Source organism: Bradyrhizobium sp. HKCCYLRH3059, assembly GCF_051168035.1.
In the GTDB taxonomy this organism is placed as follows: Bacteria; Pseudomonadota; Alphaproteobacteria; order Rhizobiales; family Xanthobacteraceae; genus Bradyrhizobium.
In genome coordinates this window covers 1-57,671 of sequence record NZ_JBNPUF010000013.1, presented here as the reverse complement: position 1 = coordinate 57,671, position 57,671 = coordinate 1, and the positions used below count along the sequence as shown (strand labels likewise).

At 66.1% G+C, this 57,671-nt stretch carries 45 protein-coding genes and 1 pseudogene (1 of these 46 running past the window's edge); 12 read left to right on the top strand and 34 right to left on the bottom strand.

The window, feature by feature from the left end:
* The 3 genes in view from ACQR13_RS30230 to ACQR13_RS30220 are tightly spaced (at most 24 nt apart) and all read left to right on the top strand, a layout consistent with a single transcriptional unit that may run on beyond the window.
* Nucleotides 1-860, top strand: the 3' portion of a protein-coding gene (locus ACQR13_RS30230) for an MFS transporter (RefSeq protein ID WP_434863524.1). It extends 565 nt beyond the left edge of the window; only the last 860 of its 1,425 coding nucleotides appear in the window; its start codon lies beyond the left edge, outside the window; the stop codon is at nt 858-860.
* Nucleotides 861-866: 6 nt separating this feature from the next.
* Nucleotides 867-1,286, top strand: coding sequence for a hypothetical protein (locus ACQR13_RS30225; RefSeq protein ID WP_434863506.1), 420 nt, complete (start codon nt 867-869; stop codon nt 1,284-1,286).
* Nucleotides 1,287-1,310: 24 nt separating this feature from the next.
* Nucleotides 1,311-2,057, top strand: a complete 747-nt coding sequence (locus tag ACQR13_RS30220; protein ID WP_434863523.1) for a sulfite exporter TauE/SafE family protein — start codon at nt 1,311-1,313, stop codon at nt 2,055-2,057.
* Between the two features lie 87 nt (nt 2,058-2,144).
* Here ACQR13_RS30220 and clpA read toward each other — a convergent pair whose 3' ends face one another.
* Entirely contained in the window at nt 2,145-4,532 is a 2,388-nt protein-coding gene (gene clpA / locus ACQR13_RS30215) for an ATP-dependent Clp protease ATP-binding subunit ClpA (RefSeq protein ID WP_315718374.1), read from the bottom strand.
* Between the two features lie 410 nt (nt 4,533-4,942).
* On the bottom strand, nt 4,943-5,275 hold the full coding sequence (gene clpS, locus ACQR13_RS30210) for an ATP-dependent Clp protease adapter ClpS (RefSeq protein WP_008960690.1): 333 nt from the start codon (nt 5,273-5,275) through the stop codon (nt 4,943-4,945).
* Nucleotides 5,276-5,765: 490 nt separating this feature from the next.
* On the opposite strand from clpS, the gene ACQR13_RS30205 reads away from it, so the two are divergent.
* Entirely contained in the window at nt 5,766-7,541 is a 1,776-nt protein-coding gene (locus ACQR13_RS30205) for a TadE/TadG family type IV pilus assembly protein (RefSeq protein ID WP_315718373.1), read from the top strand.
* Between the two features lie 91 nt (nt 7,542-7,632).
* On the opposite strand, the gene ACQR13_RS30200 is transcribed toward ACQR13_RS30205, so the two are convergent.
* On the bottom strand, nt 7,633-7,974 hold the full coding sequence (locus ACQR13_RS30200) for a phasin family protein (protein WP_315718372.1): 342 nt from the start codon (nt 7,972-7,974) through the stop codon (nt 7,633-7,635).
* Between the two features lie 429 nt (nt 7,975-8,403).
* Between ACQR13_RS30200 and ACQR13_RS30195 the strand changes: the two genes are divergently transcribed.
* Nucleotides 8,404-10,152: a D-alanyl-D-alanine carboxypeptidase gene (locus ACQR13_RS30195; protein ID WP_316165105.1), complete on the top strand. Its 1,749-nt coding sequence runs from the start codon at nt 8,404-8,406 to the stop codon at nt 10,150-10,152.
* A gap of 235 nt (nt 10,153-10,387) precedes the next feature.
* On the opposite strand, the gene ACQR13_RS30190 is transcribed toward ACQR13_RS30195, so the two are convergent.
* The 4 genes from ACQR13_RS30190 to ACQR13_RS30175 form a co-directional block, all read right to left on the bottom strand.
* Nucleotides 10,388-11,104: a DnaJ domain-containing protein gene (locus ACQR13_RS30190; protein ID WP_315718401.1), complete on the bottom strand. Its 717-nt coding sequence runs from the start codon at nt 11,102-11,104 to the stop codon at nt 10,388-10,390.
* 110 nt (nt 11,105-11,214) lie between these two features.
* Nucleotides 11,215-11,973, bottom strand: coding sequence for a VWA domain-containing protein (locus tag ACQR13_RS30185; protein WP_434863505.1), 759 nt, complete (start codon nt 11,971-11,973; stop codon nt 11,215-11,217).
* A gap of 126 nt (nt 11,974-12,099) precedes the next feature.
* A complete protein-coding gene (locus ACQR13_RS30180) occupies nt 12,100-12,987 on the bottom strand; it encodes an alpha/beta fold hydrolase (protein ID WP_315718369.1) in 888 nt (295 codons plus the stop codon).
* Between the two features lie 412 nt (nt 12,988-13,399).
* Entirely contained in the window at nt 13,400-14,323 is a 924-nt protein-coding gene (locus ACQR13_RS30175; RefSeq protein WP_315718368.1) for a division plane positioning ATPase MipZ, read from the bottom strand.
* 262 nt (nt 14,324-14,585) lie between these two features.
* Between ACQR13_RS30175 and panC the strand changes: the two genes are divergently transcribed.
* A complete protein-coding gene (gene panC, locus ACQR13_RS30170) occupies nt 14,586-15,437 on the top strand; it encodes a pantoate--beta-alanine ligase (RefSeq protein ID WP_315753003.1) in 852 nt (283 codons plus the stop codon).
* 168 nt (nt 15,438-15,605) lie between these two features.
* Here the strand turns inward: panC and ACQR13_RS30165 are convergent, their stop codons facing one another.
* The 8 genes from ACQR13_RS30165 to mgtE form a co-directional block, all read right to left on the bottom strand.
* A complete protein-coding gene (locus tag ACQR13_RS30165) occupies nt 15,606-16,046 on the bottom strand; it encodes a DUF1489 family protein (RefSeq protein WP_315718366.1) in 441 nt (146 codons plus the stop codon).
* Nucleotides 16,047-16,069: 23 nt separating this feature from the next.
* Nucleotides 16,070-17,062 (bottom strand): hypothetical protein, encoded by a 993-nt coding sequence (locus ACQR13_RS30160; RefSeq protein ID WP_434863504.1) that lies wholly within the window; start codon nt 17,060-17,062, stop codon nt 16,070-16,072.
* Between the two features lie 298 nt (nt 17,063-17,360).
* Nucleotides 17,361-17,552: a hypothetical protein gene (locus ACQR13_RS30155; protein WP_315718364.1), complete on the bottom strand. Its 192-nt coding sequence runs from the start codon at nt 17,550-17,552 to the stop codon at nt 17,361-17,363.
* 239 nt (nt 17,553-17,791) lie between these two features.
* Complete coding sequence (locus ACQR13_RS30150) at nt 17,792-18,451, bottom strand: glutathione S-transferase family protein (RefSeq protein WP_316171452.1); 660 nt, start codon at nt 18,449-18,451, stop codon at nt 17,792-17,794.
* Nucleotides 18,452-18,614: 163 nt separating this feature from the next.
* Nucleotides 18,615-19,487, bottom strand: coding sequence for a hypothetical protein (locus tag ACQR13_RS30145; protein WP_315753004.1), 873 nt, complete (start codon nt 19,485-19,487; stop codon nt 18,615-18,617).
* A 146-nt stretch (nt 19,488-19,633) separates the two neighbouring features.
* Complete coding sequence (locus tag ACQR13_RS30140; RefSeq protein ID WP_434863503.1) at nt 19,634-20,452, bottom strand: aldo/keto reductase; 819 nt, start codon at nt 20,450-20,452, stop codon at nt 19,634-19,636.
* 76 nt (nt 20,453-20,528) lie between these two features.
* Complete coding sequence (locus ACQR13_RS30135) at nt 20,529-20,804, bottom strand: helix-turn-helix domain-containing protein (protein ID WP_315718360.1); 276 nt, start codon at nt 20,802-20,804, stop codon at nt 20,529-20,531.
* Between the two features lie 81 nt (nt 20,805-20,885).
* Nucleotides 20,886-22,304: a magnesium transporter gene (mgtE, locus tag ACQR13_RS30130; RefSeq protein ID WP_315718359.1), complete on the bottom strand. Its 1,419-nt coding sequence runs from the start codon at nt 22,302-22,304 to the stop codon at nt 20,886-20,888.
* A gap of 110 nt (nt 22,305-22,414) precedes the next feature.
* Here mgtE and ACQR13_RS30125 point away from each other — a divergent pair, with 110 nt between their 5' ends.
* Both ACQR13_RS30125 and ACQR13_RS30120 read left to right on the top strand, forming a co-directional pair.
* Nucleotides 22,415-23,251 (top strand): polysaccharide deacetylase family protein, encoded by an 837-nt coding sequence (locus tag ACQR13_RS30125; protein ID WP_315753006.1) that lies wholly within the window; start codon nt 22,415-22,417, stop codon nt 23,249-23,251.
* A 240-nt stretch (nt 23,252-23,491) separates the two neighbouring features.
* Nucleotides 23,492-24,685, top strand: coding sequence for a polysaccharide deacetylase family protein (locus ACQR13_RS30120; protein ID WP_315753007.1), 1,194 nt, complete (start codon nt 23,492-23,494; stop codon nt 24,683-24,685).
* 56 nt (nt 24,686-24,741) lie between these two features.
* Here the strand turns inward: ACQR13_RS30120 and ACQR13_RS30115 are convergent, their stop codons facing one another.
* The 4 genes from ACQR13_RS30115 to ACQR13_RS30100 all read right to left on the bottom strand — a co-directional run bounded on the left by ACQR13_RS30115 (nt 24,742) and on the right by ACQR13_RS30100 (nt 28,490).
* Nucleotides 24,742-25,116, bottom strand: coding sequence for a hypothetical protein (locus ACQR13_RS30115; RefSeq protein WP_315718356.1), 375 nt, complete (start codon nt 25,114-25,116; stop codon nt 24,742-24,744).
* Between the two features lie 233 nt (nt 25,117-25,349).
* Nucleotides 25,350-26,588: an NAD(P)/FAD-dependent oxidoreductase gene (locus ACQR13_RS30110; protein WP_315827301.1), complete on the bottom strand. Its 1,239-nt coding sequence runs from the start codon at nt 26,586-26,588 to the stop codon at nt 25,350-25,352.
* Between the two features lie 15 nt (nt 26,589-26,603).
* Complete coding sequence (locus ACQR13_RS30105; protein WP_316185685.1) at nt 26,604-26,954, bottom strand: RidA family protein; 351 nt, start codon at nt 26,952-26,954, stop codon at nt 26,604-26,606.
* 39 nt (nt 26,955-26,993) lie between these two features.
* A complete protein-coding gene (locus tag ACQR13_RS30100) occupies nt 26,994-28,490 on the bottom strand; it encodes an amidase (RefSeq protein WP_434844127.1) in 1,497 nt (498 codons plus the stop codon).
* 206 nt (nt 28,491-28,696) lie between these two features.
* Between ACQR13_RS30100 and ACQR13_RS30095 the strand changes: the two genes are divergently transcribed.
* Nucleotides 28,697-29,362 carry a helix-turn-helix domain-containing protein gene (locus ACQR13_RS30095; RefSeq protein WP_434844128.1) on the top strand — a complete coding sequence of 222 codons (666 nt, stop codon included), beginning with the start codon at nt 28,697-28,699 and terminating at the stop codon, nt 29,360-29,362.
* Nucleotides 29,363-30,464: 1,102 nt separating this feature from the next.
* On the opposite strand, the gene ACQR13_RS30090 is transcribed toward ACQR13_RS30095, so the two are convergent.
* The 11 genes from ACQR13_RS30090 to ACQR13_RS30040 all read right to left on the bottom strand — a co-directional run bounded on the left by ACQR13_RS30090 (nt 30,465) and on the right by ACQR13_RS30040 (nt 44,757).
* Nucleotides 30,465-33,053: an ATP-binding protein gene (locus ACQR13_RS30090; protein WP_315753011.1), complete on the bottom strand. Its 2,589-nt coding sequence runs from the start codon at nt 33,051-33,053 to the stop codon at nt 30,465-30,467.
* 213 nt (nt 33,054-33,266) lie between these two features.
* Nucleotides 33,267-34,775 (bottom strand): glycerol-3-phosphate dehydrogenase, encoded by a 1,509-nt coding sequence (locus ACQR13_RS30085; RefSeq protein WP_316193092.1) that lies wholly within the window; start codon nt 34,773-34,775, stop codon nt 33,267-33,269.
* Complete coding sequence (locus ACQR13_RS30080) at nt 34,772-35,518, bottom strand: class II aldolase/adducin family protein (protein WP_315827284.1); 747 nt, start codon at nt 35,516-35,518, stop codon at nt 34,772-34,774. The genes ACQR13_RS30085 and ACQR13_RS30080 overlap by 4 nt, the downstream gene beginning before the upstream one ends.
* Nucleotides 35,519-35,536: 18 nt before the next feature.
* Nucleotides 35,537-36,577, bottom strand: a complete 1,041-nt coding sequence (locus ACQR13_RS30075; RefSeq protein WP_315718348.1) for a 2-hydroxyacid dehydrogenase — start codon at nt 36,575-36,577, stop codon at nt 35,537-35,539.
* Nucleotides 36,570-38,150: an FGGY-family carbohydrate kinase gene (locus ACQR13_RS30070; protein ID WP_316202712.1), complete on the bottom strand. Its 1,581-nt coding sequence runs from the start codon at nt 38,148-38,150 to the stop codon at nt 36,570-36,572. Before ACQR13_RS30070 ends, ACQR13_RS30075 begins: the two co-directional genes overlap by 8 nt.
* A 2-nt stretch (nt 38,151-38,152) precedes the next feature.
* Nucleotides 38,153-39,262 (bottom strand): ABC transporter ATP-binding protein, encoded by a 1,110-nt coding sequence (locus ACQR13_RS30065; protein ID WP_315718400.1) that lies wholly within the window; start codon nt 39,260-39,262, stop codon nt 38,153-38,155.
* A 15-nt stretch (nt 39,263-39,277) separates the two neighbouring features.
* A complete protein-coding gene (locus ACQR13_RS30060) occupies nt 39,278-40,381 on the bottom strand; it encodes an ABC transporter ATP-binding protein (RefSeq protein WP_316202713.1) in 1,104 nt (367 codons plus the stop codon).
* Between the two features lie 6 nt (nt 40,382-40,387).
* Complete coding sequence (locus tag ACQR13_RS30055; RefSeq protein WP_315718345.1) at nt 40,388-41,245, bottom strand: carbohydrate ABC transporter permease; 858 nt, start codon at nt 41,243-41,245, stop codon at nt 40,388-40,390.
* Between the two features lie 12 nt (nt 41,246-41,257).
* Complete coding sequence (locus ACQR13_RS30050; protein ID WP_315753025.1) at nt 41,258-42,184, bottom strand: carbohydrate ABC transporter permease; 927 nt, start codon at nt 42,182-42,184, stop codon at nt 41,258-41,260.
* Nucleotides 42,185-42,289: 105 nt separating this feature from the next.
* A complete protein-coding gene (locus ACQR13_RS30045) occupies nt 42,290-43,729 on the bottom strand; it encodes an extracellular solute-binding protein (RefSeq protein WP_315718344.1) in 1,440 nt (479 codons plus the stop codon).
* A gap of 38 nt (nt 43,730-43,767) precedes the next feature.
* Nucleotides 43,768-44,757 (bottom strand): sugar-binding transcriptional regulator, encoded by a 990-nt coding sequence (locus ACQR13_RS30040; RefSeq protein WP_315718398.1) that lies wholly within the window; start codon nt 44,755-44,757, stop codon nt 43,768-43,770.
* A gap of 180 nt (nt 44,758-44,937) precedes the next feature.
* Here ACQR13_RS30040 and ACQR13_RS30035 point away from each other — a divergent pair, with 180 nt between their 5' ends.
* Genes ACQR13_RS30035 through ACQR13_RS30025 form a run of 3 tightly spaced genes read left to right on the top strand, consistent with a single transcriptional unit; the run spans nt 44,938 to nt 48,127 of the window.
* Nucleotides 44,938-46,212, top strand: a complete 1,275-nt coding sequence (locus ACQR13_RS30035) for an FGGY-family carbohydrate kinase (RefSeq protein ID WP_315718343.1) — start codon at nt 44,938-44,940, stop codon at nt 46,210-46,212.
* The gene (locus ACQR13_RS30030) at nt 46,209-47,078 is read left to right on the top strand and encodes a TIGR01459 family HAD-type hydrolase (RefSeq protein ID WP_315718342.1); all 870 of its coding nucleotides are present in this window, start codon (nt 46,209-46,211) and stop codon (nt 47,076-47,078) included. Before ACQR13_RS30035 ends, ACQR13_RS30030 begins: the two co-directional genes overlap by 4 nt.
* Before the next feature lie 14 nt (nt 47,079-47,092).
* The gene (locus tag ACQR13_RS30025) at nt 47,093-48,127 is read left to right on the top strand and encodes a class II aldolase/adducin family protein (RefSeq protein ID WP_316188511.1); all 1,035 of its coding nucleotides are present in this window, start codon (nt 47,093-47,095) and stop codon (nt 48,125-48,127) included.
* Nucleotides 48,128-48,139: 12 nt separating this feature from the next.
* Here the strand turns inward: ACQR13_RS30025 and ACQR13_RS30020 are convergent, their stop codons facing one another.
* From ACQR13_RS30020 to ACQR13_RS30005, 4 genes and pseudogenes are all read right to left on the bottom strand, one after another.
* Nucleotides 48,140-49,996 carry a tetratricopeptide repeat protein gene (locus ACQR13_RS30020; RefSeq protein WP_434845194.1) on the bottom strand — a complete coding sequence of 619 codons (1,857 nt, stop codon included), beginning with the start codon at nt 49,994-49,996 and terminating at the stop codon, nt 48,140-48,142.
* 558 nt (nt 49,997-50,554) lie between these two features.
* Entirely contained in the window at nt 50,555-51,832 is a 1,278-nt protein-coding gene (gene hemA, locus ACQR13_RS30015; RefSeq protein ID WP_316202718.1) for a 5-aminolevulinate synthase, read from the bottom strand.
* Nucleotides 51,833-51,852: 20 nt separating this feature from the next.
* Nucleotides 51,853-55,119, bottom strand: a complete 3,267-nt coding sequence (locus tag ACQR13_RS30010; RefSeq protein WP_434863522.1) for a hypothetical protein — start codon at nt 55,117-55,119, stop codon at nt 51,853-51,855.
* A pseudogene (locus tag ACQR13_RS30005) lies at nt 55,119-57,671 on the bottom strand (hypothetical protein); the annotation flags it as partial. The pseudogene ACQR13_RS30005 and the gene ACQR13_RS30010, both read right to left, overlap by 1 nt.

Sequence of the window (57,671 nt, the reverse complement as noted above, 5' to 3'; positions counted from 1 at the left end):
TCTTCGGCTTCCGCTTCCTGCCGCATACGCCGCGCGCGCCGCACATGTTCGATTGGCAGAGCGCGGCGCTGAGCGCGGTCGCCTTCGGCTTCCTGATCGCCGCCGTGGACAGCCTCGGCCATGGCGAGGCGCTGGTGACCTGCGCGATCGAGTTCGTCGTCGCCGTCACGGCCGGCGTGTGGCTGGTCTGGCGCCAGACCCACATGGCCTCGCCGCTGCTGCCGGTCGACCTGCTGCGCATTCCGGTGTTCGCCCTGTCGATCGCGACCTCGATCTCGTCGTTCTGCGGCCAGATGCTCGCCTTCGTCGCGATCCCCTTCTATCTCGAAAGCCATTTCGGCTATTCGCCGGTGCAGATGGGCCTGCTGATCACGCCGTGGCCGATCGCGGTCGGCCTGACGGCGCCGATTGCGGGGCGGCTGGTCGAGCGCGTGCCGGCCGGGCTGCTCGGTGGCATCGGTCTCGTGATCTTCGCATGCGGGCTCGGTGCGCTCGGCCTGCTGCCGCGCGAGCCGTCGGCATGGGATGTCGTCTGGCGCATGGCGCTGGCCGGCTGCGGCTTCGGCCTGTTCCAGACGCCGAACAACCGCACCATGATCGCCGCTGCGCCACGCGAGCGCGCCGGCGGCGCCAGCGGCATGCTCGGCACGGCGCGCCTGCTCGGCCAGACCACGGGCGCGGCCCTGGTCGCGATGTTTCTCGCGATCGACGCGACCGACGGCACGCGGCTGTCGCTCTTGACCGGGGTCGGTTTCGCGCTGGTCGGCGCGTTCCTGAGCATGCTGAGGCTGTCGCCGGCCGGCGCACGCGGCGCCGAGCGCGTCCGCGTCCAGGACGGCCAACGGCTGAAGGGGGAGTAACGGTCGATGAGCGAAGTGTTCATTCGAGGCGATGATTCAGAGAACCTGGAGACGTTCGCTCTCTACCTCTTCAGCCGCCTGAATGTGAGGTTCGTGGAAATTCGCGAGAGTTCGTTCTACGTGAACAATACCTACATCGTTGGTGAAGCACTGGGCATGATGGTCAAATTGTCGCTAGCCGACGATACGGAATTCAACGACTATCGATACTGGCTCACCTTCAGCGCTCCTAGCGGCCTGTCAGAAGGCGGCCACGGCAGTCTCGACGGTGTTGCTGAGTTGGTCGCAGGTGTGTTGGCATTGGAGGGCTTGGAGACGGCCCGTTCGCTCGGAGGCGGGCTGCGAATCGGTGAGCCGAAGAGGCTCTACAGGAGAGAGGTCCGAAGCGACGGCCCGGGCTACGTTTTGCGAACATCGGAAGCATAGCCCGTGCCGACGGTCGATTGGACGATGCTGGCCCTGCTCGCCCTCGCCGCCTTCGGCTCGGGCATCGTCAATGCGCTGGCCGGCGGCGGCGCGTTCCTGACCTTCCCGACGCTGCTCGCCGCCGGCATTCCCGCGATCGACGCCAACGCTTCCAGCACGGTCGCGCTCTGCCCCGGCCAGTTCGTCAGCGCTTGGGCCTCCCGTGAGATCTTGAACGACGCAAAGGCGCCCTGGCGTCACGACCTCGTGCGGCTGTCGATCATCAGCCTGCTCGGTGGCACGCTCGGTGCCGTGCTGCTCTTGGTTACACCGTCGGCCGCCTTCAGCCGGCTGGTGCCTTGGCTGTTGCTGTTCGCCACGAGCGTGTTTGCATTCGGCATGCGTTTTACGCCCAAGGATGGCGCTCGCTGGTTCGGGCCGCGGACCATCCAGGCGGTGCAGTTCGTGATCGCGATCTATGGCGGCTACTTCGGCGGCGGCATCGGCATCCTGATGCTGGCGGCCCTGGTGTTCTACGGCATGCGCGACATTCGCGCCATGAACGGCATGAAGGTGCTGCTCGCTGCGCTCATGAATATGACGGCCTCCGCCGTCTTTGCGTTCTCAGGCCGCGTGCATTGGCTGGAGACACTGACGATGATGGGCGCTGCCATGGCCGGCGGCTTCGTCGGCGCGCGGCTCGGCCAGATCATCCCGCCAGCCCACGTGCGCCGCTTCATCATTGCCGTCGGCTGCGGCCTGACGGTGTATTTCTTCGTCAAGCCGGCCTGAGCCGGACGTCGCATCAAAGAACCCCGCGTCAAACGAAAAAGGCCGGCGCGATGGCCGGCCTTTCGTAGTCATCTCGTCGCGTCAGGCTTACGCCTTGACCAGCGGTCCCTTCGGCGCCGGCCCCTTCGAGCCGCCGCCGGACTTCGGCTTGCGCTTGCGCGCGGCCGGAACTTCGGACTTCGGCGTGACCGGGCCCTCGACGAACTCGAAGCCGATCTTCTCCTCGACGCCGGATTCGTCCTTGACGAGGACGACACGGACGTGACCGCCGCCCTTCAGCTTGCCGAACAGCACCTCGTCGGCCAGCGGCTTCTTGATGTGCTCCTGGATCACACGGCCCATCGGCCGCGCGCCCATCTGCTCGTCATAGCCGTGCTGGATCAGCCAGGCCTTGGCCGGTTCCGACAGCTCGATCGTGACGTCGCGGTCGGCGAGCTGCGCCTCGAGCTGCAGCACGAACTTCTCGACGACCATTCCGATCACCTCGACGTTGAGGTGCGCGAACGAGACGATGGAGTCGAGCCGATTGCGGAATTCCGGCGCGAACTGCCTGTTGATCGCCTCGTGGTCGTCACCTTCCCGCTTCGAGCGATGGAAGCCGAACGCCTGCTTGGCCATGTCGGCCGCGCCTGCATTCGTGGTCATGATCAGGATCACGTTGCGGAAGTTGACCTGCTTGCCGTTGTGGTCGGTGAGCCGGCCGTGATCCATGATCTGCAAAAGCACATTGTACAGGTCCGGATGCGCCTTCTCGATCTCGTCCAGCAGCACCACGCAGTGCGGATGCTGGTCGACGCCATCGGTCAGGAGGCCGCCCTGGTCGAAGCCGACATAGCCAGGAGGCGCGCCGATCAGGCGCGACACCGTGTGCCGCTCCATGTACTCCGACATGTCGAAGCGCAGCAGCTCGACGCCCAGGGTCGAGGCGAGTTGCTTGGCGACCTCGGTCTTGCCGACGCCGGTCGGACCCGAGAACAGGTAGCAGCCGATCGGCTTCTCCGGCTCGCGCAGGCCGGCACGGGCCAGCTTGATCGAAGCCGACAGCGAATCGATCGCCTTGTCCTGGCCGAACACCACGCGCTTGAGGGTCTGCTCGAGATGCTTGAGCACCTCGGCATCGTCCTTCGACACGCTCTTCGGCGGAATCCGCGCCATCGTGGCGATCGTGGTCTCGATCTCCTTGATGCCGATCGTCTTCTTGCGCTTGTTCTCGGCCAGCAGCATCTGCGCCGCGCCGGATTCGTCGATCACGTCGATCGCCTTGTCCGGCAGCTTGCGGTCATGGATGTAGCGCGACGACAACTGCACCGCGGCCTCGATGGCCTCGTTGGTGTATTTCAGCCGGTGATAGTCCTCGAAGTACGGCTTCAGTCCCTTCAGGATCGCGATCGCATCCTCGACCGACGGCTCGTTGACGTCGATCTTCTGGAACCGGCGCACCAGCGCGCGGTCCTTCTCGAAGTGCTGGCGATACTCCTTGTAGGTCGTCGAGCCCATGCAGCGGATCGAGCCCGAGGCCAGCGCCGGCTTGAGCAGGTTGGACGCATCCATCGCGCCGCCCGACGTCGCACCGGCACCGATCACGGTGTGGATCTCGTCGATGAACAGGATCGCGTTCGGATGCGCCTCGAGTTCCTTGAGCACCTGCTTCAGGCGCTCCTCGAAGTCGCCGCGATAGCGCGTGCCCGCGAGCAAGGTGCCCATGTCGAGCGAGAACACGGTCGCGGCCGACAGCACCTCCGGAACCTCGCTGTCGACGATGCGCTTGGCGAGGCCCTCGGCGATCGCCGTCTTGCCGACGCCGGCTTCGCCGACGAACAGCGGGTTGTTCTTCTGGCGCCGGCACAGCACCTGGATGGCGCGGTTGATCTCGGAGTTTCGGCCGATCACCGGATCGATCTTGCCGTCACGCGCCTTCTTGTTGAGATTGACGCAATAGGTTTCCAGCGCCTCGCCCTTTTTCTTGGAGTCCTCGTTGCCCTTGGCTTCGGTCTCCTCGTCGACGCCGCGAACGGGGCGCGCTTCGGAGACACCAGGGCGCTTGGCGATGCCGTGGCTGATGTAGTTCACGGCATCGTAACGCGTCATGTCCTGCTCCTGCAGGAAGTACGCGGCGTGGCTCTCACGCTCGGCGAAGATTGCGATCAGCACGTTGGCGCCGGTGACCTCTTCGCGGCCCGACGACTGAACGTGGATCACGGCGCGCTGGATCACGCGCTGGAAACCTGCGGTCGGCTTGGCGTCGTCGCTGCCGTCCGTGACCAGATTTTCGAATTCGGTTTCGAGGTAGTTCACGAGACTGCCGCGCAGCTTGTCGAGGTCGACGCTGCATGCGCGCATCACGGCCGCTGCATCGGAGTCATCGATCAAGGACAGAAGGAGGTGTTCCAGTGTCGCGTATTGATGATGACGCTCGTTGGCGATCGCCAGCGCACGATGCAGGGATTGTTCAAGGCTTTGAGAAAAAGTCGGCATGCGCGTCCTCTGTGGCCCCTTGCCATCATGATCGCCGCCGCCCGGTCAGGCAACAACAACCTTCGTCAAATATAGTTATAACCGAGTGCGACAAAAGACCGGCCGAGCCGCTCGATTACGGGTTCACCGGATCGTCAATGCAAAACCCGTTCCGATTGCGGCAAATCCGGCTGCGACAACCGAACGGCGCGCGCCGCCGAGCGGGGAGAGATAAGGACCAGAGCGGCCGTAATTCTTCGGACGAGAAGTGAAACCTGCCCGGATTGCGCTGACCTCGTCTGCGGCAATTTGCGGCTTTCGATGACCCTTCGTCCGATGCCGATTCGCGGTGATCAATCGGGCAGCGCCCCAGCCCCCGCCCCTGGCTCGCAGATGCGCGCGTCGGCGGCTCCCTTCGCGGAGGGAGCCGGCTATTTCTTCTCCATCACACACTGCAACGGGTGCTGGTGCTTGCGGGCGAAGTCCATCACCTGCGTCACCTTGGTCTCGGCGATCTCGTAGGTGAAGACGCCGCACTCCCCGATGCCGTGATGATGCACGTGGAGCATGATCTTGGTCGCGGCCTCGACGTCCTTGTTGAAGAACTTCTCCAGGACGTGAACGACGAACTCCATCGGCGTGTAATCGTCGTTCAGGATCAGGACGCGGTAGAGGTTGGGGCGCTTGGTCTTCGGCTTGACCTTGGTGATCACGGACGTGACCGGGCCACCGGTGCCACCGGACTTGTTGTCGTTATTGCTCATCCTGGGCGCGGATCGGTTCAATCTGGAAGTTGGCTGCGACATCTTGCACGCGTTAGATATGGCTGCGAGGCTCCCAATAAAGAGTTTCCCTCGGCGGGTTGCTCTCAATAAGGGGTGCCCCCCGACCTGTCCCCTGCCGGGCCGCTTTCCGCCACCCGGTCCTGCTTTCCAGATCGCCTGTCCCAGCCGACCGGTCCGGTCGGACCGACACCGGGAATATGGGTCAGCGCCCGGTTTGCCGCAAGCGCAGGCCCGGGACGGACCGACGCTCCGGCAGGACCGATTCCCTGCCCCGGCGATGAGGCGCAAGGTTAATCAAACCGGTCGCATTTTACAAAGCCCATTCAGCGGGCATTGACAGGGAACCAGCCCGGTTGCGGGCGCGGCGCCACGCTGCGGGCATTGGCCCGGTGTTTCGCGGTTTCGATTTACCCGTCCTTGACGAAGCCGAACCGAAAACACCTGCAGAAAACCATAATTGGTGAGCGACATGACCGATGTCTCCTTCATTCGACTCTGCCGCCGCGCCGTCCGACGGTTCGCCTGCGACCGCGGTGGCAATATCTCCATGCTGTTCGCCATCGCGCTCGTCCCCATCCTGGCCTTCGTCGGGGCAGGCGTCGACTACAGCCGGCTGAATGCCGCGCGGTCGTCGATGCAGGCGGCGCTCGACTCCACCTCGCTGATGCTGTCGCGCGACCTGGCGCAGGGCACGATCAGCGCAGCCGACATCGGAACCAAGGCAAGCGCCTATTTCAAGGCGCTCTACACCAGCACGGACGCACAGAACGTCACCGTCACGGCCAGCTATACCGCCTCGACCAGCTCGTCGGCCTCCAACATCCAATTGTCGGCCAACGGTCAGATCGTCACCCAGTTCATGAAGATTGCCGGCTTTCCGACCATGGACTTCGGCGCCAAAACGACATCGACCTGGGGCGACGTGAAGATGCGGGTGGCGCTCGCGCTCGACAATACCGGCTCGATGGCATCCAGCGGCAAGATGTCCGCGCTGCAGAACGCCGTGGCCGGCAGCGGCGGGCTGATCGACCAGCTCAGCGCGCTGGCCAAGACCCCGGGCGACGTCTACATCTCGGTCGTTCCATTCGCCAAGGTCGTGAACGTCGGCGCCAGCAATTACGCCAAGGACTGGATCGACTGGACCGACTGGCAGAATCCGCCCACGATCCAGCCTGCCAATGGCTCCTATCAGGCCGCAATCCCGAACGGCAGCTACACGCAATCGCAATGGGACATGGTGGGACCGGGATCCTCCTGTCCGTTCAAGTCCGGCAACGGCTTTCCCTACTTCTCCTGCACCAGCGACCCGGCGACCGGGAGTTCGAGCGCCTCGCGGATACCGACGAGTGGGAGCTACACGGGCTACATCTGCCCGGGCTACGATTCCGCCTCGCACAGCTATTACAACGGCTGCTGGAACAGCGTTCAGACCAGCACGCGGGTGAACTGGTGCACCGGCAGCTATTGCAGTTGCCCGACCAGCGGCAGCAATCTTCCGAACAACACGTGTAGTTGCACGGGAAGCGGATCCAGCACGGTGTGCAAGGTCAACACCTTCACCCACACCTGGGTCGCCAACACCAAAAGCACCTGGACCGGATGCGTCGCCGACCGCACCCAGCCGAACGACGCAAATGCCGTGTCACCGGCGACCTCCGACGTGACGACGCTGTTCCCGGCCAACCAGCACATGGAGAACAACATCCAGTACTGCAGCAGCACGGCCTCCACGAAACTCGCGGAAATCGTGCCGCTCAGCTACAACTGGAGCTCGCTGAAGAGCGCCGTCAACGCCATGCAGCCGACCGGCGGCACCAACCAGGCGATCGGACTTGCCTGGGCCGTGCAGTCGCTGATTCCGAACGGCGTGCTGGGCGCGCCGGCGGAGGACGTCAACACCACCTATAACCGTGTCATCATCCTGCTGTCGGACGGCCTGAACACCGAGGACCGCTGGCCCGAATACGGCAACGGCTCGTCGCAAGCCTCGGGCAACCCGATCGACGCGCGCCAGGCCCTGCTCTGCTCGAACCTGAAGAACACCAAGGATTCGAAGGGCAACGCGATGTACACGATCTACACGATCCAGGTGAACACGAGCTCGCCCGCCGATCCGACCTCGGCCGTGCTGCAGAACTGCGCCAGCAGTCCCGACAAGTTCTACATGCTGACGAGCTCGAGCCAGATCGTGACCACGTTCAACTCGATCGGCACCGCATTGTCGAAGCTGCGGGTCGCCAAATAACAGAAGCGCCGGGCACCGACAGCGCTCCACCTTCAGCCAACAAAAAAGCCCGGCGCAAGCCGGGCTTTGTGCTCCCTGCAGGCGCGAACGGTCAGTGCGCGGCCGGCGGGGTGAACTTGGCGGCGATGCCTTCCAGCGGCTTGAACGCCTGCTTGGCGAGATCCGAATACAGCCCGGCGATCTTCTGCGAATCGGCGACGAAGGTCTCGTAGGCCGACTTGGCGAACTCGGTCTGCACCTCGAGCACCTTGTCGAGCGACTTCACGCCCTGGAGCTTCTCGACGAACGACTTGGTGTCCTCGAACGACTTCTTGGTGTAGTCGCCATACGCGGTGGCGATGGCCTGAAGGCCGTTCTGCACGGTGGTCGCGGAGTTCACGACGGTCTCGAACTGCTCTTTGCCGTAGTTCTGAAAGTCTTCAACCTTAAACATGTGGCATTCCTTTCCCTGATTTTGAGCGCCCTCAGGGAAGCCCCGGCTCCCTGACGCATTCATAATATAGTGCAGCGCACAAAAAAATCAAGAATCTTGTGCAATGCACCATCTCGGGCATTGCGGTCTCGACGCACCGTCGGACGCCCCAAGCCGGGGCAGTTCGGCAGAAATACCAGCCATCGCCGCAAGGTTTCTTTAATCCTTTGGCAACTCGACCGTCCTAACCTCTCCGGTGGTCCCGGCCAGCGTCGGCCGAACCGTAAAGCTGTTCTAAAACAGCGTCTTAACAAAACCTCAGTTCGAGGCCTTCGATGCTTGGCAGCGTCACGGCGCGATCGGGAGGTCCGACAGGCACGGTTACGGGGGCGTTCGGCACAATTTCGCCTTACGAGCCGGTGATCACGTCAGAAATTGGACGGGGATTTCATGCTTCGCAAAAAAATGGCTTCCTCGCGCCTGTTGCGAGTTGGCGTCTACGGACTGATCACCCTCGCGACGGCAGCAGTGGTCACGGTCGACAGCGCGGAGGCGCGTCGGCGCCATCGGCAGCATCACGCGCGTCACTCCCCCCATAATGACGAGGGCAGCTACAGCCCGGCGTTCGCGTCGATCGTCGTCGACGGCAATTCCGGCGCGACGCTGACGGCGACCAATCCCGACGCCTTGCGGCACCCCGCCTCGCTCACCAAGATCATGACGCTCTATTTGCTGTTCGAGCGGCTCGATTCCGGCAAGATGAAGCTCGATACCGAGATGCCGGTGTCCGAGCACGCCTCCGAGCAGTCGCCGACCAAGCTCGGCTTGCGCCCCGGCCAGAGCATCCGCGTCGAGGACGCGATCAAGGGCCTCGTGACGCGCTCGGCCAACGACGCCGCCGTGGTCATCGCAGAAGCGATCGGCGGCGACGAGGACGAGTTCGCCAAGATGATGACGCGCAAGGCGCGCTCGCTCGGCATGAGCCGCACCACCTATGTGAACGCCTCCGGCCTCCCCGCCGACGCGCAGATCACGACGGCGCGTGACCAGTCGATCCTCGGCCGCGCGATCCAGGACCGCTTCCCGCGGTACTACCGCTACTTCTCGACGGTGGTGTTCAATTATCGCGGCCAGTCGATCCGCAACCACAATCATCTGCTCGGCAATGTCGAGGGCATCGACGGCATCAAGACCGGCTACACCCGCGCCTCCGGCTTCAATATCGTGACCTCGCTGCGCCGCGGCAACCGCCATCTGATCGGCGTCGTACTCGGCGGCCGCAGCGGCGGCTCGCGTGACGCCATCATGCGCAACCTGCTCGCCGAAAATCTCGACAAGGGCGCGACCCGGCGCACCGTGGCGGCGATCGGCGAGCGCGGCGGCTCCGACAGCGGCGATGCCGATCAGGGCACGATGCAGCTCGCCTCGGCGGCGCCGGAGACGCCGGCCCCGAGCCGCGCCTCCAAGATCATCTCAACCCTCTCGGAAGCCACCGCGGCCCTGCCGCCGGCGGCACCGAGAGAGGCCAAGGTCGAGCCGGCGCCGATGACCTCCGGCGTGATCCAGAGCCAGCCGATGTCGATCGTTCCCGGCTCGACCGAGCCGATGAAGCCGGTCAAGGTCAGGACGGTCCAGGTCAAGGCCGGCGCGGTCAAGCTCGCGACCGCCGCGCCGCAGCCGGCCGCCCCTGCTCCCGCACCCTTCGCTCAGCGTGTCGAGGCCATCGAGCCGGCGCCGCCGATCGCCCGTACCGAGGCCGCCCGTCCCGACATGCCGCCGCAGCCGCCGGGCCATGGCACCGGCAACGGCATTCTCGGCGTGCTGCCCGCCTCCAGCCTGCCGGCAGGCTCGTCGCAGGCCATGGCCTATGCGGCGCCTCCGGCCCAGCCGGCGCCGACGCAGATCGCCTCCGCGAGCGCTGCGCCGGAGCTTCCGAGCAAGCCTTCCGTCACGCGCAGCGGCTGGATCATCCAGGTCGGAGCGCTGGACAACGAGGCCGAGGCCCAGAAGCGGATCGAGGCGGCCCGCAGCTCGGCACAAGGTCTCCTCAGCAAGGCCGATCCCTTCACCGAGACGGTCGCGAAGGGCGACAAGAAGCTGATCCGCGCCCGCTTCGCCGGGCTCGATCGTGATCAGGCCGAGGCCGTCTGCAAGAAGCTGAAGCGCGCCGACATCTCCTGCATGACCGTGCACAACTAACGCCGGCACTGATCCTGTTCCGATGAGGCCCGCGCGACACAGCGCGGGCCTTTTCGTTTGCGGACCACGCGATCGACGGCGGGACGCACGGGTGCAAACCACTCGTCAAGGATTTCCCGCTAGAACTTTTTCACCATGACGAACGATCGTGCCTGGCAAGGGCGAGAGCCGCCGGTGTCGACAAAGTTGCGTTGAAAGCGGGTTCGGTGTTGTGGCGTTGGTGGCGTTGCCGGAGTTAGCCGTGATGCGTACGAAGCAGAGTATCCTTGGCCTCGTTCACCCGGGCGGCGAGGTACGTCGACCCCCCTTGGTCGGGATGCAGTTTCTTCATGAGCGCGCGGTGGGCACGCCCGATCTCGTCTCGCCCCGCGCCCGGCTGCAGGCCAAGGATCTGATAGGCCTCCTCTTCCGTCATTTTGGAGCTCGACGCCGCGCGGCCCTGCCGCCCTGCCGCATCGCCCTGCGCGTGCTGACGCCAAGCGGGAAACCGGCGGTCCAGATAAGTTTCAAGTAGAGCGACGCTGTCGGCATCGAGGCTCGGCGTCATCGCGGCGAGCTGCGCCAGATCGAACTCGTCCAGCGACCGGCCGGCATGGGCGCCGGCGACAAAGCGGCCCTGCATCTGCCCGCTGTCATGATCGAGCACCATCTCGATGAATTGCGAGCGCACCCGCGAGCTCTGACCCGACGAGCGCTGCCCACCCAGCCCGAACATGCTGCCGACATTGCCGAGACCACCGGGTGACCAGCCGAGCAGCCCCGCCCCGAACAACCCGATCGGGATCGCCACCACCAGCTCGCCGCGGAGGCCGGTGAAGGCTGCCACCGCAAGGCAGCCGATACCGCCGGCAACCTTGATCGCGCGCGCCAGCGCCGCCGGATTCGCGTTCCGGAACATCTGCAGCAACAGATAAAGGGTGATGACGGCGACGGCGCCAGCGATCAGTGTCATGGCCCGAATATAGGGCGTGCCGGGACAAAAAGCATGATCGGCTGCGTCCGCGACCGGCAGGCTCGAGCCGCTGCGCCGGGCTTGACGTTGGCGGCCGCCGAAATCGATCTCTACTTCATCTGCCCGATCAGGCGTGCCGCGCCCGCTTCGGAGCCGGCCAGCCGGAGCAGCGCCGCCCGGCCACCCGCCGCGTAGGCCGCGGCGGCACGCAGAAGGTCGCGCAACTGCGCGGATGCGCCGGGATCGAAACGGCACCATGCTCCCCCCGACAGCCGCGCCATCTCGCGAAACGCCTGCTCGGCCGCGGGCTCATTGCCCTCCTGGAACATGAACAGCGGAACCTTCAGCAGCCCGAGCTCGCCGGCCTTTGCGCAGAGCACGTCGACATCCTCCTCCATCGCGTCGCCAACGAACACGACGGCGCGGATTCCGGATGCTGTCGCATGGCGCCGCGCCTCGGCAAGAACCTTGCCGATCTGGGTCTGGCCGCCGCGGCAATCGATCTTGCCCATCAGCCGGGCGAGCTCAGCGCTGTCGGATATCCAGCCAGTGGCGCGGCATTCATCGAAGCCACGATAGTACACCAACCGGATATCGAGGCTGCCGAGTGCGGCGGCCTCGCGAAACATGTCGGCCTGCAGGGCACAGGCCATGTCCCAGGTTGGCTGGCGGCTCAGGGTCGCATCAAGCGCAAAGACGAGACGGCCTCTGGTTCCCTGAGCGGCAGGAGCCATGGCCTTGGCCTGCGCAACGAACGCCGCAACGGCGTCTGCCGTGGAACGCTCATTGTCGGGCAACCGCTGCTGGCGCGATCCCTCTTCGGCCGAGGTCAACGGGGCAGAACCGGGCTTCGAACGATCATCGACCATGCACGCACCTTGCTCGGACGCGCATCATGTGGGCAGGCGGACGGACGGCTTCAACGACGACAACGCATCTGCCCGTCGTGGCAGGCAAGCATCAGGCGAGGCTGCCGCACTCCCCGGCTTGCGCGCTCAATGCGTCAGCGGCTTGGCCGGCGTCGCGGTCTTGCCAACCGGCGCATAAGGCGCGACGGGACCCGGATCGAGCAACGGGGTCTTGGTCTCGACCGGCCCGATGTCGCTGGTGCTGTCGCTATCGGCGAGGAACTTGTCCAGCATGGCCTGGATCGACGACTTGGCGTCGTCAGGTCCGGTGTCGCGCATGTCGTTGTGCTGGAAGTCCGTCTTGACGACGGTGATGCCTTCCTTCTCGCAGATGTCGTCGCTCGGGATCACGCCGGGATCGGTCTTGAATTGCGGGTCCTTCGAGCGGAACGACAGGATCTTGAACTTGCCGTCGGTGACGAACGGGACGCGGAGGTTGTCGAGCGTGACGACCTTCCGGACGTCTTCGGGATACTGCTTGGCGAAATACATCGAGATGTCGCCGCCCATCGAATGACCAACCATCGTCAGATGATCATAGTCGGCATTCGGCTGCACCTGGTGCATCTGCTCGACGGCGAACCGGATGTTGGCGACACCGCGCTGGATCTGCGGCAGCCGGCCGACATAGGGCTCGCCGACCTTCGTCACCATCGGCGCATCGGTCGGCAGGTCGTGCTGGATGCTGACCGCCATGTAGCCGCGCGCAGCAAATACGTTGGCCAGGAACGAGTACTCGGTGAACTTGACGGTGTTGCCGTGATTGAGGATCGCGACCGGCAGCTTGATCATGCCGGCTTCGGCCTGCATCTCCTTGTCGCGCCGGACGGCCACGGCGACCTCGACCAGCCGGTTGTCGCGCGAGGCGTCATAGAACCTGATGGTCTCGTGCCGGATAGCCCACTTGCTCGCGGTGAAGTAGCCGACCGCCGCCAGCACGCTGACAGACACAAGAACGGTTATTCCACGCTTCATGTTCGTCCCTCGGGAGCACAATCAAAGGTAGTTTTGAACCTGTAAGACTCTCGCGACCCGTTCTGTTTAATATATGTAACGGCGCTGTGACAGGAAGACCAAATGTTGTGTATCCGTCGCCCGTTCGTTGTGCGCCGCACCTAGTTGCTGTGCAGCATAGCTGGGTTCCGCCGCCCGTCTCTTGCGACTTGAGCCCTGAACGTCAGGTTCAAATCAGTCATGAATTTGACGGTAATCTAGCGAAATTGGCGGCTGCGGCGTTGACCTGAGACAAATCTTCCTCCGTCCGCCCCCAAACAGGCCGGGCGCGCCGTTACCCGCCACCGCTGTCCGCAGATTGTTTAACCAAGCCGGGCGCACGTTCAACGCGCACAATGTCTCAGGCGAGGTCTCGCCCGAATGCGGACGGTATTCAGGCGCTGATGATGTCGTGCAGGTCGAGTGGCTTGTCGACCTGGGCGAACCATTCGGCGCGGTTCGCGGCGCGGCGGCGGCCGCGCTCGTCCAGCGGCAGCTTGAGCTGGCGCAGCAGGCTGGTGACCTCCTCCCGGGCCGTGACGTGGCCGAGATTGGGGCGGGTGCCCAGGGTCGCCTCGTCGATGTCGTCGAGCGCGGTCAGTCCGCGCGGGAAGAACTCACGGTAGACGACGCGTTCGGCAAAGCCGTCGATGGCGCGAAAGCCGAGCCGCAGCGACAGGTCCTTGAGGCCGTCGGCGACCAGTTGCTTGTTGCGGGAGCCGAGCATCGACAGCCGGTTGCGGACCACGATCCAGTCGGTCATCGCACCGTCCACCTGGCGGCGCTTGCGCCGGACGTCACGCACCATCTCCGCATAGTGGCTCTCGCCGGTCACGGCATAGGTCGCGGGATCGACCGTTCCCAGCACGTCGAAGTCGAGGAAGCTGTCGTTGATCGGCGTGACCAGCGTATCCGCCATCGAATGCGCCAGGCGCATCAGGTAGCTGTCGTTGCCGGGCGTATCGATGACGATGAAATCGAACGAGCGTTCGACGGCGCTCACGGCCTCCATGAACTGCTGGAACTCGGTGTTCTCGTTCTCGTCGATCTGCAACGTCCGGCCGAGCTGGATGCAGTAGTGCGTCGGCAGTTCGAGGCGCAGGCCGGTGCGGCGCGCCCAGGCGCTCCGGTTGTTGATGTAATGGGTGAAGCTCTGCTGGCGGCAATCGAGATCGATCGTGGCGACACGCTGGCCGGCCTTCAGGAGTGCCACGGCAATGTGCAGGGCGGTGGTCGACTTGCCCGACCCGCCCTTCTCGTTTCCAAGCACAACCACGTGGGCCGAGCCCGATTGTCCTTGGCTAGTTTGCACCAGCATGTTGTCGACCTCTTACGATCATCTTCGAGTCACGGTCGTCTGCGGTCAAGTGAAATGCATCGTCATCGTGAATCCCACGGGGGACGCATCCTCCGCTACTACTTGACGCGCGCGTTTACCAACTCCGCATCGGACGCGGAGACGTGCTAACAGGCGTATTCAAGTATGCTGAGCGGCGTGTCGCGTTCTTGTTAAGGGCAGTCGCCCGAGCGTCAAGGCCGAACAGTGCAACCGCAATTTTTCGCTGTGAGATCGAGCAAAAATGTCACGAAGCCCGCGCGTCGCCCGCACCGTTTCCGCCCTCCGCCGCGAGCTCGACAGCTTGCGCGCGAGAAAAGCCAGCATCGCGCTCGTGCCGACCATGGGCGCCCTGCATGAAGGGCACATCTCGCTGGTCCGGCTGGCGAAGCGCCGCGCCGACAAGGTGGTCGTCTCGATCTTCGTCAACCCGACTCAGTTCGCGCCGACGGAGGATTTCGGGTCCTACCCCCGGACCTGGAAGGAGGATGTTGCGAAACTCGCGGCCGAGCGCGTCGATCTGATCTGGCATCCCGACGCGAAGGCGATGTATCCGGACGGCTTCGCGACGCGGATCGTGCCGGAGGGCGCGGCATTGGCCGGGCTGGAGGATCGCTTCCGTCCGCATTTCTTCGGCGGGGTCGCGACCGTGGTCGCCAAGCTGTTCACGCAATGCCGGCCGGACGTCGCGATCTTCGGCGAGAAGGACTATCAGCAGCTCCGCGTCGTCGCCCAGATGGCGCGCGACCTCGATCTCGGCGTCCGTGTCGTCGGATCCCGTACGGTGCGCGAACGCGACGGTCTCGCGATGTCGTCGCGCAATGTCTACCTCACGGCAGACGAGCGGCGGGCGGCGCCGACGCTGCACCGTGTCCTGAAGGAGCTGGCGGCCCGGCTGCGCGCCGGCGACGACATGCAGGCGGCCATTGGGGATGGCGCCGCCGCGATCACCGAAGCCGGCTTTGCCTTGGACTATCTCGAGGTCCGCCACGCGGAGACGCTGGCGCCCATCGCCCCGAACGAGTCAGGACCGAAACGCATCCTGGTCGCGGCCAAGATCGGAACCACGCGACTGATCGACAATATCGCCGCGTGAGCCGCCGGGAGACCAGCCGTCCGCCAAGACCGTGAGCGCGCCCTCGCCCGCAAGGCAGAGGCAAGGACAACTGACGCCGCGTCGAGCGTACGCCCGGCCCTTGCGAGCGAGGCTGACTTCCGCCTCGCGTGAGATGCTCACGCGCAACACCACCGGCTCATCGAAGTGCTACAAGAGGCCGAGATCGCGCAGCTCGCGGCGCAGCGGCTCGGGCATGGCTTCGACGCCCGCCGCACCGGACTTGCCGAGATCGGCCGGCGCATCCTCGGCCGTCAGATAGCGCCAGCCCTGGAACGGACGCATCGGCCGCGGCGACACCGCGATCACCTTCGGCTGCATGATGATGCGGCACCGCCCGATGCCGTCGCCGTCGCGGAACGGCTCGATGCCGACGATCTTCTCGCGCGCGGCGACCTCACCGCGAATCACCCAATACAGCGAGCCGCCGGCGAGGATGTCCTCGACCCGTTTCGGCGTCATCCGCGTGACATGGACGTGCTGCTGCGGCAGGCCCTTCTTCTTGGCCGCGAGCATGCGCTCGGCGATCCACTCCTTCAGCTCTTTCACGGACTCGCAGCCGACGGCGAGCTTGATCAGGTGCAGAGGCATGATGGCGGTTCGACCAGCGGGATCTATTCGTTGTTGGCGGCCGGCTCGGCGGCCTCAGGCGCCGCTTGAGGCGCCGCAGCGGCCGGCTTCGGCTTCGGCGCGGCCTTCTTGGCCGCCGGCGGCGCCTGGGCGTGGCTGGCAGCCACGGTCGGTGGGGCTGCGGGCGGCGCAAGCTGCGTCGGCGGTTTCGGCGCGGCGGCTGCCGGGGCGACCGAGCGCGTCGAGGCCGTCGGCTCGGGATTCATGATGCTGACCGGCGGGGTGTTCGCCGAGCTGGGAAATTCGGCGGTCGTCGGCTTGCCGGCCGGCGCCGACGGCGCCAGCCCTGGAGGCGCCAATCCCGCAAAGGTCCCAGCGGCCGGTTGGCCCGGCGCCGCATTCCACTGCGAGGCGTAGCGCGTCACCAGCCCCTCATAGGTCCGCCCTTCCATGTTGTTCATCAGTTGCTGGCGATCACCCACGGCACGGAACATCACGCAATCGCTCGGCGTACAGCGGTCGCGTGTCAGCAGCACATAGGCCATCAGGCCATAACGATCGCGCTCGACGGCGCGGCGCAGCGCCAGCAGCTCCGCGGTCATCACCTTGTTGGCGCTGGCGACGTCGCCCACCTGGGACAGCCGGCTCAGCATGCCCGCCGCATAACTGACGGCCGCGGCGGTCATCTCGGCCGATCCGAACAGGCTCTTCTCGCAATTCGCGAGCACCAGATCGCCGGCGAGATCATCCACGCAGGCCAGGGCGGGTGCCGAGAGGCCGACGGAGGCGGTCACCGCAGGATCGCCATTGGCGCCACGCGGGGTCGCATCCTGGCTCCGCATCATCGACGCCACCGCAATCCCGACCGCCAGCAGCGTGATCACCGTCAGCGCGCCGTTGGCGACCGATTTCTCGGCCCTGAGCAGCGTCATCAGCACGACCAGTGCAAAGAAACCCGCCGCGGCAACGGTGAGCCACATCGGGAACGCCGGTGAGTTCAAGAGCTGATCCAACGAGGAAGGCCAGGTCGAGTTCATGCGCGCTTGTTCCTGACGCGGGCCAGCGAAAACGGCCCCGATGGCGTCCCTACATGGGACGGCCGTGAAACGATCATCAAATTCAAATGATCACCCGATCGATTGCGGCCCCACCAAGACAATAAGACGATTCCATACGCCTGCGGGCGCCGGATGGTGTGGAGCTACCCGCTATCCCCAAAGGGATCGCGCAGCAATCGTCATCGCATCGCGCCACGGCTCCCGAACGCGTGGCAACTCCCCCTCTCGCTTCGGCCATGTCTCCGGCGGCCGCGTCCGCCGACGCGGCACGTCATCTTCAAGACAAGGCCAATTGGCTCTCTCTGGCAACCCGCTCGAAGGCTTCCGTCGAGCTTTTGATCCGATACTGGCAGTCGTCGTCTTCCGTCGGAAGCTGGCGGATGATCTCGTAGGTGCCTGTGGCGGCCGGACGCGAGACGTTGCTCGCGGTGAAATAGACGGTCGCCCCAATGGGGAACTTGTGTTTCAACGCCCTCTCCTGCTCGCATGCCGGCAAGAGCCCCTGGTCCCGCTGCCCGGGCCGGCGTGTCTTTATAAATATCGCGCTTATATCACGCCGCCGCCCGCCCTGACCAGCGACCTCACGACATGGCAAACGCGGAGATTGCGAGAGTCTTCAACGGGATGGGCCCGCAAACGGTATTCTTGGACGAGCGGGTCGGGGTTCGCTCGTCCACCACGGACCAAATCGCGAACGGACGAGACCGCTCAGATGTTCTCGACCCGCTCGATGACCCAGTCCTCCGCCAGGCCGTCCTTCACCCAGGCCGCGAAGGCCGGCATCGCCATCATCATGTCCATGTAGGCGCGGGTTTCGGCGGCGACCGGAATGGCGAAACTGTGGAAGCGCGTGACCACCGGCGCGAACATGGCGTCGGCGGCGCCGAAGCGGCCGAACAGGAACGGCCCGCCATGGCCGTAGCGGGCACGGCAGTCGCGCCAGATGTCCTCGATCCGGGCGATGTTGGCCTTGGCATCGGCAGACAGCTCCACCGGCCGCACCGGCCGGTGCAGGTTCATCGGGCATTCGTTGCGCAAGGCCGGAAAGCCGGAGTGCATCTCCGCGCAGACGGATCGGGCATGGGCGCGCGCAGCGGCATCGGCGGGCCACAGCCCCGCCTGCGGGAAGCGCTCGGCGAGATATTCGATGATCGCGAGCGAATCCCACACGCTGATCGCGCCATCGATCAGGATCGGCACCTTGCCGGCCGGGGAATGCTCAAGGATGCGCGCCTTGTCGGCGGGATCGGCGGTGTAGAGCGGGATCACGATCTCATCGAAGGCGATGTCGCAGCCGCGCAGCGCCAGCCACGGCCGCATCGACCATGAGGAATAGTTCTTGTTGCCGATCACCAGCTTCAGCGTCATGTCGCACCGTCTCCGTGTTGGGCGTGGACGGCCCGCGCAGCCGCGCCGTCGACGCTCATGCTATGGGCGACGCATACAGGATGATCGGCCGCTGCGTCGACACACAAGCGCTACGCCCCAGACCACGCGCCCGTCACCGTGCCGTCGCCGGCCGCAGGGTAGATCAGCGGGCGAAATCCTGCGGCGTGAACGACATCTCGATCACCTTCCACTCGTTGTAGCGATCGGGAGGCAACATCGCGTAGGGCTGGCAGGCATTCAACGCCTGGACCGCGCTCTCCTTGAGCTGGATCGCCTTGGAGGCTGCGACGACCTCTATGACCTCCGGCTCCGTCGCCAGCCGTCCATCCGGTGTCATGCCAAAGCGCAGCCTGATGAGCACGTTGTCCGACAGCGACAGCGACGCCGGCAGCCGCGCGCAGCTCCTGACCTTCTGCCTCAGGGCCGCTTCCAGATTGGCGGCGAGGTTCGTCGTCGCGGTCGGCCCGGCGTCCTTGCCGTCCTCCGGGCGGCCGGGACGCGGCAACGGTGACAGCGGCTCGGGTAGACCGAGCATGACCCCATACTTCACCGTGAGATCCGGTTCGGGAGGCACATAGGTCGACGCGGGTGCCGGCACGGGTGGCGGCGCCGGCTTGACGGCGGATTTGCTCTCCGCCTTTGCGGCCGTCTTCACCGCCTTGGGCGATGCAGCCTGCGCCGGCTGTTTTGCCGCCGGCGCAGGCTGCATCGGAGGATTGGGGGCCTCCCTGGCGTCCTGCGGGGGACTGGGCGGTGGCGGTGCGGCGGCCGCGGGCAAGGCGCTCGGGTCCGGCTGCGGCAGCACCAGATCCGGCGTCGGGGATGGCGATGGCGTGGCGACGGGCTCGGGCGTCTTCTGCGGCTCGTCAGCGTCGACGATGTTGACCTCGATCTCGTCGCTCTTGGGCAGCTCGTAAGGCCGGACCGAGGTCGAGACCACGACCCCACCGGCGATCAGGAGATGCGCGAGCACGGACGCGGCGATGCCCCAACGGATGAACTGCCAACGTTCCATGCTGCTTCACTACGCCCGCGCATGAGCGAAGGCGCGGGCGCGCCATCGCTCTGATCATCGGCAGGGAATGCGGCAGCCGCCGTCGTGCGGCCCGCCGGCCGCTCCCTGTCATGTCAGGCTGTAGCACAAATGCGCGGGCGCCGCCCTCAATCCCATTTCGGCGCAAAGGCGAAGTTGGTCATCCGTCCTTCGGGGCTGCCCATCGCGAAGATGTCGGCCATGTCCTGCTCCGAGAGCTCGAAATCGAACACGTCGAGGTTCTCGGACAGCCGTTCGACCTTGGAGGTCCGCGGGATCGCCACGACGTTCTGCTGCACCAGCCAGCGCAGGCAGATCTGCGCCGGGCTCTTGCCATGGGCGCGGCCGATCCGCGTCAAGGTCGGATCGTTCTTGATCCTGCCCTTGGCGATCGGGCTGTAGGCGACGAGCGCGATGCCATGGCGCGCGCAGGCCTCGCGGACCTTGGTCTGATCGAGATAGGGATGATACTCGACCTGATTGCACACCAGCGGCTCCGGCGATGCCGCCACTGCCTCGTCGAGCAGACCGACCGTGAAATTGGACACGCCGATATGGCGTGCGAGCCCGAGCGTCTTGGCATGGGCCAGCGCGCCGAGCGTCTCGCTCAGCGGCACGTGCGGATTGGACCAGTGCAGCAGCAACAGGTCGACCTCGGAGACGCGCAGCCGGACCAGGCTCTCTTTGGCCGAGCGCTCGAGATCGTGCGGCGCAAAATGCGTGGTCCACACCTTGGTCGTCAGGAACACCTCGTTGCGCCGGACGCGGGACGCACGCAGGCCCTCTCCGACCTCGTGCTCGTTCTCATAGACCTGCGCGGTGTCGATGTGCCGGTAGCCGAGAGTGAGCGCCTGCTCGACGATGCGGCTGCAGGTGCGGCCACGCAGCTCCCAGGTTCCGAGACCCAAGGCGGGAATCCTGGCACCATTGGCCTCGATCATCAGCATGGCCGTGCACTCCAGAGCGCGTGCAACATTATGTAGGCACACGCTGGGCGTTGCCAACGCACGACCCGTGGTGGGCTTAAGTCTTGGCTAAAGCCGCGAACACCGTCTCGGGCGCGTGCGCGATGACGGTGAGCAGCGCGCGCGCCGGGCCGCGCGGCATGCGCTTGCCCTGCTCCCAATTGCGGATGGTCTCGACGGGCACACCGAGCTTGGCGGCGAATTCCTGTTGGGTCAGATGCACCCGCCGCCTGAGATCGCGCACTTCGAGCGGAGCCGCGGGCGCCAGCGGAATCTCCTCCCCGTCGCGCAGCTCCACGATCCGTCCATCTGCCTTCAGCCGCAAGCGTTGCATCGTCCGACTCCGTGTCGAGCAACAGTCTCGCCGAACCACGTTAAGGCCGGATTAACGATATAAGTCGTTCAGGCGCCGGGGTTATTTCAGGCCGAACCAGAGCGTGGCGATGCCGAGAAACGAGAAGAAACCGACCACATCGGTCACCGTCGTGACGAAGGTTCCGGAGGCGACGGCGGGGTCGGCGCGGACCCGTTCGAGCACCATCGGGATCAGAATGCCGCCCAGCGCACCCGCGACGAGATTCGAGATCATTGCAAGCCCGATGACGATGCCGAGCCCGGGCATCTTGAACCACGCCACGGCGGCGATGCCAGTGACGAGCGCAAAGGCCAGGCCATTGACGAGCCCGACCAGCCCCTCGCGCATCACCACCCGCATCGCATTGTTCGCCCCGAGCTCCCGCGTCGCCAGCGCGCGCACCGCCACCGTCATGGTCTGGGTCGCGGCATTGCCGCCCTGACTGGCGACGATCGGCGCGAGCACGGCGAGCGCCACCATCTGCTGCAACTGGTCCTCGAACAGGCCGAGCACCGATGACGCCAGGAACGCGGTGGCGAGATTGATCAGCAGCCAGTTGAAGCGGCCCTTGGCGATGGTCCAGACGCTGTCGGACAGTTCCTCGTCGCCCGACACGCCGCCGAGCGCCTTGAAATCCTCGTCGGCCTCCTCCTCGATGACATCGACCACGTCGTCGATGGTGATGACGCCGGCCAGCCGGTTCTCGGCATCGACCACGGGGGCCGCGACCAGATTGTACTTGCCGAACAGCCGCGCCACCTCGGCCAGATCGTCGGTGACGGTGACGCGACGGCGGTCCTCGTCGATCAGATCGGCCAGCGGAACCGGACGGCGGGCGCGCAGCAGCGTATCGAGCGACACCGCACCCTGCCAATGCCGAGCGTCGTCGACCGCATAGATCTCGTAGAACCGCTCGGGCAGATCCCGCGTCTCGCGCATGTAGTCGATGGCCTCGCCGACCGTCCAACCCAGCGGAACCGCGATGAACTCCCTCTGCATGCGGCGGCCGGCCGAGCCCTCGGGATAGTCGAGGCTGCGCGCGAGCGCGTCGCGCTCGGACGGCGGCAGGCGTTCGAGGATCTCCTCCTTGTCCTCCTCGTCGAGGCTTTCCAACAGCTCGACGGCGTCATCGGATTCGAGCTCGCGCACGCCCTCGGCGACGGTCGCGGGCTCGAGCTCCTCGAGGATCTCCTCGCGGACCGCGTCGTCGACCTCGTTCAGCGCGGAGAAGTCGAAATCGGTGCCGGTCAGCTCGACCAGCCGGACACGGTCGTCCGGTGCGAGCGCCGCGATCAGGTCGCCGAGGTCGGCCTCGTGCAGCTCGGCGACCTCGGCGCGCAGGAACGCCTCGTCCTCGGCGGCGATGGCCGCCGTGATGGCCGCGATGAATTCGGCGCGAATCTCGCCGGATTCCGTGCGCATCGGCGCGCGATCGCGTAGAGTTGCATCAGCATGGGCAACGTCCGATGTCTCGTTCATGACGTGCCTCACGCGCTTGATTTCAGAGCAAATGGTCTGATTTGTGCTTTCACGCATTACATAATCGGCAACAGCGAGCGCAACGGGAAAAGATGCGGCCTTGGCGATCGATGACAGGATGGGTAAACGCGGCCGGCGTCGTGGCGGCGCTGCTCGCGGCTGACGTCACCGCGGCCGCGCCTGCCGCATGCCCGCGCGAAGGTACGCTCGGCACGTCGCGCATTCTCACCGTCGACGCCGCGACACATCCGCGCGTCGGACTGAAGAGCTTCCCGGACACGCTGCCGCTGCATGACGGCGAAGTGGTTCTGACCTTCGACGACGGCCCGTCGCCGCCGATGACCGACAAGGTGCTGGCCGCGCTCGCCAGGGAATGCGTGCGCGCGACCTTCTTCCTGGTCGGCGAGCCTGCGTCGCGCCGCGCCGCGTGGGTGCGGAAGATCGCGGCCGAAGGCCACACCATAGGCCATCACAGCTTCACGCATGCGAATCTCGCGCACATCACGCCGGAACAGGCCGTCGATGAGATCGATCGCGGCATCGCCGCCGACGAGAAGGCGCTCAACGGCGCGGAGACGACCACGCCGTCGACGCCATTCTTCCGCTTCCCCTATTTCGAATCGACACCGGCGACGCTCGACCTGCTGCAGTCGCGCGGCATCGTCGTGTTCGGGGCCGATCTCTGGGCCAGCGACTGGAACCCGATGTCACCGCAGCAGACGCTGAAGCTGCTGACCGCCCGGCTGAGCCAGGCGCGCAAGGGCATCATCCTGCTGCACGATCCTCAGCCGCGCACGGTCGCCATGTTGCCCGCGTTCCTGCGCTACCTGAAGAACCACGGCTATCGCGTGGTCCATGTGGTTCCGAAGCAGCCGGCGGATGTGCATCACGAGCAGCATAGCGAGCGCCCTTCACCTGCGCCGACGCCGCCGCACGAAGGTGGTTAATCCGTCGTTCAGGGCCGCTGTCTACGCTCGACGGCCGTGATCGCGGCGATTTCTGCCGCTTGCAATCCGGCAACAGCCGCGCGCAAACCGGAACCCGGAACGATGTCATCTCGCGACAGCCGAACATCCCTGCTATGTCTTGGCGGTCGCTTGCGCCTTCCGCGCGGCTGCGACACATCATCGAGCGTCGAAGACCCTGGCCGAAGGCGTCGGGACGGTGAAGGGAATGTGAGCAGCGTGATGCGTGATCGTCGGTGGGCTTGCGTCGGACGGCCAACATGGCTCGCAGTGCTGTTGGGCACCGTCGCCTGCTTCGCCTCCAGTGTCGGATCATCGGCGGCATCGGCAGCCGATTGCCCCGGACATCCCAACGCGCTCGGCACGTCGCGCGTCCTGGTGGTCGATCCGCGCGAGCATCCGCGCATCGGCGCGATGCAGTACAAGGAGACGCTGCCGCTGAAAGATCACGAGGTCGTCATCACCTTCGACGACGGCCCGCTGCCGAAATACAGCAATCAGGTGCTGCAGATCCTTGCCGATCAATGCGTCAAGGCGACGTTCTTCACCATCGGCCGCCAGGCCAAGGCCGATCCCGAGGGCGTGAGGAAGCTTGCGGCCGCCGGCCACACCATCGGCACCCACAGCCAGAACCATCCGCTGAGCTTCAACAAGATGACGCTCGACCAGGTCAAGCCCGAGGTCGACCAGGGGATCGCCTGGACGACAGCGGCGCTCACCGATCCGTCGGCGCTGTCGCCATTCTTCCGCGTGCCCGGCCTGCTGCGCGGCGACGCCGTGGAGAGCTACGCCGCCTCGCTCGGCCTGCAGGTCTGGAGCGCCGATTTCCTCGCCGACGACTGGCGCAGCATCTCCGGCGCCAAGGTCTATGAGCTCGCGATGAAGCGGCTGGAGGCGCGCGGCAAGGGCATCCTGCTGCTGCACGACATCCATGCGCGCACCGCCACGGCGCTGCCGAAGATCCTCGCCGAGCTCAAGGCCAAGAACTACCGCATCGTCCACGTCGTGGCGGCGACACCGGACCGGCCGGCGACGCCGACCGAGCCCGAGGACTGGCTGGTGCACCGCCCGTCGGACGAGACCCCGGTGGCGCATTGGCCCAAGATCGCGCCCGTCGATCTCGCTGGCGCCGATACGGGGGCCCGCGCCAGGCTGGACGATTTCGGGATTCTCAACGTGCCGGCGGCCGTCGCGCGTGTCGCGCAGAAGCCGGCATGGCCGCGTCCGCCGCTCGCGCGGGGGCTTGCGGCGCCGGCCTTGGCAGCGCCGGCGTCCGATCTGTTCGCATGGCCGCCTGTCGCGCCGCTGTCGGCGCAGCGGCGCCAGCTGGCCCGGCTCGAGAGCCCGGCCCCGAAGGCTGTGGCCGCCAAGCCGGCGCCGCGCCCGGTGCGCCTCGCCAGCCTCAGGCGGCGCTGAACATTCGCAGATGTTGCAGGTGAGGACGCGGGACAATTCGCCCGCGCCGCGCGCGATCAGCTCGAGACCAGCTTGCTGACGCAGAGGATGACGGTGGCCGCCAGGAAGAACAGGTCCATGTAGGACTTCTTCTCGCCGTCCTTGCGCAGCGATCCGACGTCGGACACCACCTGCCTAGAGACCACCTGCCCCACCGGCCCGTCGCCCAGCATGCCGGCCAGACGGCGAACGTCCGACTCCATCTTCTCGATCCGTCCGAAGAAGTGGAAGGTGCGCACCACCGTGACGGCGCGCATGCCGGCATAGATCAGCACTACCAGCGCCAGGACGGCGCGGTTCTGGTACTTCTCGACGTAGTTCAGGCTGAGATAGACGGCCGCGAGAAATACGAAATTCGAGATGAAGCGGTACATGAGGCCCGTGAAGTTCATCTGCTCCCCCACATGATGTTCGGATCACTGGCCGACGACAGAACTCACGAAACGCGTTTCGCCCCCGCGTCCTGGTCCAACCGGCGTCACCCTAGGAGAGCGGGCTTGCGAATTCGTGAAGTGGAAATTTTGCAGGGCCAGAACGGCCCAGAACAGCCACGCTTGGTAAACAAGGGACTGCCCGGCGGGCGCCGCTGCAGCCTGCAATTGCAGGGCTGCAACGGCGCTCGCAGCTATGCGCCGAAACGCGCCGGTGCGCAGGCGGCGACGTCGACGCTCGGCGCTTCGCCGCTCATCAGCTCGGCGAGGATGCGTCCCGTCGCAGGCCCCAGCGTGAAGCCCTGGTGGCCGTGGCCGAAATGCAGCCACATGCCCTTGTGACGCGCCGCCTGGCCGACGACCGGCAGCATGTCGGGCATGCACGGCCGCGTGCCGATCCACGGCTCGGGCTCGACCGGCTTGCCGAGATCGATGAGCTGGCGCGCGGCAGCCTCGGCCTTGCCGAGCTGAACCGGGGTCGATTTCGCATTCGGGGATGACAGCTCGGCACCGGTCGTGATGCGCACGCCGAGCGCCATCGGGTTCATCAGATAGCCGCGCGCCGCATCGCGCAGCGGCAAATCGAGCGGCGCGCCGCCGGTGTAGTGACGGTGATAACCGCGCTTGCGCACCATCGGGATGTCGTAGCCGAACCGCGTCAGGAACTCCGGCGACCACGGCCCGAGCGCGACCACCACGGCCTCGGCCTCGATGCGTCCCTCCGCGGTGGTGACGGCCCAGCCGCTGCCCGCCTGCGCCAGCGTGGTCGCATCGCCGCGCAGCAGCTTGCCGCCGCGGCGCGTGAACAGCTCGGCATAGGAGGCGACCAGGCTGCCGGGATCCGACACGGTCCACGGCTCCTGCCAGTGCAGGCCGCCGATGCCGCTGTCGATCAGCGCGGGCTCGGCCTGCTTCAGCTGCTGGGCGCTGAGCAGCTTGAACTTGACGCCGAACGCCTTGCCGACGGCTTCGGCCTCCCTCGCCTCCTTGTCGAACTGCGCCTGCGTCCGGTGCAGCACGCGAAAGCCGTCGCGGCGCACGAGGTTGCCGGCCCCGGCCGCGAGGATCAGCGGCTCGTGCTCGGGCGCGGCGCGCGCGATCAGTTGCGCATAGGTGCGCGTCAGCACCTCGTGGCGCGCCGGGAACGAATTCCACCAGTATTGCAGCAGCGGCCGCACGTGATAGGGCAGCGCCGCGAGGCTGTAGTGCACGTCGTTGGTGCGCGCGAGCGCGATGTCGAGCACGCCGGCGATATCATAGGGCATCGCGTAGGGCCTGACGGCCTCGCTCTGGATGATGCCGGCATTGCCGTAGCTGGTCTCGCGTCCAGGCTCCCTGCGGTCGACCAGCGCCACTGACCAGCCACGGCTCTGCAGGTGCAGCGCCGTGCCGACGCCGACCATGCCGCCACCGAGAACGATCGCGCTTTGCATCGTCATCACTCCTGCTCAGGTCCGCGCCGCCGCGACGACGGTGACCTCGATCTTCACATCCGCGATCATCTGCGCCTGCACCGTGGTGCGGACCGGCATCGGGTCCTTGAAGTGCCTGCGATAGGCCTCGTTGTAGGCGGCGAAATCCGCCTTGTCGGCGAGGTGCACCATGCAGGACACGATGTCGTCGAACCTCAGCCCCTCGCCCGCCAGCGTTTCCGCGATGTGCTTGAAGACGAGGTCGGTCTGCGCCGCGATGCCCTCGGGGATGCTGCCGTCATCGGCGACCGGAATCTCGCCGGACAGGAACACCAGGCCGCCGGCGCGGCGCACCAGCGAGAACGGCCATGAGGGGGCGTCGGACATCGTTAGTCGCTCCATGATGTAGTGATCATGAGTGCCGCCTCAATCCCACGCCATGAAGCCGGGCGTCTGCGCCAGCGGCGGCAGCGACGCGAGCCTTTCGAGATCCGGCCGGGGACGGCGCAGCTCGGCATCATCGGCGAACGCGGCCTCCAGCGCCGCGGCAACGCCGAGCACCAGCGCGTCGCCGCCGCGGGGACCGACGATCTGCAGGCCGAACGGCAGGCCGTTGTCGTCGAGGCCGAGCGGCAGGCTCAGCGCAGGATGCCCGGCCAGGGTCACCGCGTAGGCGAGCGCCAGCCAGTGGAAGTACGACCGCGTCGGCACGCCGTCGATCTCCGCCGGATACAGCTCCGCCCACGGCCGCGGGCTCAAGGTGATGGTCGGGCTGATCAGCACGTCGTGGCGTGCGAAGAAGCCCTGATAGGCGCGATAGATGCGGGTCTGGTTGGCGCTCGCACGCGAAAAATCCTCGAGGCTGTAGCCGAGCCCCTCCTCGACATTGGCGCGTACGTTCGGCCCGAGCATGTCGGGCCGCTCGCGATAATTCTTGCCGTGCTGGGTGAGGAACAGCGAGGCACGCAGCACCGCAAAGGTCTCGTCGGCGCCGCTGCAATCCGGCGCGCCCTCCTGCGCGCCAGCAAACAGCGGCGCGATGCGCGACACCCGCGCGCGGAAGGCGCGGCGGATCAGTTGTTCGGTCGGCGCAAAGCCGAAATCCTCGGTGAAGGCGAGCCTGAGCTTGTTGAGTTCGACCGCCGGCGGCACGGCCCAGCGCGACGGCGCGCCGCGCACGGCCTCGCCCGGCAGGGTGTAGGCGAGCGGATCGCGCGCATCGTCGCTCGCCATCACCGACAGCATCAGCGCGGTGTCGGCGACATCGCGCGCCATCGGCCCGTCGGTCGACAGGCACGACCAGCCATGGGCGCGCTTCTCGCTGGCGACGAGGCCGTAGGAGGGGCGCATGCCGACGATGCCGGAGAAGCCGGCCGGATTGCGCAAGCTGCCGCCGGTGTCCGAGCCGGAGGCCAGCGGGGCCATGCCGCAGGCGAGCGCGACCGCCGAGCCGCCGGAGGAGCCGGCGGCCGAGCGCGCGGGATCGAACGGGTTGCCGGTGGCGCCGAACACGGGATTGCGGGTGTTGCCGCCCGCCGCCCATTCCGGCGTGTTGGTCTTGCCGAAGATGATTGCGCCGGCGGCGCGCAGCCGGCCCACCGAGGCCTGGTCGACGGCCGGCACGTTGTCGGCCAGGATCGGGCTGCCATAGGTGGAGCGCATCCCGGCGGTGTCCTGGGTATCCTTGATCAGCACCGGCAGGCCGTGCAGCGCCCCCCGGTCCTCGCCCCTCACGATCTCGGCCTCGGCGACCTCGGCCGCCGCGCGGGCGGCCGCCTCGTCCAGAGTCACCACCGCGTTGACGGCCGGGTTCACCGCCGCAATCCGCTCCAGGAACGAGTCGAGCAGCGCGACGGGCGAGATCGCCTTTGTTTTCAGCAGCTTGACCAGCTCGACGGCCGTCTTGTCGCAAATCGATTCCACGGGGCTTCTCTTTTCCGTTTCGGAAAACTATTTAGCATATAGGAAATCGAATGCACGACCCGAAAACGCATTGTTCCACCGCTGTCCACGCATGACCTTCGGACATTGGAGCACCCGATTGAATTTCCTGCTCTATGGGCCGAGATTGTCCGGGCTGCTCGGCTCTCGACACGCCTGATCCGCTAACGGATTTTCCGGAGATCGCTTTGACAGACACCGCCATCAGCGCGCCGACCGAAGGCCCCCACTCCCAGCTCGGCCAGTGCCTGAAGGCGGCCCGGCAGGCGCGCGGCCTGACCCTGAAGCAGGTCGCCGAAAAGACCGGCATGGCGCTGTCAACGCTGTCCAAGGTCGAGAACGGCCTGATGTCGCTGACCTACGACAAGCTGCTGCAGCTCACCTCGGGCCTGCAGATGGACATCGCCGAGCTATTCAGCCCGACGACGACGCGCCCCGAGGCGGGTCGCCCGGTGACCGCCCGCCGCAGCGTCAGCCGCGCCGGCCAGGGCCAGATTGTCAACACCAGGTTCTACACCTACACCTATCAATGCACCGACCTGATCGGAAAGCGCATGGTGCCGATGATCGCCGAGGTGCGCGCCCGCACGCTCGAGGAGTTCGGCCCCCTGCTCCGCCACAGCGGCGAGGAGTATTTCCTCGTCACCCGCGGCACCATCGCCGTGCACACCGAATTCTACGCCCCGGAGATCCTGCACGAGGGCGACGGCATGTATCTCGACAGCACCATGGGCCACGCCTACCTCAACGCCGGCGATGCCGACTCCGCGCAGGGCGTGTGTCTCTGCACCAGTGAGCAGGCCGATCTGTTCGAGCAGCTGCACCGGATTGCGAGGAAGGATGCGGTGGAGTGAGGTGAAGCCTCCGGCGTAACCCAGCGCACTCGCTGGGGCCCACAACTGAAAGTGCCCTCAGCAGCAGAGCGACTTCCGCAAGCTCACGACAGACGGCTGATGCTTCTCCACTCCCACCGAGCAGCGGAGGTGCGAAAGACCACAGCTACTAAGCCGGTCGGCACCGGCTCGTTCGCGGGACCTGTCATTGGGTCCAAACGATCGCTAGTGGCTCACGAGTCTGCCAGAAACCGTTCGGACCACAACCGGCGCGCCGATCTCTTTCAACAAGCGACTGATGCGCGCCTTGTCAGCGCCCGGCTCGACATCGACCCGCACGTAGAACGCGCTCGTCTCGTCTCGATATACCGATCTCGATATACCGATCTCGATATACTGACGGACCCGACCTCCGAAGCGCTGCAATCATCCGATGGACGACTGTCTCAAGCCCAAGTCCCGACCCGACGGGCGACTCGGCCCTTGCCTCCCCACGGCCTGGGCCCCCAATCATGGGCCAAGGTCGATGCGCGGAGATTCTCATTTCACGAGACGCCTCAAGCACATCACGCCTGTCCAGTCCGTCCGGCGAAAATATCCTGCTTTCTCATTTTCAGAAATCGTGATTGAGTGCAGCCGTCCCGCCTCGGCACGAGGGGCGTATCGCGATCGTCACGGCACGCGGGGTGGGATGCGGTGGGCGCAGCGGTTCGCAGCATGACGAAGGTCATGCGGACGAACGAAGCCGTTGCGCCGGCGAAATCGTAGGGTCCTGGCCTCCCGATGCTGAGGCCAAGCTCGCGACAACGCGTTCGCGTTGCGCGGGTGACGGGGGCAAGACAGCCGGTCCCCGGGGAGAGGACGTATAAGCCGGAAAACCATCGCGCGGGGAATGCCGGGATGTCTCGGCTGAACCTGTGGTTCCTGCCGCCTGCATTCTTGTTCGCAGGCGGGCCATGGGTGCGGCCAGCACCCGGCATTCCCCGCGCCCTCGTCGTCGAGAGGGCGAAACGACCGGCACAGCTCGGACGCCCTGCGCGCCGCGAGGCGGAAAGGACTTGTCCGGACGGTGCTGTCGATCGGGGCGAACACGGGATCGCTCACCGCATGATCGCCCGCGGGCTCACGTCGCCTTCCTGCCGGCCAGGGCCGAGACGATCGCCTCCGACAATTGGCCGAGCCGGAACGGCTTGGCGAGCAGCCTGCTCGTCGCGCGGAAATCTTCCGGCACCAGCGAGGGGTCGGCGAAGCCGGACATGAAGACGATCGGCAGCTCAGGCCATCGGCGGCGCACCTCGCGCGCCAGGTCGATGCCGGTCATGGCATCCGGCAGCAGAATGTCGGTCAGCAGCAGCGCGAACGGGTCCGACCGCTCCAGCGCGGCGATCGCGGCTGCCGCATGGGTGACGACGACCGGGCTGTAGCCCATCGACGTCAGCATGGTCGATGCCATCGCGCCGACCAGCGGATTGTCCTCGACCACCAGGATCCGCTCGCCGGTCTGCGGCCGCGCCAGCCGCGCCGCACCGGCGCGCGCGCGGCCCGTGGCGCCCGGCCCCGCGCTCGGCAGATACAGCGTGACGCAGGTGCCTTCCGCCACCCGGCTGTCGATCAGCACCGTGCCGCCCGATTGCCGCGCAAAGCCATAGACCATGCTGAGGCCGAGGCCGCTGCCCTTGCCGAATTCCTTGGTGGTGAAAAACGGCTCGAAGGCGCGGCGCGCGATCTCGGGCGGCATGCCGGCCCCCAGGTCCGACACCGCGATCGTCACGTAGTCGCCGGGCATGATGCGCTCGTCGCCGTCGTCGAGCGGCTGGTCGAGCACGGCATTCGTCGTCGCGATCGTCAGGCGCCCGCCGCCGTCCATCGCGTCCCGCGCATTGAGCGCCAAATTGAGCAGCGCGTTCTGCAATTGCGTCGGATCGATCAGGCAGTGCCACAGCATCGGGTCCTGCGCCAATTCGATCTCGATGTTCTCGCCGAGCGTCCGCTGCAGGATGGTCGTCATGCCGTTGACGAGCTGGTTCACGTCGGTGACCTGCGGCTGCAGCGCCTGCTTGCGGGCGAAGGCGAGCAGCCGGCGGTTGAGATCGGCGACCCGCTCCGCCGCCTCGATCGCCCGCTCGACCATGCTGCGACGGGAGCTTTCGCCGGGCGTGAGCGCGTCGAGCAGCAGATCGAGATTGCCGAGCGTCGCCGCCAGCATGTTGTTGGAGTCGTGCGCGATGCCTCCCGCCAACTGGCCGATGGCCTCCATCTTCTGCGCCTGACGCAGTTCGTCCTCGATGCGCTTGCGCTCGGTGATGTCGACCGACAGCACGAAATAGCCGCGCACCGTGCCGTCCTGGCTGCGATCCGGCACGCGAATGGTCTCGCACCAGCGTTCACGGCCGTCGGGAAACGCGATCTTCTCCTCACCGCCCGCGGTTCGGCCGGCCAGCGCGGCCTCGATCTTCGGCCTCACCTCGTCTCGCCGCGCGGGGTCGATGTAGTCGTCGATCCGCCGGCTGCGACCGACCCCGCTGGACGGCTGCGCATACCATTCGCGCGCGACACGGTTGGCATAGCGGATGTCACCATCGGCGCCGACCTGGACGATCAGCGCGGGCACGTTCTCCGTGACCAGCAGGTGCTGCTCGAAACTGTCGCGCAGCGCCTGCTCGGAGGCCGCGCGCAGCCGCCATTGCCGCGCCAGGACGAGGCCGAATCCGGCGATCAGCAGATTGAGGCCGGCGGCGATGGCGCTGTAGTACAGCGCATTGTTCTTCCAGCCGGCCAGATACTCGACCGGGTCGCGCGCCACGGTCACCACCAGCGGCAGGCCGGCGACACGCCGATAGCTGATGCTCCGCGACGTCCCGTCCGTCATGCCGCTGCCCTCGAAGCTGCCGTGAGGCGCCTGCGGGAGATAGAGGCTGAACAGGCGATTGGACCCGACGTTGCGGCCGGCGAAATCGTCGGCATGCGGCGAGCGCAGCAGGATCGTGCCGTCGTCACGATAGAGCGTCACCGTTCCGCGCTGCCCCACGTTCAGCGACAGGAAGAACTGCCGCAGATTCTCGTAGTCCACCGCCACGACGATCACGCCGGCAAATCGTCCGTCCGGCATCATCAAGGCGCGGCTGACCGCGATGAACCGACCCCTGTTCACGCGCGAGGCCACCGGCACGTCGATGAAGAGACCGCGGCCGGGGTCATCGCGCTGGACCTTGTAATAGGCCCGATCGGCGAAATTGTTCTCACGGCCGGGAACTCCGTTGCCGGCGCTGTCGCCGAGCAGATTGCCGTCCGCGTCCAGCACGACGATGCCGCCCGCGGCGGGGTACGGCACCACCCTGCGCTTCAACTCGCCGATCAGGGCCGGATTGCCGGCGGTGAGCAGCGATGGGTCCTGCTTGAGACTGTCGATCGTCGTGTTCAAGAGCACGTCGACGCCCTGGATGTTGCGCAACATGTATTCTTCGAGCGCGCGGGCGAGATCTCCGTTGGCGGCCTCGGTGGTCCGATAGGTCTCCCGATAGTTGACGGAAAGCATGTGGGCCACGAAGGCATCACACAGCAGCGCCAGCACGAGGCCACTCAGCACGATGATCCACGGGGTCCAGCGCCGGTCCATCCAGGAGCCGGACGCGAACCTCGTCCAGGCGTCGACGATGCCTTCCTGCCGCGGACCGCGCCGATGGTCGGCTCTCGCTTTGATCTGGTCCGGCATGGCGTCGAATTCAGGAGGTCGTCGGGCGGTTTGATTGTGAATCGATCGGCGCAGGGGGCATCGGCGAAGGTCCGGATTGTGCCGAATTCCGCGTCTCCTGGCGCGTCGCGATCCATATCGCGGGCGCTCGATAGCACGGTTTGCCGGGGCGTGTCATCGGCACCCGCCAAGTGCTGCGGCGGTCGCGGAGGGGCTCGAGGCGTCAAGACGCGATCAAAGCTGGTGCTCGAACGCCTCGCGCTCGGCGCGGCTCAGATGCAGGCCATGCTTGGTGCGCCGGTCGAGGACGTCGGCGGCCGTGACGGCCCACTCCTGCTCGCGCAGGAAAACGAGCTCGCGCTCATAGAACGAGGCACCGAAATGGCGGCCGAGATCGCCGACGTTGCGGGACGCTCCGAGCAGATCGCGCGCACGGGTGCCGTAGCGCCGCGCATAGTGCGCCACTACATCGCGCGGCAATCCCGGATAGGCGCCTGCGAGATCGGCGAGGAACTGATCGAACGGCACGCCGAAATCGCCGCCCGGAAGACGCGCGCCCGCCGTCCATGCCGGCGCCATCTGCGGAAACCACGGCGCGAGACGTTCCATTGCCTGCTCGGCGAGCCGGCGAAACGTCGTGATCTTGCCGCCGAAGATCGACAGCAACGGCGGCTGTCCGGGCGCACCATGCACCTCGAACACGTAGTCGCGCGTCACCGCCGACGGATTGTCGGCGTTGTCATCGTAGAGCGGCCGCACCCCGGAGAAGGCGTGAATGATATCCCCCTTGCCCGGCGCGGCCCGGAAATAGCGCTTGAGCACCGTGAGCAGATAGTCGATCTCGGCACCATCGACAGCGACGTCGTCTGCGCGGCCGTCATGCACGATGTCGGTGGTCCCGATCAGCGCCAGGTCGGTCTCATAGGGATTGACGAAGATCACGCGGCGGTCGGTGTTCTGCAGCAGATAGGCCTGCGATCCGCTCCAGAATTTTGGCACCACGAGATGACTGCCTTTGACGAGCCGCACATTGTGCGCGGAGTTGAGCCCGGCGACACCCTGCACCACGTCCTGCACCCAGGGACCTGCGGCATTCACCAGCGCCTTCGTTCGGACGATCTGAACCTCGCCGTCTTCGGAGCGCATCTCCAGCCGCCAGGCATCACCCTCACGCCGTGCGCTCACGGCGCGGGTGCGCGGCAGGATGATGGCTCCCTTGTGCGCGGCATCGACGAGATTGAGGATCACCAGCCGGGCATCGTCGACCCAGCAGTCCGAATATTCGAAGCCGCGCCGGAACTCGGGGCGCAGCGGCGCGCCCTCCGGCTCGTGCGCGAGATCGACGTTGCGGCTCGCCGGCAGCTGCTTGCGGCCGCCGAGATGGTCGTAGAGGAACAGCCCTGTGCGCACCAGCCAGGCGGGACGCTGCTCCGGCGAGTGCGGCAGCACGAAGCGCATCGGCCAGATGATGTGCGGCGCCGAGGCCAACAGCACCTCGCGCTCGATCAGCGCTTCGCGCACCAGGCGGAATTCGTAGTACTCCAGATAGCGCAAGCCGCCATGGATCAGCTTGCCCGATCGCGACGAGGTGCCTTGCGCAAAATCGTCCTTCTCGCACAGCAGCACCTTCAGGCCGCGGCCGGCGGCATCTCGGGCGATACCAGCGCCATTGATGCCGCCGCCGATCACGGCGAGGTCCAACAGACCGTGATCGGTTCCGCTGCGTGAGACCGTCGCATTCATCGCTTGCTGCTGCGCTTCTTCTCTGGCTTGCTGCGCGCAGCGGCACGCGCCTTCGTCGCAGCCTTGGCCGGCTTTGCCGCTTTCGCCTTCGGCTCCTGCAGACCATAGGTCGAAAAGCCCTGCGCCGTCTCGGCGATCTCGGCGTCACCCAGAATGTGCGGCTGGCCGAGGGCGAGCGACAGGTAGTACTGCTTCGCGATGGTCTCGAGCTCGACCGCAAGCCACATCGCCTTGTCGAGATTGGCGCCGACCGCGATCATGCCGTGATTGGCCAGCAGGCAGCCGTTGCGGCCTTCCAGCGCCTCCAGCGCAAGCTCGGACAATTCGGCCGTGCCGAACCGCGCATAGCCGGCGCAGCGGATGTCGGTGCCGCCGAACGCCGCCATCATGTAGTGGCAGGCCGGGATCGGCTTGCGCGCGATGGCGAGCACGGTGGCATAGGTGGAATGCGTGTGAACGACGCCGCCGACATCCGGACGGCCGCGCATGATGTCGAGATGAAAGCGCCATTCCGTCGAGGGCTTCAACGGCCCCTCCCAGGAACCGTATTCACCCTCGAGCGGCATCGAGGCGATCATCTCCGGCTTCATCGAGTCATAGGGCGTCGCCGAGGGCGTGATCAGCATGCGGTCCTTGTAGCGGGCGGAAATGTTGCCCGAAGTGCCCTGGTTCAGCCCCGACGCATTCATCCATCGGCATTTGGCGATGATGTTCTCGCGGATCAGCCGTTCCTCGCGATTCATGTCGAAAACCTTTCGTCGTCAGCAGGGATTGAGCGGCGGCTCGCCGGCCAGATAGCGGCGAACCTCTTCGGCCGCCTGGTCGGCGGCAAAGGTGACGGTGCGCACGGATGCGCCGGCGATGTGCGGCGTCAGCGTGACATTCGGGAGCTGCAACAGCGGCCAGTCCGGCGGCACCGGCTCGACCGCAAAGGTGTCGAGCATCGCGCCGGCCAACCGTCCCGAGCTGAGCACCTCGAACAGCGCCTTGTAGTCGACCAGCGGACCGCGCGCGGTGTTGATCAGGATCGCCCCCGGCTTGATCTTCGCCAGCGCCTCGCGATCGATGAAGCCGGTGGTCTCCGGCGTCACGCGGGCATGCAGGCTGATGACGTCGGCGCGCGCCAGAAGATCGGCAAGCGCGACGTGCTCGACACCGTCGTTGCGGTCCTGTGCGCTGAGCTGGACGTAAGGGTCGGTCACAAGGATCCTGCAGCCGAACGCCTTGAGCAGCTTCACGACGCGCGTGCCGATCGCGCCATAGCCGACGATGCCGACGGTCATCTCCCCGAGCTCGCGTCCGGTCCGGTCGGCGCGATAAAGATCGCCGCGCCACTCCCCGCCCCGCATCGACTCGTGACCGCTCCTGATCAGACGGGTCTCCGCGAGCATCGCGCCGATGGTGAACTCCGCCACCGCGCTGGCATTTCGTCCGGGCGTGTTGACGACCAGCACGCCATGATCGCGCGCCGCCTGCATGTCGACATTGACCGGACCGCCGCGCGACACCGCGATGAACTTGAGCCTTGGCAGCCGCTGCAGCATCGCGCGCGAGATCGGCGCGAGATGCGTCACCAGCAGCGGCGCTTCGCCGATGAATTCGGCGAGCTCATCCGGATCGCCCATGAACTCCTTGAGACCATCGAGCTTGGAGCCGGCATAGCCATGCTCCATCGGCTCGTCCGGCCAGGGCTGTTCGAGCATGCGGATGTCGACGCCGTCGCCGCAGATGGCGGTGATGCGCTCGGCGAACACCGAGGGCAGCATGAAGCGGTCGCCGATGATGGCGATGGAGCTAGACATGATTGGCTCCTGCACGCTGGGCCGCAAGCTGCTTCCACACCGGCCGCGCCGCGAGGCGGGCCTCGACATAGGCCGGAAACAGCTGCGCATAGCGCTCCGCCAGCGCCGCATCCGGCGCCTGCGGCTCATCCAGATACGGTCCCACCCATTCCTCCGCGCAGATCATCATGTCCGGGTAGAGCCCGGTCGCGACCGTGGCGATCATCGCCGCCCCCGACGCGCCGGCTTCCTCGCGACGGCAGACTCGAATCGTGCTGCCGAGTGCCGCGCCAAGAATCGCGCCGAGCGCGCGGCTGCGTGCCGCGCCTCCGGTCAGGCGAATTTCCGTCGGCAGCGGTCCCATCGCCGCGTAGCAGTCGCGTGCGGCGAAGGCCAGTCCCTCCATCACGGCGCGCATCAGATCCCAGTAGCCGTGACGGGTGCGCAGGCCGACCAGTTGCGCAGACGCCTCGTGGGACACGAATGGTCCGCGCTCGCCAGCATCCGAGATGAAGGGATGATAGAGCAGCTCGCCCGCCTTCGCCGCGAGCACGCGCTCGTCCAGCCGCCGGATCAGATCATTGCGCGACCGGGCGATGCCTTCCATGGCGAGCACGCCTCGCGCGACATCGAGCAACCAGTCGATGTTCAAGGTCGCAGCCATGGTCGACTGCATCTGGGCATAGTGGTCCGGCACCGGGAACGGCATCGTATAGCCGGTCGCCTCGGCATTCAGCTTGACCGCGTCGGCGCTGTTCGCCAGCCGCATGTGCATGCCGGTCGAGCCGATGATGGTGCAGCCGACGTCGGGTGTGGGATCATATAGCCCACCACCGAGCGCATTGCAGATCACGTCGACATAGCCGAGCGACACCGGCACGCCCTCGGGCAAGCCCGTCTCCGCCGCGGCCGCCGCGGTCAAGCCATGCGTCGTCGTGACACCATCGACGACATCTGGAAACAGGCGCGCGGAACCAGCGATGCCGATGAGACGCGCCGCCTCGCCGTCGAAGCCGCGCTTGCGAAAGTCGCCGCAGGAGAACGTCGCCTCGGACGGGTCCGTGGCCCGCTCACCGGTCAGCTTGAAGTAGAGCCAGTCCTTGCAGTGGAACGCCGTACCCGCGCGTCCCAGCATCTCTGCGTCATGCGCCTGCAGCCAGGCCAGTTGCGCCCCCTGCTGGCAAGCGTTGAGCCCCGATCCGGTGCGCTGATAGTGCGCGGCATTGCGCTCGCCGCCGCGGAAGGCTTCGACGAACCCTGCCGCGCGCGAGTCGAGCCACAGCAGCGCGGGCGCGACGGGATGGCCGTCCGCATCGATCAGCCAGGTGCCGTCGCCCTGCCCGGTCACGGCGATCGCGGCGACGCGACGGGACAGATCCGGCAGCGTGCCGCCCAGGCCGCGCAAGGCCGCGACGGTGTCGGTCCAGGTCCGCGCCATGTCCTGCTCGACGCGGCCGCCCGGCAACGTCGCGTAGCTGTTGGGAATCGCGAAATCCCCGAGCTGCCGTCCATCCCGCGCAAACGCCACCGCCTTGATCACCGAGGTCCCGGCGTCGATGCCGATGATCACGTTGCGGATCGCAGCCGAGGTCATGTTCAGCGCGCCTCCGCGTGGCGGACGCAAACGCCGTCGGCGCCGAAAATATGGAGATGGCGTGACTCCAGCGCGCAGGGCACGACGTCGCCCGGTCGCGCCGCGACCTTGCTGGATGTCACGCCAACCAGCAGATGACCGGCGCACTCGCCCGCAATATGCGACTGATCGCCGAGCCACTGGTTGGAGACCACGCGCAGCCTCGCCTCGCCGCTGCCGATCGCGATCCGCTGCGGCCGGATGCCGACCTTGATCCGATCGGCTCGCACCAGCGTCTGCTGTCCCGCCGCGTCCAACGTCTGCCCGGGGATGTGAAAGGCAACATCGGAGCCCACAGACAGGCGGAACCCGCCTTCCTCCTGCGTCACCACAGCCTCCATCAGGTTCATCGGCGGCTCGCCAATGAAGCTCGCGACGAACAGATTGGCCGGGCGGTTCTTCAGCTCCCGCTCGCTGGCGAACTGCTGAAGCACGCCGTCTTCCATGACGGCGATGCGATCGGCAAGTGCGCTCGCCTCGGTCTGGTCATGGGTGACGAAGATCGCCGTCATGCCGCGCTCGGCGAGCAGACCCTTGATGCGGCCGCGCAGCACGGCACGCAGCTGCGGCTCCAGTTGACCCATCGGCTCGTCGAGCAGATAGAGGTCGGCATCACGCACCAGCGCTCGGGCCAGCGACACCCGCTGCTGCTGTCCGCCGGAAAGCGCGTGGGGATGATGATCGAGAATGTCCTCTATCTCCACCAGGCGGGCAATGCTGACAACGCGTTGCGCAATCTCGGCGCGCGACAATTGCCGCGCCTTCAGCGCGAACGCAATGTTCTCACGCACCGTGAGCGGCGGGTACAACGAATAGCCTTCGAACGCCATCGCCACCTTGCGCTTCGCCGGCGCCAGATCATGGATCGTCCGCTGCGCCAGCGCGATCGACCCCGAACTCACGCTCTCGAAGCCGGCGATCATGCGCAGCGTCGAGGTCTTGCCGCAGCCGGAAGAGCCGAGCAGCGCGACGATCTCGCCGGCCTTCACCTCCATATCGAGCGCGCGCACGGCATGAACCGGCGGCTTGCCCCGGCTGTGATAGACCTTGTCGACGTTGCGGATTTCGAGCATGCCCATCCCCGATCCTCACGCCGCCTGCCGCCGCGGCGCCAGGCCGATGCGCTCGCCCGTGGCGTGGTCGAACAGCAGCGCCGCTTCCGGCGCGAACCGCACGAACAGGTCCTCGTCGGCATGCGCCTCCAGCGCCTCGGGCGCCTGCGCCGCCAGCCACTCCGATCCGTCGGCGAAGCGCAGCAGCACCACGGCGCGCTCGTGGATCGGCGTGACCGCGACGATCCGCGCCGGGATCACACCCTCGCCGCCATCACGCGTCACCACGACATCGTCGGGCCGGACGCCAAGCCAGCAACGCTCACGCATATTGGACGGCACGCCGTCCGCATCGAGCCGGATCAGCGTCCCGGCAACAGATGCGGTCAGCCGCCCCTGCTCCGCCACCGGCGTGACCTCGGCAAGATTGATGCTGGGATCGCCGAACAGCCGGGCCACGGCGACCGACGCCGGCCGCGCATAGATCTCCTCCGGACGGGCCACCTGCACCAGGTGGCCATTGATCAGCACGGCAATGCGATCGGCGATTGCCATCGCCTCACGATAGTCCTGCGTCACGTAAAGCACCGCCGCAGAGCTCCTGCGCAGCAGGCTCGGCAGCTCCAACCGCATCTCATAGCGCAGCTTGGCATCGACGTTGCGCAAGGGATCGTCGAGCAGCAGCACCCCGGGATTGCCGATCAGCGCGCGCGCCAGCGCGGTGCGCTGCTTCTGGCCGTTGGACAGTTCACGAGGCTTGTGGCCGAGCACGTGCTCGATCTTCAACAGCCGACTCATTGCCGCAACCTTCGCCGCAATGTCGGCCGCGCCCGTCGCGCGCAGCCCGCTGGCGATGTTGTCGCGCGCGCTCATGTGCGGAAACAGGGCAAAATTCTGGAACGCCATGCCGATGCCGCGCTGCTCCGGCGGCGCGTCGACGATCGAGCGGCCGCCGACCAGGATGTCGCCGCCGTCAGGCTCGAACATGCCGGCAATCATCCGCAGCAGCACGGTCTTGCCGCTGCCGGACGGGCCGAACACCGCGACGATCTCGCCGGGCTCGACCGTCAGCGACACGCCCTTGGCGCAGCTTGCGGCGCCGAAGCTCTTGTCGACCGATTGGAGTTCGAGACGCGCCATGTATCCTCAACCCTTCACTGCACCGAGCGAGAGACCTTCGACCAGATAGCGCTGCGCATAGAGCGCGAGCAGCAATGTCGGGGTGACCGACAGCACGATCGCGGCGGCGATCTGGCCGTATTGGATACCGGACGCCGTCACGAAGGCCAATGCGCCGACCGTTACCGGCTGCTTGTCGGCCGAGGCCAGGATCAGCGCAAAGACGAAGTTGTTCCAGCAGAAGATGAAGGACAGCAGGCCCGCTGCGGCGATGCCGGGCCCGGCCAGCGGCACGGCAATGCGGGTGAACGCCTCGCGCCAGGAATGCCCCGCGAGCCGGTAGGCGTGCTCGATGTCGGGACTGATGTCCTCGAAATAGCCGCGCACGATCCACAGGATCAGCGGCAGCGCGATCAGCTGGTAGACCCAGACGATGCCAAAATAGGTGTCGTTGAGGCCAAGCTGCTGGTAGTACAGCGACAGCGGAAGCAGCACCAGGAGCGGCGGCGCGAAGCGGAACGACAGCAGCGTGAAGGCGATGGTCTCGCCGAGCCGGAACTTGAAGCGCGCGAACGCATAGGCCGCGGGGACGCCGAGCAGCAGCGCCAGGATCACCGACGCGCTTGACAGCACGAAGCTGTTCATCAGATTGCGCATGAAGGTGAGCTGCAGATTGCCGGCGGCGGTCTTGAGCTGGCCCGAGATCAGCGCCTCATAATTGGCGAACGTCGGCTCGAACAGGATGCGCGGCGGGATGCGCAGGATCTGCTCATTGGTCTGGAACGACATCAGGAGGATCCAGACGATCGGAAACATGAAGAACAGAAGCACCAACGCCAGCGCGATGCCGCGGAAGATGCGCCCTGCCAGACTGGAGTGATCCATGATGTCTCTCCCTCAGGCGTGACCGTGGGCGCGTGCGCGCAGCCGCAGCCAGTTCTTGATGAAGATGTTGGACAGGATGTTGGTGATCAGCCACAGGATCATCAGCAGCGCCGCCGAGCGTCCGACATTGGTGTACTGGAAGAACTCGAGATAGGCCTGGACCTGGAACACCATCAGCCGGTCGCCGGGGCCGCCTTGCGTCATCGCGTAGACGATGTCGAACTGCTGGATCGAATCGAGCAGCCGGAACAGCGAGGCGGTGATGATGTAGGGCGCGAGCATCGGCAGGGTGATGCGGAAGAAGACGAAGCTCGCCGGCACGCCGTCGAGCGCCGCCGCCTCGAACGGCTGCCGCGGCAGCGAGCGCAGACCAGCCAGGAGCAGGATCATGATGAACGGCGTGTAGACCCAGACGTCGACCAGGACGACGGTGAACAGCGCGGTCGACGGATCGGATGCCCATTTGAAGTCGTGCACGCCGAGCAGCCCGACCAGATAGGACAGGATGCCGAAGCTCGGATTGGTCATCAGCTTCCACATCAGGGCTGCGATCGCCGGCGCCGTCATCAGCGGCAGCAGCAGCATGATCGACACGGCATTGTGAAAGCGCGTGGGACGTCGCAGCAGCAGCGCGATGCCAAGGCCGAGCAGCAGCTCGGCGATGACGGTCACCGCGGTATAGACCAGCGAGATGCGCAGCGTGTTCCAGAACGCCGGATCGGACAGGAAGTCGATATAGTTGTCGATGCCGATGAAGCCGCGCAGATACGGCAGATTGAGCCGGTAGCGCTGCAATGAATAGACCGCAGCGGTCACGAACGGCACCAGGATGGCGATGCAGACCAGCAGCGCCGGCAGGCTCAGCAAATACGGCAGCAGCCGGCCGCGCCAGCGTTTCGTGCGGCGCGGCGTCGCCTTGGTCTCGACAAGTTGGGCCATGCTCATGACAGGCGTGATCACATCAGCGCGGGATGGGGCGGGCCGACCCGGACGCTGTGGGGAGCGTCCGGGCCGGCAGGCGGTCATGGGAGATGGGGCGCGGCCTCAGCCGAGGCCGGCCTGCTTCAGCTGACGGTTGATGCTCTCGGCAAGCTTGTCGAGGCCCTCATCGACGCTGATCTCCTTGGCCACCATCTTCTGCAGCGAGGCCGCCCACTCCGTCGTGAGGTCGAAGAACAGCGGCTGCGCCGTGAAGTAGATCTTCGCACCGGGCGCCGAGAGGTCATGCTGCTCGAGATAGCCAGGATAGGACTTGGCGATGCGGTCGCGGAATTCGCCGTCCTTCCACACGGAGGCTCGGACCGGATTGACGAAATCCATCTTGCGGGCACCGAACAGATCGTGCTCGACGGAGGCCGCCCACTGCATGAAGGTCCAGGCCGCATCCTTCTGCTTGGAGAAGCTCGACATCGCCAGCGACCAGATCCAGACGTTCGGCGTCGGCGCCTTCGCGGCCGGATTGGCCGCGAACGGCGCGTAGCCGAGATTGCCGCGCTCCTTGTTCTCGCCGCCGTTCATGAAGTAGCCGAGAATGTCGGCGTCGAAGATCATGCCGGAGGCGCCGGCGCCGAGGTCCGTGCCGACCTGATACCAGGTGTAGGTCGACCAGTTCTTCGGACCCGACCCCTGGATCATCCTGACCCATTTCTCGTGGAAGTCCTTGGAGGCCTTGGTGTTCATCGCGGCCTTCAGCTTGCCGCCTTCCATCACGAAGTCCTTCTGGCCGAAATTGGCGTAGGCCGAGAGGAAGCCCGGATGGATGGTCGCCCACGAGCGCGAACCGCGCACGCCGACGCCATAGGGGCCGCCAGCGTCCTTGGTGATCTTGGCCGCGACCTCCAGCATGTCGTCGAGATTGGTGGGCGGCTTGACGCCGACCTTGTCGAAGATCTTGCGGTTATAGGTGATGTTGTTGAGCTCGTAGCCCCACGGGATGCACCATTGCTTGGCCTTGCCGGAGCCGAGCTCGGAGCCGGCGACGCCGTCCCAGGCGGTGGAGGAGCGCAGGCCCGGCAGCACATCGTCCCAGGCGAACGCCGGATTGGTCTTGGCCGGATCCTTGATGTAGGCGTTGAGGTCCTCGATCCAGCCGGCCGGACCGTAGGTCCAGGTCATGTAGGCGCCGGTCATGAAGGCGTCGTACTGATCGGACTTCGACGACAGCGCCGCCGTCACCTTGTCGAAATAGACGTCCTCCGGGAAGATGTCGTAGGTGACGTTCATGCCGGTGAGGCTCTTGAACGCCTCGATGTCGCCGATCATCGCATCGACGTAAGGATGCTTGTTCAAGAGCAGCTTGACGGTCTTGCCGCTATGGGCCTTCCAATTGAAGTCAGCGGCCATCGCCCTCGACATCGCCGAGGCAAAGGCGGCATTGGCGGCGACACCGGCGATGCCGAGCTTGGCAGCGCCGTCGAGCAGATCACGCCGGCTGATGCGCTTGCCGGCATAGGCCGCAAAGAGATTCTTCTCACGATCGTACATTCAACCCTCCCTTTGTTTTTTGTAGAGACGTGTTCGCGTTACCTGCCCTTCCGACTCTTGTTCTTGGAGTTGCCGGATGTTTTCTCCGGCTTGTCGGTCGCCAATGCCTGAGCGGTTACCTCATCGATGATGAGACCGTTCAGGAAGCCGCTGCGCAGCACCGCGCGCAGGGCCGTGATCTTTGCCTCGCCGCCGCCGATGGCGACGATGCGGTGTTTCTTCAGATCGGCAGCGGCCATCGAGGTGGCGCGCGCCGAAAGATCGAGATCCAGCAGCTCGCCCTGGGCGTTGAAGAAATGCCCGAGCAGATCGGCGCAGGCGCCGGCGCGCTTCAGCTCGACGACCTCATCCGGCTTGATCATGCCGCTCGACACCAGGAAGCCGTCGGCATGGATCTGGCCGATGCCGACGAACAGCAGCGACGCCCGCTGCGCCAGCGCGAACACGTCCGATATGCCGAACTGCTGCATCAGCACGCGGCGATCGGCGACGGAGTTGGCGAACACCGGCACCGGCAGCAGATAGGCTTCGGCGCCGGTGCGCTCGGCCAGGCGATGGATCACATCGAACGGGTTGGCGGCGAATTTGCGCGTCAGGCCGCCGAGCAGCGACACGAACTGCACGTCGCGCGCCGGCGTCTGCGGCAGTTGCGCCACCACCGCCGCAAGCGTGCGACCGTGGCCGACGCCGATGATCTTGTCGTCGCCGCGCTCCAGCACCTGGCGCAGGAAGCTCGCGCCCTCCAGCGCCAGCGCCTTCAGTGGCAGATCGCCCTCGCCGAGATCCGGCGCGACGCGGCAGAAGTCGAGCCCGTAGCGTTCGGCCAGCGCGTTCTCGAGTGCGACGCATTCGGCGACGGGACCCTCGACGAAGACACGGATCATGCCCTCGCGGCTGGCCCGCGCGATCAGGCGATGCGCTTTGGTGCTCTGGATGTTGAGGCGGTCGGCGACCTCCGACTGCGTCAGCCCGGCCGCGAAATACAGCCAGGCGGCGCGCGTCGCGAGCGAGGCCTCGCCGTCCACCATGGGCGCCCTGTCGGAAGCTGTCGTCACGCCTGAATGCCTGCTTGCAAAATTCTTCACACCTTGCAAAAAATTGCAGACGCCGGTCCGGCCGTCAATCCCCCAAACGTGCTGCAGCGCGTCAGGGATGACGCGCCGGGCGAGCACAGCCATGCTCGCCGGCGCACAACGGGATGAGGTCGCATGACGGAGTTGTTTGTCGGCATCGACGTGGGCACGAGCGGTGTGCGCGCCTGCGCCGTCGATATCAGCGGCGAGATCAAGGGCGCAGCCGCCGTTCCGCTGGTCGCGCCGCGTCAGGACGGCAACGCCATCGACCAGGATCCCGAGCTGTGGTGGCAGGCGACGGTCGCGGCGCTCGACAAGCTCGGCAGGATCGTCGATCTCGGCGCCGTCGCGCGCATCGCGGTCGACGGCACCTCCGGCACCTTGCTGCTGATCGACGCCGACGGGCGGCCCCGCTCGCTCGGCCTGATGTACAATGATGCCCGCGCCGTCGACGAGGCCAGGCGCATCGCCGCAATCGCGCCGCCCGAGAGCGGTGCGCATGGCACGAGCAGCCCGCTCGCCAAGCTGCTGCATCTGCTCGCCTCCACGAGCGGCGCGCGGCAAGCCGTGCACCAGGCCGACTGGATCGCCGGACGCCTCGCCGGCCATCACGGCGTCAGCGATGAGAACAACGCCCTGAAGCTTGGCTATGACCCCGTCAGGCGCGAATGGCCGCGCTGGATCGATCAGCTCGGCGTTCCCCGCGACGTCCTGCCGAGCGTTCTCGTGCCGGGCACGCCATTCGCCGATATCGATCCGTCGACCGCGCGCGCGCTCGGTCTGTCGCCGTCGGCGCGCATCGTCGCCGGCACCACCGACGGCGTCGCCGCCTTCATCGCCACCGGCGCCGATGCGCCGGGCGATGCGGTGACCTCGCTCGGCACCACGCTGGTGGTGAAGCTGATCGCGACGCAGCCGATCTTCGCCGCCGATCAGGGCGTGTACTCGCATCGTCTCGGCGACAAATGGCTCGCCGGCGGCGCATCGAACTCCGGTGGCGCCGCGCTGCTTGCGCATTTCACCGCCGCCGACATGGACCGCATGACGCCGTTGCTCCGCCCCGACGAGCCGACCGGGCTCGACTACTATCCGCTGCCCAAACCCGGCGAACGTTTTCCGATCGCAGATCCCGCGCTGGCGCCGCGGATCACGCCACGTCCGGCCGAAGATCATCGCTTCTTCCAGGCGCTGCTCGAAGGAATTGCCGGCGTGGAAGCGCTGGCCTATCAGCGTCTTCACGCGCTCGGCGCGCCGGCGCTACGGCGGGTGATCAGCATCGGCGGCGGCGCCCGAAATGATGCCTGGACCGATATCCGCCGGCGCATCGTCGGCGTGCCCGTCAGCGTCGCCGCGCAGACCGAAGCGAGCTACGGCACCGCGCTGCTGGCGCTGCAGGGACCGCCACGATGACGGCGGCGGCGTGCGAGATCAGCGGCCTGTCTGCCATCGCCGACAGGTTCGATCACGTCCTGCTCGACCAATGGGGCACGTTGCATGACGGCAGGACGGTGCTTCCGGCTGCGCACGACTGCGTCCTGCGGCTGCGCGAGGCCGGCAAGCATATCCTGGTGCTGTCGAACTCCGGCAAGCGCGCGAGCGCCAATGCCGAGCGCCTCGCCCGGCTCGGCCTGCCGCGCTCGACCTATGACGGCATTCTCACCTCGGGCGAGGTGACATGGACCGGCCTGCGCGACCGCACCCGCGAACCCTTCACCGATTGTGGCAATGCCTGCTTCCTGATCACCCGGGGCGGCGATTGCTCGCTGATCGACGGGCTCGACCTCGTCCTCGTGACGGATATGCGTGACGCCGACTTCATCCTGCTCGGCGGCCTCGATGACGACCTCGCCGAGCCCGACCTCTGGCGCGATCGATTCACCGGCGCGGCCGCGCGGGGCGTGCCGATGATCTGCGCCAATCCCGACCTGATGATGTTCGGTGCGGCCGGCCTCGTGCCGGCGCCCGGCACGCTGGCGCGCGCCTATGAGTGGCTCGGCGGCCCGGTGAGCTTCGTCGGCAAGCCGCATGCGCCGATCTTCGCGGCGGCGCTGGAGCAGCTCGGCGATCCGGACCCGCACCGCGTGCTGATGATCGGCGACTCGCTCGACCATGACGTCGCCGGCGCCCGCGCTGCAGGCCTGCAGAGCCTGCTGCTCGGCGATGGCGTGCATCGCACGACGCTGGCCGGTGCGCCCGACCTCGCTGCGGCAACGCGCAAGCTCGCAGCTTCGCCCGGCCGCATGCCGAATTGGACGATGCAGCACCTGGTGTGGTGAGAAGGAGACGCGAAATGCGCGAGCCTGCCGAGCTTGATGATTTGCGCCGGATGTCGGCGCGGGTCGGCCGCAACATCGAGCTGGTGCAAGGCGCCGGCGGCAACTCCTCGCTCAAGCAGGATGATGTGCTGTGGGTGAAGGCGTCCGGCACCTGGCTTGCCGACGCCGACGCGAAGGACATCTTCGTGCCTGTTCTCCTGCCTGCGGCGCGCGATGCGCTCGCCGCTGATGACGAGCGCATTCCGCTGGCCGCTCCCGGCCCCCTGCGCGCCTCGATCGAGACCGCGCTGCATGCGCTGCTGCCGCACCGGGTCGTGCTGCACGTGCATGCCGTCAACACCATCGCCTGGGCGGCGCGGCGCGATGCGCGCGATGAATTTGCAGCGCGGCTGGATGGGCTCGCCTGGCGCCATCTCGACTACTTTCATCCCGGACTGCCGCTGGCGCGCGCAGTAAGCACCATCGTCGCGCGCGACCGCATCGACGTGCTGATCCTCGGCAATCACGGCCTCGTCGTCGGTGCCGAAAGCTGCGATCAGGCCGAGGCGCTGGTCCATGACGTCGAGCGCAGGCTGGCGCTGCCGGTGCGCCCGGCGCCCGCTGCCGACGCCGCGGCCTTGCGCCGTCTGTGCGCCGGCACCGCCTATCGCCTGCCGCACGATGCTGGTAGCCACGGCATCGCCACCGATCCGTTCAGCCGCGCCATCGCGACCGGCGGCTCGTTGTATCCGGACCACGTCGTGTTTCTCGGCCCGGGCCTGCCGACGATCGAGAGCGCCGGCGGCCTCGCCACGCTGCTCGCACGGGCGGACGCGAGCCGCCTGCCCGCGCCCGTCGCGGCCCTCGCGCCGGGTCTCGGCGCCCTCATCCGCAGCGACGCCAGCCCGGGCGCCGAGGCCATGCTGAGCTGCCTCGCGCTCGTGACCAGCCGCCTGCCGTTATCGGCCGATATCGGCTATCTCTCGTCTCAGCACGAGCAGTTGCTGCTCAACTGGGACGCCGAACGTTACCGGCAGCAGCTGACGGCAAGCCGCCAGCCGTCGAATTGAAGCGGCGACGGATCACGCGATCGCATCGCTCGAGACCGGCGGGGACGGCGCCCTCGCCCCAACCAGTTCGTGAAGCGCATCTCCGACCTGATCGATGACTTCGCCCCAATCGCGCCTTTCGCGCTGACGGAACAGGCGCATGCGCGGATACCAGACGCTGTCGTCACGATCGAGCAGCCAGCGATAGTCCGGCGTGTACGACAGAAGCGTCCAGGTCGGACAGCCAAGCGCGCCGGCGAGATGAGCGACACTGGTATCGACCGTGATCACGAGATCCAGACATGAGATCAGCGCGGCGGTATCGGCGAAATCGGCAAGTTGACCCGTCAGGTCCACGATCCCGCTCGTCTCCTGGAGCACGGCCTTGTCTTCGGCCTTCGGCTCCTTCTGCAGGCTGACAAACGCCGCATCCGCGCCGAGCAGGCGGGACAACGTGCGCAACGGGATGGAGCGATTGTGGTCGTCGAGATGATTGGGGTTGCCTGACCAGACCAGGCCGACGCGCAATTTCTCGGGCGTGCCAAGGCGCTCCTGCCAGAGTTGGATCCGATCCGGATCAGGCGCCGGCAAATAGGACGCCGGCGCAGGAATCGTGGCCAGTGTCGTCCGAAAGGCAAACGGCAGGCTCATGATCGGACAATGGACATCCACCCCCGCAAGGTCGGCGGCCTCCGAGACCGGAATACATTGCGAAATGCCTGGCATGTTCGACAACAGTGGAAGCAACGGCTTTTGAACGGCAAGGATGACGCGCGCGCCCAACGCTGCGACCATCGGCACGTAGCGGACAAACTGGATCGTATCGCCCAGTCCTTCATCGGCGGCGATGACGATGGTTTGTCCCGCGATGCCATCCTGGCCGAGCCACATGGGTCGCCGGAAGCGCGGATAAGAGCTCGGCAGGCTCCAACGGGCCTCCCGGCCAGACCAGCCCGCGTCGAGATTTCCCAACAACAGGTTCAAATGAGCCGTTCCAAGATCGGCCAGCGCGTCTCTCGGATCGGCCCCCTTCAACTGCCTGTAGATCTCGAACGCCTCGTCGAACCGACGGAGCTTCGTCAGCACGGAGGCCTTGTCGTGCAGCGCATCCCTTGAACCCGGCTGCAGAGCCAGGGCTCGCTCGAACCATTCCAACGCGTCCTCGTCTCGGCACATCGTCCGCAACACGATGCCGGTCTTGACGCAGATGTCGGAGTTTTCCGGTTCGATGGCGTGAGCTCGCTGGCAGATCGTCAGGGCCTCGTCGAAGCGCTTCAAGCCGTTCAGAAGCGCGCCACGCATCAAGAGTGTCGGGACATGGTTGGGCCGCAAGACGTCGCTCAGATCGAGATAGGTAAGCGCGTCGTCGATCCGCCCCAGCCGTTGAAGCGTGATGCCGCACTGGTTGGCGGCATCCCAATGCCTGGAATTCAGCTCCAACACACGTTGGAAGCTCGACACGGCGTCGGCGAGCTGCTGCAGGTTGACGAGGGCATTCCCCCTCAGCATCCACAGATCGGCGCTTTCGAGACCGAGCGCCGTCGCCTTGTCGACGACCTTCAGCACCTCATCCGAGCGTCCCAAGACCTGCAGCACCGTGCCAAGACTCAGGAAGTACTGCGGCTGAACATCCTGCTGGAGCGCGCGGGATACCCACTGCAATGCAGCTTCATACTGCTGCCCCTGCAGGGCAAGGATGCCCAGCAAGTTGAGGGTCGGCGCATGCCCTCCGTCGATCGCAAGCGCCATATGGCAACACCGTTCGGCATCCGCATGTCGGCCATCGGCGACATCGCGCAAAGCAGCGTCATAGAAGAGCGCGGCACCATCGGGCTTGACAGGTTGGAGCTTCACTTTAGCGGGTGAAGCTCGGCGCTCGCGACGGTTCATTGCTGCATATGGTCCAGGTTGCGTCGTTAAAGTAGTTGATTCTCATTCAGGCTGACAGCCGCAATTCTATCTCCGGCTGTGGTGAGGGCCGCTCCGATTCTGGCTGCATTCCCTAGCATAAGAGCTCGGAAGACAACGATCCGATGACCACTTCGTGGAAGTCAAATTCAGCGCAACCATCGCGGGCACGATCAAATCGGCGTGCAGGACAAGGGTGAGGACTTCTTCGGTGGTTACGCCTATATGAGGTCGGGCCATCCGCCCGACCCTCGAGATCATCATCAGCGAAACGCCGGCGCATCTGCGCAAGTTTCACGATCCGGACTCGGGCCTGGCGCTGATCCGGCCGGATGCCTGACATGGGCCGTCGGACAGCTCGGGCTCGTCGCTGGACACGGCCATCCGCACACAGATCGGAAACGGACTGGAAAGGAGGGAGAGGTTGGATGGTGCGCTCGGAGCGGGAGAACACGTGCGTTCGTTCAGTGGCTGAAGCACGACCGCCTTTCCGCACACCGGCCGGACGCCGATTTCTGATCCAATCTTTCGCCGGCAGCGCTATGGCGCTTCATGCCCACGCGTGAGACCGCTCTCCCGGCGGCAACAGAGATGGAGTCTGTCCCACACCTTCATCATCGCATGGACCAGTTGGTCCATGAGCGCGTCGTCGTGATAGGGCGTTGGGGTAAGACGCAGGCGTTCCAGTCCTCGCCGGACAGTGGGGTAATTGATCGGCTGGATGTAGATGCCATGCTCCGACATCAGCAGGTCCGAAGCCGCCCTGCACTTCTCGGGATCGCCGACATGCACCGGCACGATATGGCTCTCGCTCGGCATCACGGGCAGGCCTGCTGCCGTCAGGACGGACTTCAACCGCGCTGCGCGATCCTGATGCCGGACGCGCTCCGCTGTCGAGGTTTTCAGATGCCGGATTGCAGCGGTCGCGGCTGCGCAGACCGGAGGCGGCAATGCCGTCGTGAAGATGAAACCGGGGGCGTAGGAGCGCACCGCATCGATCAGGTTCGCCCCAGCCGCAAGATAGCCGCCGAGACAGCCATAGGCCTTTGCCAGCGTGCCCTCAACAATGTCGATCCTTTCCATGACCCCGTCGCGCTCAGCTATGCCGCCGCCGCGCGGGCCATACATCCCGACCGCGTGCACCTCGTCGACATAGGTCAGAGCGCCGTAGCGCTCGGCCAAGTCACAAATTCGATGCAGAGGCGCGACATCCCCGTCCATCGAGTACAGGCTCTCGCACACGATGAGCTTGGGCCTTTCGGGATCTGCCGCCCGCAGCAGCCGTTCGAGATGCTCAGGATCATTGTGCTGCCAGATCTGCTTCTCAGCACCGGCCTTGCGAACCCCCTCGATCATGGAGTTGTGGTTCAGCTCGTCGGAAAGCAGCAAACACCCAGGCAGCAGCTTGGCGATCGTCGATATCCCCGCCTCGTTGGAGACGTAGCCGGAGGTAAACACCAGCGCGGCTTCCTTGCCGTGGAGATCAGCCAGCTCCTGCTCGAGGGCGACGAGCGGATGGTTCGTTCCCGCGATGTTACGGGTGCCGCCCGCGCCTGTGCCCATGCGCGCTGCGGCATCGATCATGGCTCCTATGACATTCGGGTGCTGGCTCATGCCCAGATAGTCGTTGGAGCACCAGATCACGACCTCACGCTTGCCTTCCTCCGAATGCCAGATCGCATACGGATAGCGCCCCGCCAGGCGTTCGAGGTCCGCAAAGACACGGTAGCGCCGTTCCTGATGCAGTCGATCCAATGCACCGCGGAACATCGCGTCATATTCAGGGAAAAGGCCGAACGGCCGCATCTGGTAGTTCATGATTGGACGACTCCAGCAGACTATCGTGCCCGATTGAACTGGTAGGAGCCCTGGAGAAACACGCCATAACGCTCCGTCGTATATCGCAGCACCTGATTGAACGAATCGACCGCATTGGTGCTGAGATGCCACCAGCGCCCACCGATGCCGATGCGGAAATTGTCGGTCAACTGGTAGTTCAGCACGGTCTCGGCCTGGAATCCGGATCCTTGTCCCGAGGCGGGATCGCGCCCGAAGGTGAAATAGTGCGTGTCGATCGCATTCTGCGAAGTCCAGACATAGGCGGCCTCCGCCTGCCAGCTCAGCCGGTCCGACAGCCGCGTGTCGAGTGAGACACCGGCCCGTCCGCTATGCCAGCGATCCTGCTCGGTCACCACCTTCACGCCTGCCCCAAGAGCCGGACTGCAGATCGTCGGATTGCCACCCACCTGGGTGCAGCCCCGCGCGTCGACCGTTTCCGTCCAATATTGATAGCCGACGAAGGCGCCGAGCCGGAAGCGGTCCGTCTCCAGCAGGTTGAAACCGACATCGAGATTCGCGTATTGCAGCCGCCCGCCCACGCTGCTGACGGTCTTGGACGACGGATTGACGAAGGGCGCAAAGTCCTCGTCGACGAGCGTGCCCGAGCTGATCTTGCCCGCTCCGAAATAGCCCTTCAGAAACATGTTGGTGAACGGGCCGTCGAGCGCATCGACCCTGAAGAACATCTCGCCGCTGTGCCCGGTCATGCCGCCATAGGCGAGCCGGGAGACCTGAAGCGTCGCGGCCTGATCGGCGAAATAGCGGTATCGATTCTGCCCGGAGCTGAACCAGTAGCGCACTCCGGTCTCCAGCATGTAGGACGGCAGGATCGACGCGCGCGACCGCAGCGGCATATCGCCCGAGCCCGCCCCCTGGCCGCCCTGCAGCGCCGCAGGCCTGGCCCAGGCGCAACTGACAATCGAGGCGTTGCACTTCGTGACACCGTCGGCGTTGAAATCGCGCCGCAACGTGACCGTCGCGAACAAGTCCTTGGTCGTCGTCTTGACGTTGGCCAGCGTGCTGTCGACGAACCGGTAGCCGATCTCCGTTTCCAGGCTGATCTCCTTCGACCAGAGATAGCTGACCAGCAGCGACGGCAGAATCGTGTACTCTTTCAAGTCGGTCTTCGTCCCGGACCTGTACCCCGCCCGCAGCCGCGGGCTGATGGCGAGATCGGGCGTGATCGGATAGCGCGTGGCGAGATCGAGCACGTAGAATTTCGAATCCGCCAGGCTCGCGTACCGCAGCGCGCCCATGAACAGATCGCCCGGCTTGATGATGCCGTTCCCGGTCAGTTGAGCCGACAGATAATATTCGAGGCCGCTCGCCGGCGTGCCGTCGACGCCCCCGGAGGGCAGCGTGCCGGTCAGATTGGTCACCGTGGCATCGGCCGCGACCTGCCAGGTCTCGTTCAGGGGCCGCGAATAGCTCACCATCGCCGACTGGAACGTCGGCGTGCGGTCGATCGCGAGCTGCCTGATCTCGCCGGCCGTATTGAACTTCATCATGTCGTAGAGCGTGAGGAACGGCTGCCCCTGCAGCGCATTCCAGGTCGAGAGAAATGGCACCCTTCGATAATCGAACGAGGCGTTGACGACCGACTTGTCCTCGAACGTATAGGTTCCGGAGAACACGGCCGCATTGAGCGCACGGAAATGCGTGTCGTAGTCGATCAGGCCGAGCAGCGACTTGTTGGTGTCGAAATAGCGGAATTCGGCGCCGATGGCCTGGCGGTCGACGATGTTGCGGTCGTATTGCGTGATCAGATAGACCGTAGTCTCGAGGCCGCCCAGGATCTTGCCGAAGTCGATGCTCGCGCCATAGAGCGTCTTGCCATCCTTGAACGGTGCGTCGAAACGGCTCCAGTTCGGCGAGCCTGCGAGCACGTTCAGGCGCAGCCCGGGGCTCTTCTGCCAGCTCAGCACCGCGCCGTCGAAGCGGCCGATCACGCCGCCGGTGTTGCGGGACTGCCGTCCGACGCGCAGCGTCACGTCGGCCTCCTTCAGCGTGTAGTCAACCTGGGCGGTCGAGACGCCGTATTTGTCGTTTCCGGTATCGAACTGGCGCTCATGGGTGAAGGCCAGCCTGAACTTGGTCCTGATGCGATCGTTGTCGGCGGTGCCGAGAAAGTCGAAATTGGTCAGCAGCGTGTTCTGATGCACCCGGTGCGCGTCGGGATCCGCATTCGGGTTCGGCGCAATCGCCCTGTCCTTGACGGCGCTGGTCGTGTCGTTCGTGATGAAGGTGGTCGAGAGGCTGCCCGACATCGACCAGCGGGTGTCGCCGTTCGGCCCTGCCGCCTTGGTCGGCATGCCTGTCCCCATGTCTCCGCCCTCGGGCGTGACAGAAGACATGTCGCGCGGCCGCGCCGGTGCGCTGCCGGTCGCGGTGAGAAGCGCAGCGAGCCGCTGCCTCACCCGCTCGGCGCCCTCGCCGCTCGGATAGCGGCGCAGATAGTCTTCATACTCCGCCTGCGCGGCAGCGGTCTGGCCGGCCTTCTGCCGCGCCACGCCGAGCAGCTCCTGCGCCTCGGCGCTCGAGCCGTTCTCGGGGAGTTTCAGCACCTTTCGCAGGAGATCGATCGCGGCGCTGAAATTGCCTTTCTTGATCGACGCGCGAGCCTCGTCCATCGAGGCCTCCGCAAGCCGGATGTCCGCCGCGGACGCCTGCTGCATCGTGCGATTGTCGTTGCGGACCGACGCCGCCGCGCCGGGGATCGCAACCGGTTTCGGCGCATCCGGAGCGGCTACGCTCGGCACCAGGGCTTTCACCTTGCACGCCGACACCGGGCCCTTTCGGGCCACCACGATCGCCACCTGCTCGAAGCTGCCGGATTGGACGATCTGATAGGTGAACTCGCCGGCAAACTGGACGACGAGGATTGGTCCTCTGTTCTGATCGAGCGTCAGATAGACGTCCTGGATGCCGGAGCCCTGGGCGTTGTCGACACGCACGCCTTCGCGCCTGACCAGGCGGCGCGCCATGATTGCGTCCCGATCGACCAATTGCAGCGAGACGCTGAGCTGGCTGCCCTGGTCGAGCGGGAAATGCCCGGTGTAGCGGACACGAACGTGAAAGTTGACCCGCAGAAGGCTGCAGTTTCCGATCGTCGTGGCAGTTGCATTGGCGACGAACTGATCGATGACCGGCTGGGCCGGTGCAATGCCAAAGGCTCCGTCGAGCAGGATTGCGAGCAGGCCGGCCAGCAGACTGATCAGCCATCCCGCCGACCTCGCCGCCGCTGCTTGTCCGAAGCAGCCGCGCATCACCAGCCGCCTCCATTGACCCGGTGCTGCCGCTGGCGGCGGGTGATGATGGTGGTTTGCGATTTGTCAGCATAGATATGGCATGCGCCGGTGCAGTCCTTGAGCTCGGCGACGGTGTAGTCCATCGGCGCCGGCTTCACGAGCTTGGCGTGCTGCTGCGGGCGGAAATCACTGGCGTGGCAGGCGGCGCAGTCGGGCTTGTAGGCCGCGAACTTGAACACGACGGCTTGCGAATTGCCGCTGTGGCAGGCGGTGCAGCCAATGGCCGCGCTATGGTTCGGATAGCTTGCCGACATATGCCGGTAATTGACCGAGCTCCAGCTCACCGTCCGGTGGCAGCTCTCGCAGGGGACGTTGGTCACGAAGTGCTTCGGCGACTTGCCGGTGGCATTGGAGCCGTTGTGACAGCTGGCGCACGGCGCAGTCAGGCTGGTGTGATCCATCCGCGCGCCCGAGAACGACACGGTGTTCTTGTGGCAGCTCTCGCATGGCGCGCTGGTCGCGACGTGCTTCTGCGGCTTGCCGGTCGCGGCCATGCCGTTGTGACAGCTCGCGCAGGCCGCCATCGTGCCGGTGTGGCTGAACCGGGCGCCGCTGAACGTCGTCGTGCTCTTGTGGCAGGTCTCGCACGGCGCGCTGGTCGCGACGTGCTTCTGTGGCTTGCCCGTCGCGGCCATGCCGTTGTGGCAGCTCGCGCAGGCCGCCATCGTGCCGGTGTGGCTGAACCGGGCGCCGCTGAACGTCGTCGTGCTCTTGTGGCAGGTCTCGCACGGCGCATTCGTCGTGACGTGCTTCTGCGGCTTGCCCGTCGCGGCCATGCCGTTGTGGCAGCTCGCGCAGGCCGCCGTCGTTCCGGTGTGGCTGAACCGGGCGCCGCTGAACGTCGTCGTGCTCTTGTGACAGGTCTCACACGGCGCAGTGGTTGCGACGTGCTTCGGCGGCTTGCCGGTCGCGGCCATGCCGGTGTGACAGCTCGCGCAGGCCGCCGTCGTTCCAGTATGGCTGAACCGGGCGCCGCTGAACGTCGTCGTGCTCTTGTGACAGGTCTCACATGGCGCAGCGGTTGCGACGTGCTTCGGCGGCTTGCCAGGCGCGGTCATTCCGTTATGGCAGGATGCGCATGGCCCTTGCGCCGTCATGTGATTGAATCTGGAGCCGGCCTCCGTGGTGCTCGATCCGGCAAGCCCTGCCCTTGGATTGAACGTCGGCAGCAGCGACGGAAGCCGACCGGCATTCTTCGCTTCCGGCGAGTCGCTACCAGTATCGGTCGGGGGCAAGAGCCTGCCGCGGGGATCGTTCGGCAAGAGTGGCGATGTCGCGGATGTCATTCGGGACGGCGTGCTCAACGGTTGCGGCACGGACGTCGTCGCGCCGCCAGCTTTGACCGAACTGTCGGGCTTGGAGGAACCGGACGAACTGGCGGAGGCCCCTGCTTCGGACCCCGCTGTCGGGGCCGTCGACGTCGCAGCCGTGTTCGCCAGCGGCTTGCTGCTGAACAGGAGCGTCGAACTGGATGGCGCAGCGGGCTTGGCGGCAGCGCCGGCCGCAGCAGTGGCCTGAGATGCAGCCGGTGCGGCGCTCGTACCGGGTGCTGCATCGGGATTCGTTGCTGCCGTCATCGTCCGGTTGGCGGTCGAGGCCGGCGTCACCGCCTTGACGGCCGGGGCCTGAGCCGGAACCACCGACCGCGCCGTCGTGGAGCAGCCTGCTGCCGGCTTCTGCGGGTCGTCGTCCCAGGTGGAGAAGTTGGCGGCGGCGCGCACGTGGCAGCAGCCGCAATCCTGCGTCTTGGCGCTGTGATCCGGCCCCTGCGCACCTCTGCGGCCCTGGCTGCGATACGAGCCGTTGTGACAGCTGTCGCAGCGCGTGGCATGCACGGCAGCATGGCTCATCGTGTAGGTGGCGAAGCTCGCCGCCGTGTTGCTGTGGCAATTCGAGCACTGCACGCCCGTCACCGGAATATGCGGCGGGGTGGTCAGGCCTTTCGCGCTCGAACCATTGTGGCAGGCGGAGCAATTGGTGTTGGCCGCGGAGTGGGTGAACGCCGCGCCGCCCCAGCTCACATATCCGCCGCTGGCGGCCTTGCTGTGACAACTGACGCAGTCGGCGCCGCCGGTGGCGACGTGGTTCGGGTACGACGCGGTGCCCATGGCGCCCTTGGTGCCCTGGCCGGTGAAGGAGCCGTTGTGGCAGCTGTCGCAGCGCGCCGTCGCCACCGCGGCATGGTTCATGGTGTAGGTGGCGAAGCTCGCCGCGGTGTTGCTGTGGCAGTTCGAGCACTGCAGCGTCCCGGTCGGGATGTGCGGCGGCGTCGTCATCCCCATCGCGGTCTTGCCGTTGTGGCAGGTCGCGCAATTGGTGTCGGTCGCGGCATGCTTGAACGCCGCGCCGCCCCAGCTGGTGAAGCCGCCCGAGGCCGCCTTGGCGTGACAGCTGACGCAGTCGGCGCCGCCGGTGGCGACGTGGTTCGGATACGACGCCGTGCCCATGGCGCCCTTGGTGCCCTGGCCGGTGTAGCTGCCGTTGTGACAGCTGTCGCAGCGCGCCGTCGC

Excerpts from the sequence above, each read along its gene's own strand:
- panC (WP_315753003.1), top strand. The coding sequence starts at position 14,586 with ATGTCACGAAGCCCGCGCGTCGCCCGCACCGTTTCCGCCCTCCGCCGC.
- ACQR13_RS30110 (WP_315827301.1), bottom strand. The coding sequence starts at position 26,588 with ATGCAAAGCGCGATCGTTCTCGGTGGCGGCATGGTCGGCGTCGGCACG.
- ACQR13_RS30185 (WP_434863505.1), bottom strand. The coding sequence starts at position 11,973 with ATGGTCGATGATCGTTCGAAGCCCGGTTCTGCCCCGTTGACCTCGGCC.
- ACQR13_RS30025 (WP_316188511.1), top strand. The coding sequence starts at position 47,093 with ATGCGCGAGCCTGCCGAGCTTGATGATTTGCGCCGGATGTCGGCGCGG.
- ACQR13_RS30055 (WP_315718345.1), bottom strand. The coding sequence starts at position 41,245 with ATGGATCACTCCAGTCTGGCAGGGCGCATCTTCCGCGGCATCGCGCTG.
- ACQR13_RS30180 (WP_315718369.1), bottom strand. The coding sequence starts at position 12,987 with ATGAAGCGTGGAATAACCGTTCTTGTGTCTGTCAGCGTGCTGGCGGCG.
- ACQR13_RS30060 (WP_316202713.1), bottom strand. The coding sequence starts at position 40,381 with ATGGCGCGTCTCGAACTCCAATCGGTCGACAAGAGCTTCGGCGCCGCA.
- ACQR13_RS30175 (WP_315718368.1), bottom strand. The coding sequence starts at position 14,323 with ATGCTGGTGCAAACTAGCCAAGGACAATCGGGCTCGGCCCACGTGGTT.
- ACQR13_RS30135 (WP_315718360.1), bottom strand. The coding sequence starts at position 20,804 with ATGCAACGCTTGCGGCTGAAGGCAGATGGACGGATCGTGGAGCTGCGC.
- ACQR13_RS30225 (WP_434863506.1), top strand. The coding sequence starts at position 867 with ATGAGCGAAGTGTTCATTCGAGGCGATGATTCAGAGAACCTGGAGACG.
- ACQR13_RS30035 (WP_315718343.1), top strand. The coding sequence starts at position 44,938 with ATGACGGAGTTGTTTGTCGGCATCGACGTGGGCACGAGCGGTGTGCGC.
- ACQR13_RS30200 (WP_315718372.1), bottom strand. The coding sequence starts at position 7,974 with ATGTTTAAGGTTGAAGACTTTCAGAACTACGGCAAAGAGCAGTTCGAG.
- clpS (WP_008960690.1), bottom strand. The coding sequence starts at position 5,275 with ATGAGCAATAACGACAACAAGTCCGGTGGCACCGGTGGCCCGGTCACG.
- ACQR13_RS30070 (WP_316202712.1), bottom strand. The coding sequence starts at position 38,150 with ATGACCTCGGCTGCGATCCGCAACGTGATCATCGGCATCGACGCCGGG.
- ACQR13_RS30080 (WP_315827284.1), bottom strand. The coding sequence starts at position 35,518 with ATGAATCGCGAGGAACGGCTGATCCGCGAGAACATCATCGCCAAATGC.
- mgtE (WP_315718359.1), bottom strand. The coding sequence starts at position 22,304 with ATGAACGAGACATCGGACGTTGCCCATGCTGATGCAACTCTACGCGAT.
- ACQR13_RS30065 (WP_315718400.1), bottom strand. The coding sequence starts at position 39,262 with ATGCTCGAAATCCGCAACGTCGACAAGGTCTATCACAGCCGGGGCAAG.
- ACQR13_RS30085 (WP_316193092.1), bottom strand. The coding sequence starts at position 34,775 with ATGAATGCGACGGTCTCACGCAGCGGAACCGATCACGGTCTGTTGGAC.
- ACQR13_RS30160 (WP_434863504.1), bottom strand. The coding sequence starts at position 17,062 with ATGAACTCGACCTGGCCTTCCTCGTTGGATCAGCTCTTGAACTCACCG.
- ACQR13_RS30165 (WP_315718366.1), bottom strand. The coding sequence starts at position 16,046 with ATGCCTCTGCACCTGATCAAGCTCGCCGTCGGCTGCGAGTCCGTGAAA.
- hemA (WP_316202718.1), bottom strand. The coding sequence starts at position 51,832 with ATGAACTACCAGATGCGGCCGTTCGGCCTTTTCCCTGAATATGACGCG.
- ACQR13_RS30140 (WP_434863503.1), bottom strand. The coding sequence starts at position 20,452 with ATGCTGATGATCGAGGCCAATGGTGCCAGGATTCCCGCCTTGGGTCTC.
- ACQR13_RS30045 (WP_315718344.1), bottom strand. The coding sequence starts at position 43,729 with ATGTACGATCGTGAGAAGAATCTCTTTGCGGCCTATGCCGGCAAGCGC.
- ACQR13_RS30090 (WP_315753011.1), bottom strand. The coding sequence starts at position 33,053 with ATGCCGGACCAGATCAAAGCGAGAGCCGACCATCGGCGCGGTCCGCGG.
- ACQR13_RS30010 (WP_434863522.1), bottom strand. The coding sequence starts at position 55,119 with ATGCGCGGCTGCTTCGGACAAGCAGCGGCGGCGAGGTCGGCGGGATGG.
- ACQR13_RS30105 (WP_316185685.1), bottom strand. The coding sequence starts at position 26,954 with ATGTCCGACGCCCCCTCATGGCCGTTCTCGCTGGTGCGCCGCGCCGGC.
- ACQR13_RS30125 (WP_315753006.1), top strand. The coding sequence starts at position 22,415 with ATGACAGGATGGGTAAACGCGGCCGGCGTCGTGGCGGCGCTGCTCGCG.
- ACQR13_RS30150 (WP_316171452.1), bottom strand. The coding sequence starts at position 18,451 with ATGACGCTGAAGCTGGTGATCGGCAACAAGAACTATTCCTCATGGTCG.
- ACQR13_RS30190 (WP_315718401.1), bottom strand. The coding sequence starts at position 11,104 with ATGACACTGATCGCTGGCGCCGTCGCCGTCATCACCCTTTATCTGTTG.
- ACQR13_RS30205 (WP_315718373.1), top strand. The coding sequence starts at position 5,766 with ATGACCGATGTCTCCTTCATTCGACTCTGCCGCCGCGCCGTCCGACGG.
- ACQR13_RS30075 (WP_315718348.1), bottom strand. The coding sequence starts at position 36,577 with ATGTCTAGCTCCATCGCCATCATCGGCGACCGCTTCATGCTGCCCTCG.
- ACQR13_RS30195 (WP_316165105.1), top strand. The coding sequence starts at position 8,404 with ATGCTTCGCAAAAAAATGGCTTCCTCGCGCCTGTTGCGAGTTGGCGTC.
- ACQR13_RS30030 (WP_315718342.1), top strand. The coding sequence starts at position 46,209 with ATGACGGCGGCGGCGTGCGAGATCAGCGGCCTGTCTGCCATCGCCGAC.
- ACQR13_RS30020 (WP_434845194.1), bottom strand. The coding sequence starts at position 49,996 with ATGAACCGTCGCGAGCGCCGAGCTTCACCCGCTAAAGTGAAGCTCCAA.
- ACQR13_RS30115 (WP_315718356.1), bottom strand. The coding sequence starts at position 25,116 with ATGAACTTCACGGGCCTCATGTACCGCTTCATCTCGAATTTCGTATTT.
- ACQR13_RS30220 (WP_434863523.1), top strand. The coding sequence starts at position 1,311 with ATGCTGGCCCTGCTCGCCCTCGCCGCCTTCGGCTCGGGCATCGTCAAT.
- clpA (WP_315718374.1), bottom strand. The coding sequence starts at position 4,532 with ATGCCGACTTTTTCTCAAAGCCTTGAACAATCCCTGCATCGTGCGCTG.
- ACQR13_RS30145 (WP_315753004.1), bottom strand. The coding sequence starts at position 19,487 with ATGGAACGTTGGCAGTTCATCCGTTGGGGCATCGCCGCGTCCGTGCTC.
- ACQR13_RS30050 (WP_315753025.1), bottom strand. The coding sequence starts at position 42,184 with ATGGCCCAACTTGTCGAGACCAAGGCGACGCCGCGCCGCACGAAACGC.
- ACQR13_RS30040 (WP_315718398.1), bottom strand. The coding sequence starts at position 44,757 with ATGGTGGACGGCGAGGCCTCGCTCGCGACGCGCGCCGCCTGGCTGTAT.
- ACQR13_RS30120 (WP_315753007.1), top strand. The coding sequence starts at position 23,492 with ATGCGTGATCGTCGGTGGGCTTGCGTCGGACGGCCAACATGGCTCGCA.